Raw genomic sequence first — 56,140 nt, 5'->3', positions numbered from 1 at the left:
GCCGCACGCGCGACCTGCCCGGCCAGGAGCTGTTCCAGTACATCGACGACGACGGCAATCCGCACGCGATTGGTTCGGCCGATGTGAACGATTACCTGCAAGCCATCGCTGGCGAGGACTACACCGCCAAGGATTTCCGTACCTGGTCCGGCACCGTGCTGGCGGCGGTGGCGCTGCGCGAATACGAAAAGTTCGACTCGCAAGCGCAGGCAAAAAAGAACGTGGTGCGGGCCATCGAATCGGTCGCGAAAAAACTGGGCAATACTCCCACCGTGTGCCGCAAGTGCTATGTGCATCCCAACCTGATCGAATCCTACCTGGACGGCAGCATGCTGAAGGCGCTGCGCCACCGCGCCCGCGAACAGCTGCAACGGGACGTGCATGCGCTGCAGCCCGAGGAAGCGGCGGTGCTGGCGTTGTTGCAGCACCGCCTGCAAAACTCAGCGGCCGGCGGCGACCGGCGGTGAGGCCTCGGCGCGTAGAATAATCACGGCGGTGGCAATGTCCTCGTGGCGATTGCGCGCCGGCGAGTTGACCGTCATGTAGATTTTCACCGCCGCCAGCGTGGCGTGGTCGCCGAAAAACGCTCCCTCGGCGTCGTAGCGTTCCGGGAAGTTCTCCCTGTTCAGTGGGCACGACAACGATTCATTCTTCCCGCGGTTCGGCCGTTTCTCGCATTTGACGTAGCTGTCGCCGTTGACGGCGGCGGCGATCAGATGATCTGTGGCCTGGTCCAGCATCACCGGAAAACTGAAGCGACGCGCAACCCCGTCCACCTTCATCTCGAAACTGAGCACGCCCTTGTAGGCTGGCAGGTTGTCGAGTTTCAGCTTGGCGTCCGATATTTTACCGGGCGGGATAAAGCCGTCGCCGCCAAGGCCGCCGCGGAAGGTCGCGTCGGTGCCGTCGATCTGGCGGTACTCCATGCTGCGATGTATGAACAGCAGATTGTCGTAGGCCGATTGCGGAATCGGTTTGTTGGCCGCCATGGCCTGGGCTTGGGCCACGATCGCCAGCATGCGCGCCTGTCGCTCAGCCGGTCCCGGCATGGGTCCGCGGCTGGCTTCCACCGTCAGCCGTACCTTCGACTCCTGGCCGACAAACAAATGCATATTGTCGCGTCGGCCCCACCACAACTCGCCAACCGGGCCGCTGCTGCCGGACTGCTCCCATGCTGCGGGGTCGTAGGTATCTTTTGGCGTCGGATCTTCGCGGCCCAGGTCCGGATTGCGAAGGCCGGCCAGCTTGCCGTCCTTGCTGAACGCCGCCATTTTGTACGAGCCACCGTAGTTGATGGCGCCGACGCCGGCATTGGATGCGTATTGCGAACAGGCGTACTGGCTGGCGCCTGGGGGCAGCCACGGCTTGGCCGCCGACGGGCAGCGCTCCAGCGTTTCCGGGCCTGCTGCGGCGGGCAACGCCACCCACAGCGCGGCGAACAGCGGCAGCATCGAGTACATATTTTTCATGAGGCGTCAGTGTGAATTTAAAAAAATATTATATATACAATAATAATTTGATGCCGCACGGTGTGGGGGTTCGGAGTAAAATTTAGCTTCGTCAATGCCGCCAAGCCGCTCCATCATGCCTCAAGCACTGCCCTTCCAAATTCGAAAAGAATGCCCGCCCGGCGCCTGCGAGTGCGGGCGCGACGAGCTGCTGGAACAATGGGATGGTGCGCCCGACGCCACGGATATCCGCATCCTGCGCCTCACGCGTGAGCAGGAAAAGGCGCTGATTGAACGTATCGAGAACATCGCCAGCTTCGAGGAGCTGGGCCGCATCGAGCAGCGCATGCTGGAGCAGCTGGGCATCCGCCTGACCATCACGCCCAGCCTGAACGGCGTGCGCACCGTCATGGGCCTCCAGATACGCCTGGTGGAGCAGCCGGGCCTGTGCCGCAAGACGCGCGAGAACGTGCCGGCCGCCGTACGCCGCTGCTTCAACAAAAACCCCGATATCGTCTACGCGCTGCTGAATGCGCGCGACCTGCTGGGCGCCGAATAGCGCCCGCCATGCTTAGCCGGGATGCGCCAGCGCCGCGCCGGGCATGCTGCCGCCGGCCGAGCCGTCCGGGTAGATGTCGTGGAATTTGCTGTAGTCCAGTATCCGCACATTGCCATCCTGCTTGTCCGACATGATGTCGGCAAAGTGATGGTTGAAGAAGATGTGCTCCGCCGCGTAGGTCTGGCGCGCGTGGACGAAATCGTTGAGCGTGTCGTCGGTGCCGGAAACGGCCACCGACAGCGTAGCGCCCTCCTTCTGCAGGTCTTCCTGCGTCTTGCCCCAGAACGGACTGGATTCGTCGATCTTGTGCAGGATGGTCCATGTCAGTGCGAACACGCCCGAGTGCTCGCGCTCCAGCTGCAGATCGTAGAAGCGCGTGAAGATCTGCCCTTCCAGCGTCATCTCGCGGCGGATCAGCGTGGCGCGCACCGAGGCTTCCAGTATCAGGTTGCCGCGTTCGTTACCAGTCCTCAGCATCAGCGTCGGCACGCCGTTGAATGGCGTGATCACGGCGACGTCGGAGAACATGATGCGCGAGGTGGGACGCGAGAAGCGCGCGAACAGCAGCCCCGTCACCGTCGCCACCTCCACCATGCCGAGCAGGATCTCGGTCGAGGCGACCACGTGGCCGTAGGTCGAACCGGGATTCATGTAGCCATAGCCGACGGTGGCCAGCGTTTCGATCGAGAAGAAGAAGGTATCGAGAAAGGAGCCCGGCCGCGCATTGGAGACCGAGCCTGGCACCAGGAAGAACGCCAGCGCGAACCCCACGTTGGTGGCCATGTACAAGCCGCCGACCAGCAGGAAGAAGCGTGGCCAGCTCAGGGTCAGCATCCAGTGATAGATATCGCCCCAGTACCAACGCCCCAGGCCTACCCGCTTGATCTGCGACGTCCCCATCCGGAACACGCCGCGCTCATTGCCGACCCGCGGACGGATGACCTTTTGCGCAGGCTTGCGCACCGGACCTTCACTCATCGCCTGGCCGCCTCAATCGTCGTCGTTGGGATCGAGGTCGGGGAACATCACCTCGGTAAAGCCGAACCGGGAAAAGTCGGTGATGCGCATCGGGTACAACACGCCGAGCAGGTGGTCCACTTCATGCTGCACCACGCGCGCGTGGAAACCGTCGACATCGCGCAGGATGGGCTGCCGGAACTGGTCCACGCCCTCGTAGCGCAGGCTGGTGAAGCGCGGCACGCTGCCGCGCAGGCCAGGCACCGACAGGCAGCCTTCGAAGCCCTCTTCCATCTCGTCCGACAGCGGCGTGAGGACGGGATTGATCAATACCGTTTCCGGCACTTGCGGCGCATCGGGATAGCGCACATTCTGTTTGAAGCCGAAGATCACCAGTTGCAGGTTGACGCCGATCTGCGGCGCAGCCAGGCCCGCGCCGTTGGCGGCGTGCATGGTGTCGAACATGTCGGCGATCAGCTCGCGCATGGCCGGCGTGTCGAACTCGGTCACCGGTTCGGCCACGCGCAGCAGGCGTGGATCGCCCATCTTCAGGATTTCGCGCACCGTCATTTGCTGCCTCCATTGATTTCGCACTGCATATCGCGCAGGAACTGGCAGTACTCGGCGGCGGTTTCCGGATGCTTGAGGCCCATCGCCGTCATCGCCTTCAGGTAGCCCAGCTTGGAGCCGCAGTCGTAGCGCTGGCCGTCGTAGCGGTAGGCCAGCACGCGTTCATCCTTCATCAGCGCGGCGATGCCGTCGGTCAGCTGGATCTCGCCGCCGGTGCCGGTGCCGAGGTTTTCCAGGTACTGGAAGATCCGGCCCGACAGCACGTAACGGCCCACCACCGCCAGCGTGGACGGCGCCACGTCCGGCGACGGTTTCTCGACGATGCCGTGCACCAGTTCCAGCTTCGGCTGGTAGGCCGAGGCGCTGACGATGCCGTATTGGCGCGTGGCTTCGCGCGCCACTTCCTGCACCGCGAGGATGCTGCAGCGCTCATAGGCATGCAGCTCGGTCATCTGCGCCAGCACCGGCTTGATGCCGTCGGCGGTGTCCATGAAGTCGTCCGCCAGCAGCACGGCGAACGGTTCGTCGCCGATCACCGGACGGGCGCACAGCACCGCGTGGCCCAGGCCCAGTGGTTCGGACTGGCGGATGTAGATGCAGTTGACGTGCTTGGGAATGACGTTCTGCACCAGTTCCAGCAAGCCCTTCTTGTCGGCCGCTTCCAGTTCCGCTTCCAGTTCGTAGGCCTTGTCGAAATGGTCTTCGATGGCGCGCTTGTTACGGCCGGTGATGAACACCATTTCCGTGATGCCGGCGGCGACCGCCTCTTCCACGGCGTACTGGATCAGCGGCTTGTCGACGATGGGCAGCATTTCCTTCGGCTGCGCCTTGGTCGCGGGAAGGAAACGGCTGCCAAGGCCGGCCACCGGGAATACTGCTTTTCTGATTTTGGACATGATCTTTTATCTTGTTTTAGCTGGCTTCCAGCAGCGCCAGCAGGCCCGCCTCGTCCAGTATTGTCACTTCAAGTTCCTGGGCCTTGGCCAGCTTGCTGCCGGCGTCGGCCCCTGCTACCAGATAATGCGTCTTCTTCGACACCGAACCGGATACCTTGCCGCCCTGCGCTTCGATCATGGCGGCCGCCTGGTCGCGGCTCAGGTTGGGCAGCGTGCCCGTCAACACAAAGGTCTTGCCGGTCAGCGGGCCTTCGGCGGCCTGCTCCGGCAGTTGCGCCAGCAGGTCGTCGCGCAGTTGGTGCAATGCCAGCAGCTGCTCGCGATGCCCCGGCTCCGCCATCCACGCTTCCAGTGCTTCGGCCACGCCAGCCGGCAGGCCGAACACGGTGAACACCGGCAGGTGCGCCAGCACTTCCAGCGTCACCTCCTGTTCGACCAGTTGTTTGCTGCGCGGTTCCGTCAATTTGGGGATGCCCAGTGCGGCCATCAGCTTGACGGTGTCGAGTTTTTCGCGCAGCTTGGCGCTCGGCGGGTGCTCGCCGGTCGGCGCGACGCCGGCGGCCAGCAAGGCGTCGATGGCTTCCTGGTTCTTCGGCTCGGCGAAGAAGTCGGCGATCGAATCGGCGACGATGCCGCCGATATCGGGCAGCACGCGCAGCAGCGCGGCCGGCACACGGCGCACCAGGTCGAAACGGCCCAGCCATTCGGCCAGCGTCTTGGCGGTCGATTCGCCGACGTGGCGGATGCCGAGCGCGAACAGCATGCGCTCCAGCGGCGGGTTCTTGCTGGCGGCGATGGCCTCCAGCAGATTGTCCGCCCACTTGGTGGCGATCTTGCCCTGGGCGACAGTCTCCGGCGTCGTGCCTTCGCGTTCGTCGGCCAGGCGCTTCATTTCCAGCAGGTCTTCCAGCTTCAGCGCATACAGGTCGGCCACGCGCTGCACCTGGCCGTGTTCGACCAGGTTGTCGATGTAGCGGTCGCCCAGGCCTTCGATGTCCATCATGCGGCGGCCGGCGAAGTGGCGGATCGCCTCCTTGCGCTGGGCCGAGCAGAACAAACCGCCGGAGCAGCGGGCGATCGCCTCGCCTTCTTCACGCACCACGTGCGAACCGCAGACCGGGCAGGTCTTCGGCAGCACATAGGCTTCCGGTTCCGGCGACAGGCGGCGTTCCAGCACCACGGACAGCACTTCGGGGATGACGTCGCCGGCGCGGCGCACGATCACCGTGTCGCCGATGCGCACGTCCTTGCGCCGCACTTCATCTTCGTTGTGTAGCGTGGCGTTGGTGACGTTGACGCCGCCGACGAACACGGACGCCAGCCGCGCCACCGGCGTGATGGCGCCGGTGCGGCCGACCTGCACTTCAATCGCCAGCACGGTGGTCAGCGCTTCTTCAGCGGGGAACTTGTGCGCCAGCGCGAAACGCGGCGCGCGCGAGACGAAGCCCAGCGTGCGCTGGTCTTGCAGCAGGTTGGCTTTGTAGACCACGCCGTCGATTTCGTATGGCATCGTCGGACGTGCTTCGCCGATCTGTTTGTAGTAGGCCATCAGGCCGTCGTAGCCTCGCACCACGTCCGCCTCTTTCGCCACGGGCAGGCCCATGCTGCGATACCAGTCCAGCAACGCGGAATGCGACAGCGGCATCTCTGCGCCTTCCAGCGCGCCGACGCCGTAGGCGAAGAAGCTCAGTTTGCGCGATGCGGTGATGCGCGAATCGAGTTGGCGCAGGCTGCCCGCCGCAGCATTGCGCGGATTGACGAATTCCTTCAGGCCAGCTTCGCGCTGACGCGCATTCATCGCTTCGAAATCGCTCTTGAACATCAGTACTTCGCCGCGCACATCGAGGATGGCCGGCGGCGTCGGGGTGTTCAGGCGCAGCGGGATCGAGCGGATGGTGCGGATATTGGTGGTGACATCCTCGCCGGTGTAGCCGTCGCCGCGCGTGGCGGCTTGCACCAGCAGGCCGTCGACATAGCGCAGGTTGATGGCCAGGCCGTCGTATTTGACTTCGGCCGCGTATTCGACGGCGGCCGCCGCATCGAGGCCCTCACGCACCCGGCGGTCGAAGTTCTCGATATCCTCGTCGGTGAAGCCGTTATTCAGCGACAGCATCGGCACCGTATGGGTGACCTGGTCGAACTGCGGCAGCGGCGCCGCGCCCACGCGCTTGGTGGGCGAATCGGGCAGCGCGAATTGCGGATTTGCTTCTTCCAGCTTTTGCAGTTCGACGAACAGCTTGTCGTACTCCGCGTCCGGGATGGTGGGCGCGTCTTCCACGTGATAGGCGTGCAGGTGCTTGTTGAGCTCAGCGCTCAACGACTCGATACGCGCCTTGTAATCCACTTCGGTCATGCTACTTCCTAGCTAAACAAACGCAACGCGCGGGTGGAACCGGCCGGAATATCGGCGTCGTTCATCTCGGCGTAGAAATCCTGTACCTGGCCGGCGATCTCCGCCAGCGCGGCGTCCGACAGCGGCTGGTTGTAGTCGTCGACGATGGTCGCGTCCAGGCGGCCCACCAGCGATTTGGCGCAAGCCACCATCGCACCGAAGCCGTCGCGGGAAGGCGCCACGCATGGCACGTCCAGCAGCAATGTCAGGCGCGGCGTGGTTTCCTCGGCCAGCGTGACGTTGGTCGACAGCGAGAACAGATGGCCGCCCTCGCCGTCCGGCATCACGTAGCGGCCGTCGGGACGCACGTCGAAGCCCTGCTTTTCCAGTGCGCCCAGCAGCGTGGAGATGGCCCACGGCGCGCCGTTGGTTTGCAGGTTGACGCCCAGCTGCGCGTCGTGACCAGCGACGAAGCGGTGCAGATTGCGCGCTTCGGCCATCACTTCGATCATGTCCGGGATCTCCGGCTCGGCGCCGATTTCGTCGGCCATCGCGCGCAGGCGCGTGACCAGTTCCGAGTATTCCAGTTCGTTCAGCGCGGTGCTGCGGCTGGCCAGCTGCACGCCGCCTTGCAACTTGGTGTAGACGCCGCCGTGCACGATCGGCTCCCAATCGCCGCTGACGGCCAGGCCGATGTAGTGCACCGGCTTGTTGCCGACCATGCGCAGCGTTTGCAGCACCGGCAGCAGCTTGTCGCCGCGCGCCGCGCCTTCCAGCGCCAGCGGCAGCAGGCAATCGATCAGCGGATCGACCAGCGCGGTGGCCTGTTCGGCCGCCGGGGTCACGGCATTGACGCGCGGTGCGGCCGGCGGCGCCGTTGGATCGGTCTCGAATTCGGAGGCCACCGCGCCCAGCGCGGAAGCGGCAGCCGAGGCTTCGCCACCAGCCAGGCCGGGAGCGGCGCTGTCGAGCGAAAAGCTCGGCTCATGGCGCGCGGTGGACGATGGCGGAGCATCGCCGGTGCGCATCAGCACATCGTCATGATCGGTCGAGAAGGCGCGTTCGACACTCTTCTTGGCCTTGTATTCCTGGATTTTGTTGTACGTGAAAACGCCGGCGACGAATACGCCGGCGATTCCGATCAAACTCATTTGTAGGTCTGTCATGCTGCTTGTGCCTCGGAAGCGAAGTTTGCGGCGGATTCCATATCCACCGCCACGATGCGCGATACGCCCTGCTCTTGCATCGTCACACCGATCAGTTGATTGGCCATCTCCATCGCAATCTTGTTGTGCGAAATGAAGAGGAATTGGGTGTGGTCAGACATGCGTTTGACCATCCGGCAGAATCGTTCGGTATTGGCGTCGTCCAGCGGTGCATCGACCTCGTCGAGCAGGCAGAACGGCGCGGGGTTAAGTCGGAACATCGAGAACACCAGCGCCGTTGCGGTCAGCGCTTTTTCACCGCCGGACAACAGGTGGATGGTGGCGTTCTTTTTACCCGGCGGCTGGGCCATGACCTGCACGCCGGAGTCGAGGATTTCATCGCCGGTCATGATCAGCTTCGCCTGCCCGCCGCCGAACAGGATCGGGAACAGTTCGGAGAAGTGGCCGTTGACGCGGTCGAAGGTGTCTTGCAGCAGTTCGCGGGTCTCTTTGTCGATGCGCGCGATCGCGTCTTCCAGCGTGTTGATCGCCTCGTTCAAGTCGGCGTTCTGCGCGTCGAGGAAGTTCTTGCGTTCGGAGGCAGTCGCCAGCTCGTCCAGCGCCGCCAGGTTGACCGCGCCCAGCATCGAGATCGCATTGGTCAGGCGCGTCACTTCGCCTTGCAGGTACGAGGCCTTCATATCGGGATGCAGCTTCTCGGCCAGCGCCGCTTCGTCGGCCTGCACTTCGGCCAGCTGCGCGGCGAACTGCTCCTGGTTCAGGCGCGCGGCCTGTTCCTTCAGCTGCATTTCCATGATCCTGTCGCGCTGCGGCTGCAGGGCGCGTTCGGTCGACATGCGGCCTTCCTCGAACATGCGCAGCTGCTGCGTGATCTGGTCGAGTTCGTGGCGGGCGTCGGACAACGCTTTTTCCTGGCCGGTGCGGCGATCCAGCAGTTCCTGCAAGCCCTCGTTGGCCTGGCCGGATTCGAGGTTGGCCAGTTCGGCCTGACCCGCTTCCAGGCTTTGCGTGACCTGTGCCACCTGCGCGGTCGCGGTGGCGATCGAGCGGCGGAATTCTTCGATCTTGCTGCGCTGGGACTTCTCGGCGAACTGCGCTTCCTGCGCGGCGCGTTCCAGATCGCGCAAGGCTTCGCGGGCGTCGGACAGGCGCTGCTCTTTTTCGAGGAACAGGGTCTGGCCTTCCTCGTGGTCGCCCTGCAGGTTGCCGAGTTCCATATCGAGCTGCTCGAACTTTTCCTCGGACTCCATCTTGACCTGGGTTTGTTCCTCTTCCTGCGCGGCGATTTCGGCCAGGTCGGTTTCGATCTGGTTGCTGCGCTGGTTGAAGCGCGCCTCGATCTCCGACAGCTTGACCACGTCCAGCTGCAAGGTATGCACCGACTGCTGCAGGCTTTGCAGCTTGGCGCGGTATTCGGTCAGGCGGCGCGTCAGTTCGGAGACGGCGGCATCGGCGCGCACCGAACGGGCGCGCGCTTCGTCGGCCAGCATCTGCTGCGCGCGCAGCTGCTTGGTGATGTTGTCGATTTCCTGCTGGCGGCCCAGCATGCCGTCCTGCTCCGAGTCGGCGGCGTAGAAACGCACGCTGCCCTGCGTGACGGCGTGGCCCTGGCGCGTGACGAAGCAGGCGCCGGCCGGCAGCCTGGCGCGGTCGGCGAAGGCTTCGGCCGTGTCCTCGGCGATGTAGACGTTGTGCAGCCAGTCTTGCAGCAAACCGCGCAGGCCCGGATCGTTAAGCTTGAGCAGATTCAGGAACGGCTTCAGGCCCGCCACTTCCACCGGCGCCGGCGGCACCGCGTGCGACGGCGCGAACAGCGCCAGCTTGGCCGGCGGCGCATCGTTGAAGAAGGCCTTGGCCCATTCGATGTTCGACATCTGCAAGGCCGAGGTGCGCTCGCGCAGCACGGATTCCAGCGCGGTCTCCCAGCCGGATTCGATGTTCAGTTTTTGCCACAGGCGCGGCAGCGTATCCAGTTCATGCTTTTGCAGCCACGGCGTGACCTTGCCCTGCGTCTGCACGCGCTCCTGCAACTGGCGCAGCGCGTTCAGGCGCGCTTCCAGCTGGGCGTTGGCGGCGGTTTCGGTGTTGACCTGCTGCTGCGCGGCCTGGCGTTCCTCGTCCAGCTTGGGCTGCTGTTCCAGCGCTTCGTCCAGCAGGAAGCCCTGCTCTTCCAAGGCCTGCTGCTTTTCTTCCAGCTGCATGCGCAGGTTGTTCAGGTGCGCGCTGTCCGGCAGATTGAGACCGCTCTTTTCCTGTTGCAGGCGTTCGCGCCGCACGGCCAGGCCGTTGAGGATGTTGTTGGCGTTGCGCTGGTGCGCCGATTCCAGTTCCAGCTGCTGCTGCGCCTGCATGATGCGGGCGCGCGATTCGGTGCTCTTGGTCTGCGCCTCGCGCCATACCTGCTCCAGCATCGGCAGCGACTCGGCCTTTTGCTCCGCCATCATCTGCGACTGCTCGACCTTGGCCGACAGTTCTTCCAGCGTGAACTCGCCTTCCTCGATCTGGCCGCCGTATTCGGTGGCCTGGTGCTGCCACTGGTCGCGCTGCGCGGTCAGCGCGGCCAGCTGCGCCTGCAGGCGGCTGCGCGATTCGATGACGAACTTGATCTGCGCTTCCAGGCTGCCGATTTCGGCGTTGGTCTGGTACAGGCTGCCCTGCGCGGTGTGCAGGCGGTCGCCGGCGGCGAAGTGGCCCTGGCGCATTTGCTCCAGCGACAGCTCGACGTTGCGCAGCTTGGCGGTCTGTTCCTCCAGGTCGTTCTGCGCCTGCTCCATCTCGCGGAAGTATTTCTTCTGCTCGTTCTCGGCTTCGATCTTGCGCAGCAGCCACAGCAGCTTTTGCTTCTCTTCCTGGTCCGATTGCAGCTGGTGGAACTTGGTGGCGACGGCGGCCTGGCCTTCCAGCTTTTCCAGGTTGGAGTTCAGCTCGCGCAGGATGTCGTCCACCCGCAGCAGGTTCTCGCGGGTGTCGTGCAGGCGGTTTTCGGTTTCCCGGCGGCGTTCCTTGTACTTCGAGACGCCGGCCGCTTCTTCCAGGAACACGCGCAGCTCTTCCGGGCGCGATTCGATGATGCGGCTGATCATGCCCTGGCCGATGATGGCGTAGGCGCGCGGGCCGAGGCCGGTGCCGAGGAAGATGTCCTGGATGTCGCGCCGGCGCACCGGCTGGCCGTTGATGTAGTAGGTCGAGGTGCCGTCGCGCGTCAGCGTGCGCTTGACGGCGATCTCGGCGTACTGTCCCCACTGGCCGGAAGCCTTGCCGTCGTTGTTGTCGAACACCAGCTCGACCGAGGCGCGCCCGGCCGGCTTGCGGTGGGTCGAGCCGTTGAAAATGACGTCCTGCATGGACTCGCCGCGCAGCTCGGAAGCCTTGGACTCGCCCAGCACCCAGCGCACGGCGTCGATGATGTTCGACTTGCCGCAACCGTTGGGACCCACCACGCCAACCAACTGACCCGGCACCTGGAAATTGGTGGGATCGACGAAAGACTTAAATCCCGACAATTTGATGGAAGATAGACGCACGTTGTTATCTGGTGTGTGGGCTGGAAAAGTTCACAATAATACCATTTTGCGCATCAAATCTGGCCGAAAACGCGTCATGGGCGGGGCGTATGCCTATCGTAGCGGGAATTTGGGTTCACGCCAAATGGCGCGGGTGTAAGGCTTGTCGTGACCGGACAGCCACAGCGCGGCCTGGGTGATCCACATTTCGGCCGGCACCGGCTCCACGCGCGGCGCAATCAGCACCACGGGGATGCACAACACCACCAGCACCCGGCTCAGCGCCATATGGTGCTCGGTGCTGGCGTACCAGATGAACACCGCCGCCACGGCCAGGCCGAGCAGGCAACCGGTCACCGACTCGGACGCCGAATGGGCACGCACGTAGACCCGGGAAACGGCGATGAGCACGGCCAACAGCACGCCCAGCAACGTACCCAGCACGCGCCACGACGGCGGCGACGAACGGAAGATCAAGAAGAAAGCCACCGGGAACACGGCGGCGGCGCGCATCGCATGGCCGCTGAAGCCGGCGAACTCGACCGATTCCACCCCTATCCCCCAGCCGACGAAGGCCATCTTGGTGGCCACGACCAGCGCCATGCCGATGCCGAACAGCAGGCACCAGGCGGCAGTCAGGCGCCACGACTTGCCCGCCAGCAGCCAGACGGCAATCGCGATTCCTATCGGCCCGGTTACCGCCAGACTCCCCGTCACACTCAAACCGTGCCACCACATCATCATCTAAAAGCGCCCTGTCGTTGTTTTTGCACCGCGTCATTAAAACACACGCGGGGGCATTTTATCGAAAATTGCTGTGCAACAATAGACCTGGAGCAAAATCGGGTGGTGGCCGACGCGCTCCTGCGGGGCGTGGCATACTGTTGCCATGCTCACCATACTCGGCAAATCCTCCTCCATCAACGTCCGCAAGGTCTTGTGGACGTGCGCGGAAATCGGCCTCGATTACCGCCTGGAGGAATACGGCGGCGGCTTCCAGCCGACCAACACGCAGGACTTCCTGCGCATGAATCCGAACGGCATGGTGCCGGTCATCATCGACGACGGCCAGAGCCTGTGGGAATCGAACACCATCTGCCGCTACCTGGCCGGCAAACATGGCCGCAGCGATCTGCTGCCGGCAGAGCCGATGGTGCGCGCCCAGGTGGAAAAATGGATGGACTGGCAGGCCACCGAACTGAACAACGCCTGGCGTTATGCCTTCATGGCGATGATACGGCAGAGTCCCGCGCATGGCGACGCGGCGGCGCTGGTGGCCAGCGTGGCGGAATGGAACCGGCTGATGAGTTTGCTGGACGCGCACTTGGCGGCCGCCGGTCCGTTCGTCTGCGGCGAAGCGCTGACCTTGGCCGACATCGTCCTTGGGCTGTCGGCCAACCGCTGGCGCGCGATGCCGATGGCGCGGCCGGTGCTGGCGGCGGTCGATGCCTGGTTTGACCGCTTGAGCGAGCGCGACGGCTTCCGCACCCACGGCTGCAACGGCCTCCCCTGACACTTACTTCTGGAGTTTAGCAATGACTGTATCGACCTGGCTGTTGTTCTTATCGGTTTCCCTGGCGGCCGCGTTCAGCCCGGGACCTGGCGTGCTGATGGCGATTTCGACCGCGACCACGATGGGCGCGCGGCGCGCGCTCTACAGTTCCGCCGGCAATGCGCTGGGCGTGTTCATCGTGGCGACGACGGCGGTGGCTGGTTTGGGCTTGTTGCTGAAGACTTCGGCCTTGGCGTTTGGCGCGCTGAAAGTGGCCGGCGCGGCCTACCTGATTTACCTGGGCATCAAGGCCTGGCGCCACGCCAGCCTGGTCACTGAAACGGCGGAGACCGCCGTCACGGCGGTCGCAGCGCCGGACGCGGCCGAGGCCAGCCGGCTGAGCACCTTCCGCGCAGGCCTGCTGGTGGCGGTGAGCAATCCGAAGGCGATTCTGTTCTTCACCGCCGTGTTCCCGCAGTTCATGCCGCCTGATCATGTGGACCCGGTGCGCTTCCTGCTGCTGACGTCGACCTTCACCAGTTGCACCTTGTTGTCGCATTTCTTCTACGTGGCCTGCGCGTCGTGGCTGAAGCGCAGCGTCAAGCAGAGCATCGCCCGCACCCGCCTGGCCAAGCGCACCACCGGCGTAATCTTCGTCGGCATGGGCGGCGCCCTGCTGACGTTGACGAACTCGAAGTAAAGCGTCAGTAAAGGGCGGTACAATTCGTTCCATGAATGCCGCCCTCAAAACTTTGGTAGCCGAAGCACTTAAACTCGCCCCAAACGAACGCATGGAGTTTGTGCATCTGCTACTGGCTAGCCTGAACGAAGATGCCGAGCTCGACAAGGCCTGGACGATTGAGATCGAACGTCGGATCGCCGACATAGAGAGCGGCATCGAGCAAACCATTCCGATCGCCGAAGCTCTGGCTCAAGTCCGCAAAAACCTGAAATGAAACTAGTTGTCGTCCCGCCCGCTCTTGCGGAATTGCAGGGCGCAGCCGACCACTACGCATCGCAAGGCGGCCCCCAGTTGGGACGCGACTTCGTGGACGAATTCGAGCGAGTTGCGAATCTTCTCTTGCTTAATCCTCAGCTAGGCGCCCTGGCACGCGGCGCGCGGCGCTACTCGATGAGCAAGTTCCCTTACAGCGTCATTTACCAAATCGCAGTGGACGAGCTGCGTATCCTCGCCATTGCCCATCAGAGAAGGCGACCTGGCTACTGGCGCGGGCGGGGCAAGAGGATTTAACCGAACGCCGAGGCTGGCGGGTCGATGGAGGCGTCGTTGTCGGCGCTGCGGGCCAGTGCTTGCGACAGGGCGACGGCGACTACGCCTTCGCTGCGCACCACTTGCACGGTCTGTTCGAGGAAGCGCTTGGCCAGCTGTTCGCCGGACATCGAGAACGCTTCCTGCCGCGCCGCCGTCGAGAAGATGTATAGCGTGCGCAAAGGACTGATCCACGCCAGCTTGACCTTGCGGCTGCCGCCGCCCTCCTGCTCGAACTCCAGCCACATGCCGCGCGTCAGGCTGTCGACTTCGATGGCGGCGTCTTCCTCTTCCGGATCGGGTTGCTGCTGGGCGCGCGCTTCGGCTTCCGCCTTGGCGGCCGCGTCGGCTTTGGCTTGCAGTTCCAGGCGCCGTTCGGCCGCCTGCTGCGCCACCTGCATCGAAATTTCCAGCTGACGTTCCGCCGACATCTCCAGCGGCGCGCGCACGATGGAGGCGTGGCATTCAGCCAGCTCGGCAAAGAATTGCAGACGGTCGGCATCCTGCCACTTGATGATGTCCAGCCACTTGTTCAACGTGGTCAGCAGCACCGGCAGCTTGGCGATCAGCTGCTTGCGCTCATCGGCGTTGAGCTTGGGACGCACGCTCCAGATCAGGTCGTCCATGGTCTTGGTGGCGTTGTTGACGGCGCCCGGCTTGTCGTCCTCGATGCTGTAGGCGATGGTCAACACCGACACCCAGCGCTGTTCGAGGAAGGCTTCCACCACGGCGATCACTTCGCCGGTGCCAATGCGCAGCGCCACGGCGTTCTTGGCCAGCTTGGTCGACTCGGCCATCCGCTCCTGCTTCAGCGCGGCGGCGATGGGCTCGGCGATGGCGGTGGCGGCGGCGCGCTCTTCGGCCTGGATCGATGCTTCCAGCTCGTTGACCGCTTCGGTGAACACCGACAGTTCATGATCGTAATCGCGGCCGACGCGGTCCACGCTGCGTTGCATCGCCTGGAATAACGGATCTTCCGGTCCCTTGCGCTGCTCCCAGCCCATGCGCGACAGCAGGTCGATCAGGCGGCGCGCCGGATGGGCTTCCTGGAAGAAGAAATTCTTATCCACCAGCGCAGCCTTCAGCACCGGGATTTGCAGGAAGCGTATCAGGTCGCGGATTTCCTGCGAGATGTTCTGGTCGTGGAAAACGGTGTCGAAGATCGCCGACAGCAAGTCGATCGTGCTTTCGTCGGTGCGCGACAGGCTGCCCTGCGGCATGCTGGCTTTGATGTTCGGCAGGTAGAAGACGTTGCCGCCTGCCGTCGCCGGTGCGGCATCGACCGCAGCCTGGCCGGACGGGGCTGGTCCAGTGGCAAAACCAGCCACCGCGCCCAGCGTGCCGATGGATTCGTAAGGTACGGCTTTTTGCAGCTGCGCCAGATACGCCAGCAGCGGCTGCTTGGCGCCGATCTGCGACAGGCGCTGCGCGTCTTCGTTGCTCAGGGAGTCAGGCAGCAAGCCTTGCGCGGCGCCTTGCACCCAGACGCCGCCGGCGGGAGCGAATCCGCCCGCGGCAACGGCAGGCGCACCAGCCACGCCTGCGACAAAGCCGGGAGCCATCACCACGCCACCCTGAACGCCGTGCGCCACCGCCATGCCGCCATGGCCGCCGATCATCGCCGCACCCGGTCCAGCACCGCCAACGCCAGCAACACCGCCGGCAGCGCCTGCGGTTCCCGGCGCAACGGCGCCAGCGCCGCCCTGCGCTGCGGCATTCGGCACCCAGGCTGCGCCCGAGTTCAAGGCCGACATCGGCAGATCGGGAATACTCAGGTCGACGCCATGCATCAAGCCATCGGCGATATTGTCGACGATGGCGCCCGCCGCCGAACCCTCCACATCGCTGGAGGCAAAGAACTGCCGCAACTGCTGCGCCAATGCGGCCTGGTTGCCGCGCACGCGCGACGGCGCAGCAGCGGCCCTGGTTTTGTCCGCCTTGCGTCCTTTGTGGCCGTCCACCGAACCGGGCAGCACGCCCTTGCTCTGCAAGGCCAGGTTCAAGGCATCCAGCATCGGGCCCAGCTCGATGAACATGTCCGGCTTGATCAGCGGTTGCAACAGCGGCGCGGCCTCGGGCTCGGTGTCGAACTCGGTCCAGGCCTGCTGCAAGGCGACCAGGAACACATCGGGCCGGAACGGATTCTGGCTGACGCGCAAGATATCGCGATCCAGCAGGAAGGCCAGGCGCACATTCAGCGTTTGCAGCTGATCGGAATACCGGCTCTCGAACGGCTTGCTGACGCCGCTGAGCGCGACCTTGTTATCCATCTCTTCGAACGGCACCAGCGACAGCGGCTGTTCGGCCTCGCGCAGCTTGCCCTTGACCGTCGGCGACAGTTCGGCGATCTCGCGCCGCAGCGCCTTCTCCAGCGTGCTGGAAGCGAGGTGCAGGAAGGCGAAGTTGCGGTTGCGTAGCTGGTTGCCGGCGCGGATGCGCTGCTGCATGGTGCGCGGATCGCCGCCGGTGGCGTCGATCAACGCCCCTGCCAGGCGGTTGGCCAGGTCCAGGTACTGGTCGCTGGCATGCTTGGTGGCGATGCCGATCAACTCTTCCAACAAGGCATGCCGCGGCGAGACCGTCTTTTTCGGCAATGCGGGTGTTGTGGAAGTTGCAACCATGATGTGACCTGCTGTGATAGGGGAATCCGTTTACGCCATTCTTACACATTCTTTCCACAAGGCAATACCGGAAAGGAAAGACTGTGCAATATTTCGCGTATTTTTCTGTTTTTCCACAACTTTTATGGCATGAAACCCAGTGTTGACGGGGCGCAAAGGACAAGATTGAAGTTTCCCTAACATAACAATTTCCTTCCGTCGCCAGCGAGACCCCGCCATGAAATTCCTGCATAACCTGGAAATCTCCAGCAAGCTGCTGGCCGCCTTCGCCGTCCTGCTAGGCCTGACCACCCTGCTGGGCCTGAGCGCCCTGGCCCGCATGGGGCATATCGACGAAGCCTCCTCCGAATTGTCCGGCAAATGGCTGCCTCAGACTATAGCAGTACTGTCCCTGCGCAACGATTTGCAAGAGGTGCGCAAGCTGGAACACGTGGTGTTCGGCGACAAGACCAGCATCGCCGACGCCGACCGCAAGCTGGGCACGGCCCACGCTGCCCTGCGCGACCATGCCGGCCAGCTGGCGCGCCTGCTGGCGGAGACGCCGCAACAGCCGCTGGGCACGGAACTGCTGCGTCTTGTGGCCGATTACACCACCGAACACGAGCGCATGATCGGCCTCGCCGCCGAGGGCAAGAAAGACGAGGCAAGCGCCCTGCTCAGGGGCCGCTCGCAGCAAACGCTGGACGCGCTGAACGGCCAGCTCGACAAGCTACTGGCGGCGCAGATGGCGGGTAGCCAGCAGGCCGCGCGCGCGGCCGACGAACTGTACGACGGCGCCCGCTTGATCACGCTGAGCACGCTGGGCATGGCGGTCTTCGGCGGCGCCTTGCTGGCGCTGTGGCTGGCCCGTTCGATCTCGGCGCCGCTGCGGCGGGCGATGCAGGCGGCGCAGCGCATCGCCGGCGGCGACCTCGGCACCCGCATCGGCGACACCGCCAACAACGAGACCGGCAAGCTGCTGCAAGCGATGCAGCATATGAACGACAGCCTGCTGGGCATCATCGGCCAGGTGCAGCACGGCGCCCGCGCCATCGACGGCGCCGCGCGCGAGATCGCCGAGGGCAATCTGAACCTGTCCACCCGCACCGAGCAACAGGCCGCGTCGCTGGAGGAAACCGCGTCGTCGATGGAGCAGCTGACGGCCACCGTCAAGCAAAATGCCGAGCATGCGATGCAGGCCAACCAGCTGGCGCTGTCGGCGTCCGCGGTGGCGCTGCGCGGCGGCGCCGACGTCGAACAGGTGGTGGGCACGATGGCCTCCATCAACGACAGCTCGCGCAAGATCGCCGAGATTATCGGCGTGATCGACGGCATCGCTTTCCAGACCAATATCCTGGCGCTCAACGCGGCGGTGGAGGCGGCGCGCGCCGGCGAACAGGGACGCGGCTTCGCGGTGGTGGCGTCGGAGGTGCGCAACCTGGCGCAGCGCAGCGCGGCGGCCGCCAAGGAGATCAAGGAACTGATCGCCGATTCGGTCGACAAGGTGGCGCGCGGCACGCAATTGGCCGACCAGGCGCGCAACACGATGGACGAGGTGGTCGGCAGCGTCAAGCGCGTGACCGGACTGATCGGCGAAATCGCCGACGCCAGCGCCGAGCAGACCGCCGGGCTGGAGCAGGTCAACCAGGCGGTGGCGGATATGGACCAGGCCACCCAGCAGAACGCCGCCCTGGTCGAGCAGGCAGCCTCGGCAACGGCGGCGATGCAGGCCGAGACCGGCAAACTGAATGAGGCGATCGGCGTGTTTTCCGCCCAGGGCGAGGCAGCGCCGGCAACGCGCATGGCACAAGCGGACGCTGCCGGCGGACGGCGTCCACCGGCGCGCAGCGAAGCTAAAGCAGCCGCGCCCGCCCCTCGTCCGCCACACGGCGGCCATAGCAGCAAGGAAGTGGAATGGGAGGAATTTTAAGCGGCGGGCAAGGCGTACTCCTACACGCCACCAAGAGAAATTCCGATAGCGATCACCGGATCGAGCCCGCATCATTGCAATACCAAAAACGCACCGGAATGCAAGCGCCGGCGCGGTTCTGGCAAGCACGTTCTTTCACTTTCGTAAAGGAATCGACATGAGCACGAATCAAAAAGGTGGCAGTAGCAAGCAAGGCTCGGATCAGGGCAGCAGCAAGCAGTCTGGCGGCCAGGGTTCGTCCGGCGGCTCGCGCGGCAGCAGCGGCGGCACCCAGGGCGGCACCCATGAGCAGCACGTGGAAGCCGGCCGTCAAAGCCACAAAAACGACGCCAACAAGCAGTCAGGCAATAAAGACCGCTAAGTAAGCCAGCGCGGTCCTTGCGGCGCCGTCTCCGGGCGCCGCAACCTTGTCAAATATTCGTTACCCGCTGTCCGCGCGGCGGCACGAAATCCTTCACCGCATTGACCATCCCCACTTTCAAGCCTTCGGCCGCCGTCAGGTGCAGGTCCGAGTACTCATGGATGCGCCAGTGCTCGTCGCTGAACTGCACATGGTCGCGCAGGATCTGCTCGGTGCGGGCGTCGTCGGCCTGCAAGCCTTCGACGATGATGCGCAGCGCGTCCGGCCGGGCACCGTGCGGCGCGCTGGCGTGCGACTTGTGCACCATGAAGCGCGCCGTGTCGCTGGCGTAGCGCTCGGCGCCGGCCAGGAACAGGATCACCGCGATCGACGCCACCGCTCCGGCGTTGTAGGTGATGATCTTGATCGGCAGCTTGCTCAGGTAGTTGTACAGGCAAATGCCGTCGCTGACGTAGCCGCCGTTGGACTGGATCAGGATGTGGGCGGTGGTGATGCGGTCTTCCGTCATGTCGGCGACCGCGTCAAAGACGCGGCGGACCATGTCGCTGTTGACATCGCCGGACAGGGTGAACCACGCGTGGCCCTCGTAAGTGGTGGAATCTTGGCTCATGGCTGGGCTCTCGAATAAGTGTGATTTATTCTAGCAAATAGTTGTTTTTCGAGCCTTATTATTGCATTTCATTCGTGCGACCGTCGCGCCCGCCTGAAATGGGCTTCAGATTGACAACAAGGTACTTCTGACATATATTCCCGAGTCTTGATCGGGAGAGGGCAAACCAGCTTTGCCGCCGAAGGGGCACTACCCAAAAACTCTCAGGCAAAAGGACCGATCAAGGGACCAGCGCGGCCGTCGGATGGCAATATTCGACGGGATGCCAACTGGACCAACTCTGGAGAGCGGCCGCGGCGCAAGCTGGCGGCCCACCGAAGGGGCGCACGGGAACCAGGAGCCAGCCTCCTCCCGTAATCTCTCAGGTACCAAGGACAGAGGGGTCTGCGATCATTGTGGAATCAGCTTTTGTTGAGCGTTTCCTTGTATGTTCTGTTAACCCCTATTCGATTTGGACCGAGGAATTATGACGCTTAAAGCCACCCCACTCAATAATGCCCACCGCGCAGCCGGCGCCAAGATGGTCGATTTCGGCGGCTGGGACATGCCGGTCAACTACGGCTCCCAGATCGAAGAACACAACGCCGTGCGCACCGACGTCGGCATGTTCGACGTCGCCCATATGTGCGTGGTCGACATCAAGGGCGACAATGTGCGCGGTTTCCTGCGCGGCCTGCTGGCCAACAACGTCGACAAGCTGCAGGTATCGGGCAAGGCGCTGTACTCCTGCATGCTGAACCCACAGGGCTTCGTGATCGACGACCTGATCGTCTACTTCATCAACGAGAGCTGGTTCCGCCTGGTGGTCAACGCCGGCACCGCTGAAAAAGACGTGGCCTGGATGCAGCAGCACAACACCGCCACCAACGCCGGCCTGGCCATCACCCAGCGCCGCGACGGCGCCACCGCTGCTGGCTCCCCTATGGCGCTGATCGCCGTGCAGGGCCCGAACGCCCGCGCCAAGGTATGGCAAGTCATCCCGGAATCAAAAGAAGGCACGGCCGAGATGAAGCCGTTCAACGTCGCCTTCGCCCAAAGCCCAACCTTCGGCGAGGCGATGATCGCCCGCACCGGCTACACCGGCGAAGACGGCTTTGAAATCGGCGTCGCCGCCGAGCAGGCCGAGAACCTGTGGAACGCGCTGGTCGCCGCTGGCGTCAAGCCGGCCGGCCTGGGCGCGCGCGACACGCTGCGCCTGGAAGCCGGCATGAACCTGTACGGCCAGGACATGGACGAAACCGTCAACCCGCTGGACGCCGGCCTGGCCTGGACCATCGACCTGGTCGCCGAGCGCGACTTCATCGGCAAGGCGGCGCTGCAGGCGATGGGCCAGAACGCCCAGTTCGTCGGCCTGATCCTGCGCGAAAAAGGCGGCGTGCTGCGCGCCCACCAGAAGGTGGTCGTGGCCGGTACCGACGCCACCGGCGAGATCACCAGCGGCACCTTCAGCCCGTCGATGCAGCAGGCGATCGCGCTGGCGCGCGTGCCCAACGGCGTGGCCGTCGGCGACACCGTGCACGTCGAGATCCGCGACAAGAAACTGGCCGCGTCGGTGGTCAAGCTGCCGTTCGTGCGCAACGGTAAAATCCTGGCTGTTTAATCGCTGTTTATATTCATATCACCCTATCACCCTTCTGGAGCCTTACATGAACATTCCTGCCGACCTGAAGTACACCGAATCCCACGAATGGGTACGCGCTGAAGCTGACGGCACCGTCACCGTCGGCATCACCGAGTTCGCACAGGATGCGCTGGGCGATATCGTCTTCGTCGAACTGCCAAAAGTCGGCACGACCTACGGCGCCGGCGACGACGCAGCAGTGGTGGAATCGGTCAAAGCGGCCAGCGACATCTACGCGCCGATCGCCGGTGAAGTCGTTGCCGTCAACGACGACGTGGTCAACTCGCCTGAGTCGATCAACGCCGACGCCTACGCCAACTGGCTGTTCAAGATCAAGCCGGCCGACGCCGCCGCGATCAACGGCCTGCTGGACGCCGCCGCCTACGGCAAGACCACCGAAGCGTAATTCGCCCCGTCCTTCCCGCGCACGCGGGAATCCATGCTGAGCTGACTCCGGCCACTCGGCATGGGTCCCCGCTTTCGCGGGGACGACGTATCGCACCATTCCTCATACTGCCCTCGCCCATATCATGACCCGCTCCAGCCTGACCCAACTCGAAGCCCGCGACGCCTTCATCGCCCGCCACATCGGCCCTGACGCCGCAGAACAGGAAGCCATGCTGTCGGTACTCGGCTACGCCTCGCGCGCAGCCCTGATCGACGCACTGGTCCCATCCAACATCCGCAACAAAGGCGCACTGCCGCTGGGCGCGTACTCGCAGCCGATGCCGGAACAGGAAGCGCTGTCCAAGCTGAAAAAGATCGCATCGAAAAACAAGGTGCTCAAGTCGCTGATCGGCCAGGGCTACTACAACACCGTCACGCCTGGCGTGGTGCTGCGTAACATCTTCGAAAACCCGGCCTGGTACACCGCCTACACCCCGTACCAGCCGGAGATTTCGCAAGGCCGCCTGGAAGCGATCCTGAACTTCCAGCAAACCATCACCGACCTGACCGGCATGGGCATCGCCAACGCGTCGATGCTGGACGAAGGCACGGCCGCCGCCGAAGCGATGACGCTGATCCAGCGCGTCGGCAAATCGAAATCGATGGTGTTCTACGTGGCCGACGACGTGCTGCCGCAGACCCGCGAAGTGGTCGAGACCCGCGCCAAGCCGCTGGGCATCGAAGTGAAGACCTTCCACCCGGCCGAACTGTCCGCCGTGGGCGAGTGCTTCGGCGTGCTACTGCAATACCCGGGCGTGAACGGCGTGGTGCGCGACTACAAGGCCGGCGTTGAAGCCGTCAAGGCCAAGGGCGCGATGGTGGTGGTCGCCGCCGACCTGCTGGCGCTGACCATGCTGACGCCTCCGGGCGAATGGGGCGCGGACGTGGTGGTCGGTAACAGCCAGCGCTTCGGCGTACCGCTGGGCTTTGGCGGCCCGCACGCAGGCTACCTGTCGACCCGCGACGAATTCAAACGCAGCATGTCCGGCCGCCTGGTCGGCGTCACCATCGACGCCCAGGGCAACAAGGCTTACCGCCTGGCGCTGCAAACCCGCGAGCAGCACATCCGCCGCGAAAAAGCCACGTCCAACATCTGCACCGCGCAGGTGCTGCTGGCGGTGATGGCGTCGATGTACGCCGTCTACCACGGCCCGAAAGGCCTGCTGCAGATCGCCCAGCGCGTACACCGCTACACCGGCGTGCTGGCCGCCAACCTGAAGACCTTGGGCTACACCGTCACCAACGAGACCTTCTTCGACACCCTGACCGTGGCCGTCAAGAACGCCGAGCAGCTGCATGCATCGGCCCACTCGCACGGCGTCAACCTGCGCGTGATCGACGCCACCCACGTCGGCGTATCGCTGGACGAAACCACCAGCCGCGAAGACATCGCGCTGCTGTGGACCGTGTTCGCCCACCCTGTCGGCGGCCCGGCCCACGGCCCGGACTTCGATGGCGTGGAAGCGGCCGTGGCCGAGGCCTTCCCGGCAGCGCTGTCGCGCACCAGCGACTACCTGAGCCACCCGGTCTTCAACCGCTACCACTCCGAAACCGAAATGCTGCGCTACCTGCGCAGCCTGGCGGACAAGGACCTGGCGCTGGACCGCACCATGATCCCGCTGGGTTCGTGCACCATGAAGCTGAACGCGACGTCCGAGATGATCCCGGTCACCTGGCCGGAGTTCTCGAACATCCACCCGTTCGCGCCGGACGCGCAGACCGTCGGCTACCGCGAAATGATCTCGCAGCTGGAAGAGATGCTGTGCGCGTTGACCGGCTACGCCGCCGTCTCGCTGCAGCCTAACGCCGGCTCGCAGGGCGAGTACGCCGGTCTGCTGGTGATCCAGGCTTACCACCAGTCGCGCGGCGAAGGCCATCGCAACATCTGCCTGATCCCATCGTCGGCGCACGGCACCAACCCGGCATCGGCCAATATGGTCGGCATGCAGGTGGTGGTGACCGCCTGCGACGCCAGCGGCAACGTCGACCTGGCCGACCTGAAAGCCAAGGCCGAACAGCACTCGAAGAACCTGGCCTGCGTGATGGTGACCTACCCATCGACCCACGGCGTGTTCGAAGAAGGCATCCAGGAACTGTGCGAAATCGTCCACGGCCACGGCGGCCAGGTCTACATCGACGGCGCCAACATGAACGCGCTGGTCGGCGTGGCGGCTCCGGGCTCGTTCGGCGGCGACGTCTCGCACCTGAACCTGCACAAGACCTTCTGCATTCCTCACGGTGGTGGCGGTCCTGGCGTCGGTCCTATCGGCGTCGGCGCGCACCTGGCGAAGTTCCTGCCTAACCAGCGTTCGAACGGCTACATCCGCGACAACGCCGGCATCGGTTCGGTCAGCGCCGCGCCGTACGGTTCGGCCAGCATCCTGCCGATTTCGTGGATGTACATCGCGATGATGGGCGCGGAAGGCCTGACCGCCGCGACCGAGACCGCGATCCTGAACGCCAACTACATCGCGCGCCGCCTGTCGCCGCACTTCCCGGTGCTGTACTCGGGCCACGACGGCCTGGTGGCGCACGAGTGCATCATCGACCTGCGTCCGCTGCAGGATGCCACCGGCATCAGCAACGAAGACGTGGCCAAGCGCCTGATGGACTTCGGCTTCCACGCGCCGACCATGAGCTTCCCGGTACCGGGCACGCTGATGATCGAGCCGACCGAAAGCGAATCGAAGGTCGAAATGGACCGCTTCATCGATGCGATGATCGCCATCCGCAGCGAGATCGCCAAGGTTGAAAGCGGCGAGTTCGACAAGCTGGACAACCCGCTCAAGTTCGCGCCGCACACCGCCGAGGTGCTGACCGCCGACAAGTGGGAGCGCAAGTACAGCCGCGAAGTGGCGGCCTACCCTGTGCCGTCGCTGCGCAAGCAGAAGTACTGGCCGCCGGTCGGCCGCGCCGACAACGTCTACGGCGACCGCAACCTGTTCTGCGGCTGCGCGCCGATGAGCGACTACGAGTAAGCGTATAAGTAACTGAGGGACGCGCGGTTCGCCGCGCTATCCGGAGAACGCAGGCGAACCACCCGGTTCGGCCTGCGTTTTTTTATGCCGGATAAGTTTTTATTATATGTGGTTGACTTCATTTCACATGTCAGATATTCTTTACACATGAAATCGAAAACGCCAACTCCTAGCGGAGATCAATTGCTGAGCATGCTTGCGGCGCTGTCCAACCCGCACCGCCTGCGCATCATTGCGATGCTGAAGTCCGGCGGCCGCAATTATGTGAGCCAGCTGGCGCGCGAGCTGGGCATCAGCCGCCCCTTGCTGCACCTGCACTTGCAGAAGCTGGAGGATGCCGGACTGGTCGTCAGCCAGATGGAACTGTCGCAGGACGGCAAGGCGCTGAACTATTTTGACGTAAGCAATTTCGACTTTGAACTGACTCCGGCTGTGATCGCCGAAGCGGTCAAGTCGCTGTCCACCAACCCTGAACAATAGAGGCAATTATGGCTGAGCATGTATATCTTTTGACGATCTGCCTCCCCCTGCTGGCAATCGTGGTGATCGCGGCGATGCGGCACTTTTCGGCGATCCAGCAGGCCAAACTGCGGTTTGCTCACGAAGAGGCTTATCGCGTGATCGCCGAGAAAGCCGTGGCGGCGCACACCGAAGCTGCTGCCTCGCTGGCATCCATGGACGCCACCTTGTCGGAACTGAAATCGCGCGTCTCGGCGATTGAGAAGATATTGAAGGAAGTCGAGTAATCCCCTACCACCACCAGGAGCCACAAAATGAACGAAGTTTCATTAGTACGTCTGTATATGCTGCGAGCCGTGTATCTGATTATCGCTGTGGGACTTGGCCTGGTGATCTGGCCTGGCGTGCTTCACCATGACAAGCCGTGGAGCCTGATGGGTGGCGTGGTCAATTGCATGCTGGCGGCGTTTGGAGCACTGTGCGCGTTGGGCGTGCGCTATCCCTTGCAGATGCTGCCGGTGCTGCTGTGGGAACTGATGTGGAAAGTCATCTGGTCGCTGGTAGTCGTCCTGCCGGCGTGGCGTTCCGGTACGATGGACGCAGGCACCATGGAAATCTTCGTGCAATGCCTGGCGGTGATCATCATTCCGATCGCCATGCCTTGGGGCTACGTCTTCAAGAAATACCTGCGCCAATCCGGCGACCGCTGGTCCCGCGCCAATCCGGCCAGCGCACAGAAAGCCTAGTCAGCTCAATTGCGCACCGACGCCAGTCGCAGGCGCACGACGCGGGGCGAGCCGTCCGGGAGTTTGGGCGGCGGCTCCATGCCTTCATCCAGTTTGAACATCGCCACCGCCTCCGATAGATTGACCGCCTGCCGCTGCAAGCCCGATGCCGCGCTGGCGGCTTGTTCCACCAGCGCCAGCTTCTGCTGCGTCACCTGGTCCATCTCGACGATGGCCTGATGCATCCCCTGCAAGCCCTGCGCCTGCACCGCGCTGGCGGTGCTGACCTGGTCGATGATATCACCCACCTGCTGCACCGACGCCACGATCTCCGCCATGCTGCTGCCGGCCTCCTCCACCGAGCGGCTGCCGCCCTCGATCTCCGCCACCGACTCGGCGATCAAAGCCTTGATCTCCTGCGCCGCCGTGGCCGAACGCTGCGCCAGCGTGCGCACCTCGCCCGCCACCAGCGCGAAGCCCTCGCCGTGCTCGCCCGCGCGCGCCGCCTCCACCGCCGCGTTCAAGGCCAGCAGATTGGTCTGGAAGGCGATGCCGTCGATCACGCCGACGATCTCCACCACCTTGCGCGAGCTGCCGCGTATCGCCGCCATCGTCACCACCAGCCGCTGCACCACGCTGCCGCCGCGTACCGCGAAATTGGTGGCGCAGCGCGCCAGCTGATTGGCCAGCTGCGCGTTGTTGGCGGTCTGGGTGACGGTGGCGCTCAGCTCCTGCATCGAGCTGCTGGCCTCCTCCAGCGTGCTGGCCTGCGCCTCGGTGCGCTGGGTCAGGTCGACGTTGCCCTGCGCGATCTCGCGCGAGGCCGTGTCGATCGACTGCGCCGACGCCAGGATGGTCTTCAGCGTGGTGTTCAGGTTGCGGATGCTGGTGTCCAGCGCGCGCGACGTCTCGGCGATTTCGTCCTTGCCGTAGACCCGGTTCTTCACCGTCAGGTTGCCCTCGGCCAGATCGATGGCGGCCGCGCCGATCTCGCCGACCTCCTTCAGCAAGGCCCGTCGCACCGCCATCGTCACCAGCAGCGACAGCGTGATCGACAGCACCACCACCGCCGGCATCACGGTCGACAGCGTCCTGAACTCGGCCTCGGCGTCGTTGTAGGCGCGCGCGCTGAGCGCCTGCTCCAGCCGCGACAACTCCTCCAGCCGCCGCGCCACCACGTCGAACGCCCGCTCGGCCTTGGACATGGCGTTGGTCGCCATCGATTGGTCGGCCATGCTCAATTCGATGACGTCGCCGATCGCCTTTACGTACAGCGTATGCGCCGCCTGCGACTGGGCGACGAAGCGGCGCTCGGCCGGATCGCCCTGGGTCGCCATCTCCAACTGCGCGAACTGGCGGTCCAGCGTGGCGTGGCGGGCGTGGATGTCACGCACCAGCACATCGACGCGCGCCGACGAGAAGCTGGCGTTGATCCAGGTGAGCAGCTGGTAGATCTCGGTATGCGCGCGGTTGGCGCCCGCCACCAGGTCGGCCGCCGCCTTGAGCCTGACGGCGCGCTGCTGCACCATGTCGTCCAGCCGGTGGTTTTGCCGCACCAGGCCGACGAAGGCCCCGGCCGACAGCGCGATCAGCAGGATCAGCACCACCCCCGGCGCCAGCAGCAGCTTGGGCCCTATCCGCAGTTTGCTGAGCATGTCCACGGCTTAGGGCTTGTAGATGCCGGCTTCCAGCGCCACGTCACCGACCCGCAGCACATAGGTGCTCTTGGCCTCCACCTTGCCCGTTTGCGGATTGCGGAACTTGTAGTCGACCCAGCCGGAACCCTTGCCCTTGGCCAGCGCCAGCATCTCCTGCCGGAACGGCTTGCCGTCGGCGTCCGGCACCTCCAGCAGGTTCTTGCCGATCAGCGCCGTGGTCGGGTGGGCGATGGTGATGCCGTCCAGGTCGCGCATCGCCAGGTACAAGGCGCCCTGGTTGAATTCCGGATCCTTGCGGTTGATGCGGGCGATCATCTCGGCCTTGCCGTGCGCGCGCACGAACTGCGCGCCTTTCTCGGCCAGCGCGATCGCGTCCTTCTCATTGGGGGCGGCGTGCACGCACACAGAGCACAACAACAAGGCGATACCGAATAAAGCGCGCATGATTCACTCCGGCAGGTAAGATGTTGTAATCTACGCCGCATGCAACGGCGCAATCTTGCGCTTAGTCAAGGCCAACCACAGGACGTTCATGAAAGCATCGATCAAGGCCGCACTCATTTCGGCGCTGCTGTTTCCCGGACTGGGCCACCTGGTCCTGCGGCGCGGCGCGCGCGGCCTGCTGTTCATCGTGCCGACGCTGCTGGCGGCCGGCTACCTGCTGCGCGCCACGCTGGCGCTGGTCGATACGCTGATCACGGAACTCAATAACGGCAAGCTGCCGCTCGATCCCTTGCTGATCCTGGAACGCGTGCACAGCTCCGGCATCGACAACCCGGCCACCAACGGCGCGGCGCTGGTTTGCATCGTCTGCTGGATAGGCTCGGTGGCCGACGCGCTGTGGCTGGGACGCCACCGCTAGCGCCGCGCGTGGGCGTACAATCGGCTGGCGCCCTCCCGGCGCAGCCACTTACCTGAAAGGATGCGCCATGCCACCTGTCTCGTTCGCCCGCCACGCCCTGCCCGCCTTCGCCGCCCTGATTCTGACCGTCAGCGCCGGCGCGGCCCAAGCTCAAACTCAAGCCTCCGGCATCCACCGCACCGTGGTCAAGAAAGCCGACGTTTCGGTGCCGGGGCGCGAGGCGGTCGTCGCCAGGGTCGAACTGGACGCCGGCGCCACCGCCGGCCGCCACTCGCATCCCGGCGACGAGATCAGCTACGTGCTGGAAGGCGAAGGCGAATTGCGCATCGATGGCGAAGACCCGCGCCGCGTCAAGGTCGGCGAAGCCTTCGTGATCCCGGCCGGCACCGTCCATGACGCCCTCAACGTCGGCAACGGCCCGCTCAAGCTGGTCGGCGTGTACGTGGTCGAGAAAGGCAAGCCGCTGGCCACCCCGGCCAAATAGTGTCATCACGATTTCATTTGCGGGCGTTAGAGTGGCAAGCTACGCCCTCGTTGAAAACTGAGCACCGATGACCTTTGCGCTACTCCCGTCCCGCGCAGCCGCTTGCGTGCTGACTGGCCTGCTGGCCTGCCCCGCCACCCACGCCGGCCGTCCGATGACGGTCGATGACGCCGCCATCGCCGCACCCGGCCAGTGCCAGCTTGAAACCTACGCGCTGCGCGCCGACCAGTTGGCCGAATACTGGGTCACGCCGGCCTGCAACGTCGGCGGCGCTTGGGAACTGGCGATCGGCGGCGCCTGGGCCGACGACACTTCCGGCCCACGCAGCCAGACCACGCATCACTTCCGGGTGCAGGCCAAGACCGTGTTCAAACCGCTGGAGACCAACGGCTGGGGCCTGGGCCTGGTGCTGGCCGACCAGTTCCGCGCCGGACGCGGTGGCGACGGCGACCTGTCGTTCAACGTGCCGCTCAGCCTGTCGCTGCGCGACGACGCCGTGCTGCTGCATTTGAATGCCGGCGTGATGCATGCGGAATCCGGCCGCCGCCACCACGCCACCTGGGGCAGCGGCGCCCAATTCCGTCTGGACAAACGCCACACCTTGACGGCCGAAGTCTACGGCCGCCAGCACAGCGGCTCGCGCTACCAGTTCGGCATCGCCCGCGCGCTGATCCCGGACCACTTGCAGATCGACGCCACCTGGGGCCGGCGCCTGGCGCGGGGCGGCGGCGAGCCGGTGGTCACGCTGGGACTGGTGTTCCAGTCCAACTAGCGGCCGGCTTCAGGCCATTCAGCTTAGCAAGCGGCCGGCGGGCAGCACCGCCGGCAGCGACATCAGGCGTTGCCAACGCCAGCGCAGCGCCAGCAAGGTCACCAGCATGATGGCGCCGCCGATCCAGAACAAGGGCAGCTCCGGCAGCTTGTTCTCGACCGCCAGCGCAACCAGGTAGGCCACCATCGATACAAACGTCCAGGCCACCGTCGTCACCTGGCGGTGCGATGCCGGTATGACCGCGTAATCACGCAGCAGCGCGCAGGAAAACGGCAGCAGCAGCGCCGCCAGCAAAAAGGTGGAGCCGTAGATCCTCGGCGCGCCGATCAACAGCATGTCGACCACGAAGGCCACGGCGCAAGCCAGCAGCCACACGCGCAGGAACCGCGCCAGCAAAGCGGCACCCAGCATGCGGTTGACCTGCGCCGCAGCGGGCGCGCGCGGCGCCAGGAAAAACAGCGCCTGCTCCGCGCCATGCCGGCTTGCGCTCTTGAGCAGATCGGCCGCGTACAACACCACCGCCACCAGCAGGCAAATCTGCATGACCAGGGTGTGCATCATCTCCCGCACCGCCGGCATATCGGCGCCGGCGTACAGCACCACGCCTGCCGCCACCACCGTCACCAGCAGCAGATAGGCGAGATAGCCGCCCTCGTACGCGGTCGGGCCCAGGGTGTGCATCAGCATGCGCGCTTGCGTGGCGCCGCGCTGGCTGTCGCGACGCAGCGTGGCACGGTAACCGAGGCGCAGCAGCATGCTGAAGCGGTTGCGGGCGCCGGCATCCTCGGGCTTCAGCGGCCCGCCATATAACCGCCGAACCAGCGCCTCGTGGCGTGCATGCCAGGCCCAGTGACGGTCGCCGCCGCGTGGGAATACCAGCAGTATGCCGGCGGCGCCCAGTGCGGCCACGACGACCAGGCCCATGCCCGCCAGCGCGGGTTCGCCCATCCCGGCCAGGCTTTGCCACAGCGCGGCCAGCCAGTCCTTCAGCGACAGCGAGCCGAAAATGATCACCGTGGGCAGGAACGCCAGCAGCGTGTAGCGCTGCGCGTACAGCATGTAGCAGAAAAATGCCCCGGCGCCGACCAGCGCATAGCCGAAATGCCCGAACACCGCCGCCACCATCGCCGCCACCGCGAACCCGGCTGCCGCGAACAGCGCCACGGTCAGCACGATCAGGCGCCGCCGCAGCTGCGGCACCAGGCAGGCGTAGGCCGGGTGATTTTGCTGCACGGCGCTTTTCAGGTAGGCGCCGCACCACATCACGATCAGCATCGCCAGCATGCCGAGCGGCGCCTGCCACACCAGCTCCATGTGCACCTGCAGGCTGCTGACCACCAGCGCAACCACCAAAGCTCCCGCCAACAGCAATACGCTGATGCGCACCATCATGCGGGTGGCGCAGCGCTCGCGCACCACCTGCGACAGCAGTTGTGCATAGGCGCCGTTCATTTGGTCACCTCGACGAACAGGTCTTCCAGGCTCAGGGCTTCCACCCGCAGGTCCGGGCCGGCCCGCAAATCGGCGGCCTCCTGCCCGTTCAGGCGCGCCAGGATGCTGACGCCGCCGCTGCGGTCCTGCTGGCGGCGGATCTCGTCGCGGAAGTGCAGGCGCGCCAGCGCCGCCGCCGTGCCGGTGATGCGGTGCGCGCTTTCCAGCAGCTCGTCCAGCGGCGCTTGCAGCGTGATCTTGCCGCCCTGGAGGAAGGCCACGTCCAGCGCCACCCGCTCCAGGTCCGACAGGATGTGGGTCGAGAAGATCACCGTCGTATCGCGCTCGATCACGCCGTCCACCAGCTCGTGCAGGAAATCGCGGCGGCCGACCGGATCGAGGCTGGCCACCGGCTCGTCCAGCACCAACAGCTGAGGGTCGTGCGCCAGCGCGCGGATGATGGACAGGCGCTGCTTCTCGCCGCCGGACAAACGGCCGATCTGCTTGTGGCGCGCCTCGCCGGCGAAGCCCCAGCGCTCCAGCAGGCCGGCCACCTTGCCGGCGTTCCAGTGCGGGTACAGGGCCTTGAAGTAGTCCAGCATCTGCACCGGCGTCAGCCACTCGAACAGCTCCGACTTCTGCGGCACATAGCCGATCCAGGCGCGCGCCTCGTCGCCCAGCTGGGTGGCGGGCTGGCCGAACAGCGTGCTGGCGCCGGCCTCGGCTTCGCGCAGGCCCAGCAGGCATTCCAGCAGCGTCGATTTGCCGGCGCCGTTGCGGCCCAGCAGGCCGATCACCTTGCCGGGCGCGATGTCCCAGCTCACGCCCTGCAATACCTGCTGGCCACCGAAGGATTTATGCAGGTTGGCGACATTGACGATCGATGGTTTCATGGTTCTTCCTTGAGGATTTTATTGAACAGGGCAAGTACGGCGTCGGGATCGAGTTCCAGCTGGCGCGCCTCCTCGGCGGCCCGCTCCAGCGTGGGCCGCAGCAGGGCCTCGCGTTCACGGGCGCTGTGCGCCCTGCGCTCGGCCACCAGCATGCCGATGCCGCGGCTGCGCGACAGAAGGCCTTCGGTCTCCATCATGTTGTAGGCCTTGGACACGGTCATCGGATTGACGGCCAGCGCCAGCGCCACCTCGCGCACCGACGGCAGCACGTCGCCCGGCGCCAGCACGCGGGCGGCCAGCAGGCGGCGGGTCTGCTCGATCAGCTGGCGATAGATCGGTTCGGACGAACCGGTCGCGATCGAGTAGAGGGAGGCGGTGTGGGAGGTCATTTTTTGTATCAGTGTATTAGTTGACTAATACATTAGACCCAAAAACGCCCCGTGTCAAACAAAATCGGAGGAAAAAAACGCCGGCGCAGGACGCGCCGGCGGTGGACAGCGTGCTTACACCAGCTTGGCCGAGTGCTCGCGGGTGGCGTGGAACTGCAGCTTGGGCCAGCGTTCCTGCGTCAGGCGCAGGTTGACGCCGGAGGTGGCCAGGTAGGCCAGGTTGCCGGCGGCGTCGTAGGCGACGTTGTGGCCCAATGCGTCCTCGAAGTCCGACAGCGCCTTCTTGTCGTCGCTGGAAACCCAGCGCGCGCTGCTGATGCTGGTGCCTTCGAACACGGCGTCGACGCCGTATTCGTTCATCAAACGGCTGGCGACCACTTCGAACTGCAGCACGCCGACCGCGCCCAGTACCAGCTCGCCGCCCTGCACCGGCTTGAAGACCTGCACCGCGCCCTCTTCGCCCAGCTGCTGCAAGCCCTTGTGCAGCTGCTTGATCTTCAGCGGGTTACGGATGCGCACCGAGCGGAAGAAGTCCGGCGCGAAGTACGGGATGCCGGTGAAGGTCAGCAGCTCGCCTTCGGAGAACGAGTCGCCGATCTGCATATTGCCGTGGTTCGGCAGGCCGATGATGTCGCCGGCGTACGCCTCCTCCACCTGCTCGCGCGAGGAGGCCATGAACGTCACCACCGACGACACCTTGATCTCGCGACCCAGGCGCAAATGCTTGACCTTCATGCCGCGCTCGAAACGGCCGGAGCACACGCGCAGGAAGGCGATGCGGTCGCGGTGGGCCGGGTCCATATTGGCCTGGATCTTGAACACGAAACCGGTGAACGGCTCTTCCTTCGGATCGACCGAACGCACGGTGGCGTCGCGCTCGCGCGGGGCCGGGGCCCAGTCGACCAGCGCCGACAGGATCTCGCGCACGCCGAAGTTGTTGATCGCGGAGCCGAAGAACACCGGCGTCTGCACGCCGGCCAGGAACTGCTCCAGGTCGAACGGATGCGAGGCGCCGTGCACCAGCTCCACTTCCATCTTCAGCTGGTCCATCTCCAGCGGGAACATCTCCGTCAGGCGCGGATTGTCGATGCCCTTGATGATCTCGAAGGCGCCGTCGGCTTTTTCCTCGCCGGCCTTGAACAGCATGATGGTGTCGTTCAGCAGGTGGTACACGCCGCGGAAGTTCTTGCCCATGCCGATAGGCCAGGTCACCGGCGCGCACTGGATCTTCAGCACCGATTCCAGCTCGTCCAGCAGCTCCAGCGGATCGCGGGTCTCGCGGTCCATCTTGTTCATGAAGGTGACGATCGGCGTATTGCGCATGCGGCAGACGTCGAGCAGCTTGATGGTCTGCGCTTCCACGCCCTTGGCGGCGTCGATCACCATCAGCGCCGAGTCGACCGCCGTCAGCACGCGGTAGGTGTCTTCCGAGAAGTCCTGGTGGCCGGGGGTGTCGAGCAGGTTGACCACGTGGTCGCGGAACTCGAACTGCATCACCGACGAAGCGACGGAAATGCCGCGCTGCTTCTCGATTTCCATCCAGTCGGAGGTGGCGTGGCGGCCGCTCTTGCGCGCCTTGACCGTGCCGGCCATCTGGATCGCGCCCGAGAACAGCAGCAGTTTTTCCGTCAGCGTGGTCTTACCGGCATCCGGGTGGGAAATGATGCCGAAGGTGCGGCGGCGCTGGACTTCACGTGCGATCAGGGCCGGGGTCCTGGCGTTGGCCGTGGAGCCGGCGTCGTCGTTATTCTCGGGTGTTACGTTTTCGATATCGTTGACCATTTGTTCGCGATCTGAGGCGGGGCTGCAAAACCCTCGATTTTACCGATAGTTGGCCCCGCCGTGTGAACTGTTTGCCCCCGATTATTCCCCTTTCACCCGGCGCCAGCCCGTGCGGTGGGCGTCGGCCGAGATCTGCTCGGACAGCGGCGAGGTCTTGTTGGTGCCGTCGGCCAGGGTGGTGATCATCTTCAGCTGGCCGTTCGGCAGGCGGATGATGATGAAACCGACCGCCGCCGAGGTGTTCGACAGGGTCGCCCCGACCGGGTGGTTGCCGATCGCCTGGCCGTTGCAGACGTTGACTTGGTACAGGTTGCTGGAGCCGCCCACCGAGCAGGCCGACGACGAGGACGGCATATTGGTCACCACATTGGCCACGCCGCTGACGATCTGCGGATCCAGGTTCATGCGCTCGCCGGCGTTGACCGACCAGTCGAAGTACCAGCCGTCCCTGCTGGTCAGGTCGACCGGGTTGTTGGTGATCTGGTAGCTGTTGATGTTGCTGCTGGAGCCGAGCAGGCTCAGGGTCTGCTTCACCATGGTCGAGCCGCGGATGTCGGTGATCGGGCTGGCGCTGTCCTTCAGCAGGTACAGGCTCTGCACCGAGGTGTCGGAGGTGTCGGGCACGTCCAGCAGGCGGCCGGTGCCGAACAGCACCACCCGCTTGCCGGTGGTGGTGGTGGTGGTCACGCCGGCGGTGGTGGTGGTCACCTGCACCGCGCACATGGTCACGTCCGGACGGGTGGTGATCGGCTTGTTGACGCCGGCGTTGCCCAGCAGGCTGACGTTGATCGCGCCCGAGGCCGCGGTCAGGTCGAAGCGCCACATCTGGCCCTGGTTGTCGCCGCCGTAGACGTACTGGACGCGCGGATCGGCGCCCGGATCGTCGCTGATGGCGGAAATCTTGGCCAGGCCGGACGGCGTGGTGGTGTCGCCCGAGCCGTTGCCGTTCTTGCTGATCAGCTCGCCGGTGTAGGCGTCCAGCACGTACAGGAAGCCCTTGCCGGTGCCGGTGCCGACGCCGTCGGTGCCGGGCACGTTGTTGTAGCCGGAGGTCAGGAACACCACCCAGCGGCCGTTGGCCAAGGTGCCGAACTGCGGGTTGCCGAAGGTCAGGCCGAGGTCGCCGTCACTGAGCGGGCAGACGGTGGAGTCGGCGCAGAATTCCCACAGCTGCTTGGGATGGCTGGTGTCGGTGATGTCCAGCGCGTAGTAGCCGCGGCCGCCACCGTTCAGGCCGGCCACCAGCACGGTGCGCCAGCCCACCGCGGCCTTGACGTCGGCCACCTCCGGCGAGCCGTCGGTGGTGAACTGGTGGTTGGTGCCGTAGGTGGTGCTGGCCAGCGCGTACAGCTTCTTCATCGTGATGCGCGGCACGTAGGCCCACAGCTCGTTGCCGGTGGCGGAGTCGAAGGCGTGCAGCATGCCGTCGTTGGCGGCGGTGAACACGACGCCGCTGCGGTAGTCGGGACTGGTCGGGTTGCCGTACTTGTCCTTGAAGGTGACGTAGTCCGGGTCCGGGTAATCGTTGCGCGGGTCGCGCACGAAGGCCGGCTTGGACGAGGCGATGTCGCCCAGCACGATCGGGATCGGCCCGGCGGCGCCGGCCGGGGTGTTGAGGGTCAGCGTGTAGGCGCGGAACAGGCTGTCGTCGGCATACTGCTGCTGGCCGCGCAGGTAGTTGACCATGCTGGCGCCGTCGTTGACGATGACCTTGTCCGAGGCCGACAGCAGCACGCATTGCGACAGCGAGGTGCACTTGTTGGAGAACCAGCTGCCGGCCGCCCCCTTCATATTGCCAAACAGGAAGGGATCCGGCGTGCTGGCGACGGCGCCGCCGATGTTGTACATGTAGATGGTGCGGGAGTCGCTGCTGTTGCCGACCTTTTTGCCCAGCGTGTCGCTGGTGGTCCAGGTGGCGGTGTTGCCGACGCTACCGTCGGTACTGTCGATCTTCTTGTCCGACAGTTCGCCGTACCACTTCACGGTGGTGAAGGTGTCGGAGAAGATATCGTTGTCGGTCAGCGTGATGTTCGGCGTCGACGTGGCGGCCGCGGCGGCCGCGCCCACGTGCACCTGCATATTCGACAGCGCTTCGCTCAGGCCGCCCACCACGTCTTTCGGATCCTGGGCGCTGAAGTATTTGCCGTGGCCGTTGATGGCGGCGTGCCACAGGTCGTCGACCCGCTCCTGCACGGTGCTGGCGGCGTTGGTGACGTCCGGATCGGGCCAGACATAGGCGCCGCCGCCGTTCCACGGACAGCCGCTGGTGGCCGCCGTGATCAGGTTGTAGAAGTCGCCGCTGGTCTTGGGCGCGGTGTCGTAGTTGGCCTCATAGGTCATCACGCCGTCCACGCCCAGGCCCAGCGTGTAGGTGTTCATGTGCAGGTGGGTGTTCTCGCCGCCGGCCGCCGGCACCGAGCCGGGCTTGCTCATGTCCGGCTCCAGCGCCGGCCGCAGCGACACCGTGCCGGTGCTGGAGCCGCCGTTGTACCAGTGCAGCGCCACGTCGGCGATCGACGGCTGCGACTGCGCCCGCGCGTCGAGGCAGCCGCGCGCCTGGGTGCAGAAGCGCGCTGCGCTCTCGACGTTGTCGTTGTTGACCACGTTGGCGGTGGAACTGCCGTTCCAGTAGCCGTCGGTGGTCAGTATCATGAAGTTCTGCTGGCACGGGTACTGCACCACTTCCTGCCCGGCCGCGTAGTTGTAGGGCAGGAGGTTGCCGAACATGCGGCCGACGTTGTCCATCGCGGTGCGGATCGGCGTCGAGCCCGAGGTGGTGGTGTTGTACAGCGTGGTGTACCAGCTGGCGCGGGCGCTGCCGGTGAAGTCGGCCGGCTTCAGGTCGATGGCGGCGCCGGCGCCGGCGTTCGACAGCTTGACGTAGCCGACCTTGTAGTTGGCGGTGATCGCCGAGAAGGCGATGCCGACCGAGGTCTTCATCATTTGCAGGCGGCTCTTGTAGTACACATACCAGTTGGCGAAGTTGTTCATCTCTTCGGCGTAGGTGCAGGTGGAACCGGCGCAGTCGGTGCGGTCGATGCCTTTCGGGTAGGTCTGGCCGCTGACGATGTTGACCCGCACGAAGGGATTCGGCGCGCCGGAACCGGCCGTCAGCGCCGTGGTGGTGGTCGGGATGGCGTCGTTGACGGCGGCCACGTAGCCGCTGGAGCCGGTGGTGCTCCAGGAGATCGAACCCTGGTTGTCCATGCTGAAGGCCGGGATGGTGCCGGTGTTGTCGGTCGAGGCCCAGTTCTGCAGGCAGACGCTGGTGACGGTATAGCCGGTCGGGCAATTGCTGCTGTTGCCCAGGTAGGCCTTGATGTTGCCAGTGGTGCCGATCTTGCTCACCAGCGCAGACGCGATCTGGGTCGGCGTCCAGCCCTTGCCCAGGCTCAGGTAGCTCGGCGTGCCGCCGGAGGTGCTGCCGACCAGCGCGGTGCCCGCATAGCTGAGGTTTTTCAGGATGGCGGTCTGCGACCCCGAGGTGCCCGAGCCGGTGAAGCTGATCACCGCCCGGGCCGGCGCATAGGCCGTCACCGCAACGGTCGGCGCGGTCACCGCGATGCCCCAGCCGGCGCGCGAATTGTCCGCGAAGGTGACGCAGGTGGCGACGCTGATGCTGCCGGAGCAGCTGACCGGCAGCACCGCCACCAGGTTGTCGGCGCTGAGCGTGATGCCGAACACGCTGCAGGCCGACACGGTGGGCTGGCCGGTCGGGGTCTTGACGCAGGCGAAGTACAGGCTGGTGGAACTGGCGGCCTTGGCGTTCGTGGTGGCCATGATATTGGCGGCCAGGGCGCTGGCCAGCGTCTGCTGCTTGATCAGGCTGTTGGTGCCGGTGGCGGCGGTGACGGTGGCGTTGGTGACGGTGGTGCTGCCGTTGACCACCACGCTGGTGATGCCCAGCGAGCTGGCCGTGGCCGAGGCGCCGATGGCGATGGTGCCGTAGGATGCGGTGGCGCCGGCCGGCTTGGAATAGCCGGGGTAGATGAAGCTGCCCACGCGCTTGCCCTGGCACTGGGTCAGCAGCTTGTCGCTGCACCAGCGCACCTTGGCCGCCACCGGATAGCCGGACGGCGCGGTGGCGCCGACCGCGGTCGAGACGCAGGTCTTCATGCTCTCGTCGGTGCAGAACTGGCCGACGCCGATGGTGTAGTAGTACGGGCCGGTGGTGATCGCGGTGGCGGTCTGGTAGGTGGCGTCCGGGTAGGTGTAGCTGGCGGTGTTGAACTGGCAGCTGCTGCCCGAACACCACTTCAGGTCCGGGAAGCCGGTCACCAGGTTGATGTTGGCGGTCACCGTGTTGCCGGCCATGTCAGCCTTGTGGGCGCCGAAGCCGTCGCCGCTGACCGAGGTCCAGTTGCTGGTGTTGGCGGCGTTCTGCTCCGGATAGTAGCTGCCGTCGGACTTGATCGGCACCAGGTAGCGGATGGTCGGATTGTAGTACTGCTTGTTGAAATCCGGACTCATGAACGGCGGATGGCCGACCGCGCAGGCGGTGATGCCGGCCTGCAGCGTGGCGGCGCTGCGGCACAGGTTGTCGTTGACGTAGTCCGGCGTGTAGGTCTGGTCCATCGAGCCGGAGTTATCGAACAGCAGCATCAGATTGGGCTTGACGGTGCCGGTGCCGGTGATGTTGAGCAGCGGCACCTGGGCGATCTGGGTCGTCCCGGCCAGCGCCGGCTGCGACGCGCACAGCGCCGAAGCGAGGGCCAGGCCGGCCAGCGTGGAAATGAGCTTGTTCATGATGGTTCCCATTCAAAAAGACGACGGCCTCACGGCCCTTTCATGACGACCGCTTGCGTGACCACATTGCCGCCACGGGCGCCGACGATGCGCGCCGTCACCACGTAGTGCAGTTGCGGCTGGTCCAGGTAGTTCGGGCTGTCGGCGCGGCCGCTCTTGCCGTAGGGGACCTTGGACTTGGAATTCGGCCGCGCCGAGGTCAGCAGGCAGCGGTTGCCGGGCGCGTTGAAGGCGCCGGCGAAGTCGCACAGCCGGTGGATCACATACTCGACCCGGTTGCCGGAGGGGTCGGCCGCCAACAGGACCGAGCCGTTCCAGAAGGCCGGGGTACTGGCGGTCCAGGTCGGCGTCAGGGTGGCGACGTAGCCGTTGGCCGGCTGGTTCACTTCCAGCAGCGAGGCGTTGGTCATCGAGCGCAGGTAGGCGAACGCGGTGTGGACGCCGAGATCGGCCGCCTTGCTGAGCGACGCATCGTAGGCCAGGTTGGAGGTGGTCAGCGTGGTCGAGGTGCTGGACTTGAGCAGGTAGATGCTGCTGACCAGCATCACCGTCAGCATGATCAGCATGATGGGCAGCGCGATGCCGCGTTGTCGGGTGGGCAGGCGCATCATGGCCTCCATTGGGCGTTACGAATCGGCACGATGGTCTCGAACACGCGGTAGCGATAGCACTGCCACGACACGCTGTCGCCGGTCACCGCCACGTTGACCTGCACCGGCGCCGCCGCCACGCCGGCCGGGGCGGTGCCGGCAAACACGGTGGGCCGCACGGTGGTGGCGCTGCACTGCCCGGCCGAGTTCGGTTTCTCGGTGTTCTTGCTGCGCGCCACCACGGCGATCCGCACCGCGGCCACCCGCTGGAAATCGCCGGGGCTGCCGACGATGCCGTCGCTGTCGGCGTCGATCATGGCGCCGCTCCATTTGGTGATCTGCATGCCGTCGGCGCCGGGATTGGGGTCGTAGGGATTGGGGCCGGGCAGGCGCGCGTCAAAGCCGTACTGGGCTTTGATGCTGACCACGTTGTCGGTCACCGAGATGCCGGCCAGTTCGGCGCCGGCCAGTTCGGTGGCGCGCAACAGCAGCACGCCGTTGGCCACGCTCCAGGTGTGGAAGTGCAGCAGCGTGGGCGAGCCGAGGTTGTAGATGTAGGCCAGGTTCTGCTTGTAGGGCGTGGCCAGGCCGGCCAGCGGATTGAAGCGGTAGGGGCCGCCGGTGGCGACCAGGATGGTGCTGTTGGGCGCGGCGCCAAAGCCGGACAGCTGGAACAAGGTGCACTTGCCGCTGCCTGGGGTCAGCGGCGCCACCACCAGCACGTCGCCGTTGGTGAAGGCGTAGGGGTTTTTGCTGTCGACCGTGATGGTGTTGCCGACCGTGTAGTCGGCGAACAGCTTGACCGAACCGGCGCCCGCCTGCGAGGTGCCGCTGTTGAAGGAGATCAGGTCCGGGTCGGGGCCGTTGGACTGGATCACCACCGCCGCCAGCGGCGTGAAGTTGGCGCCGCCGCGCTGCGCGGTCGGCAGCACGTAGCCGTTGGCGTCGGCGAACACGGTGTCGCAGCCGGCCACCATCGGATCGTTCAGGCCCCAGCCCGCCTCGGTGGCGTCGCTGCTGAGCGAGAACAGCGCCAGCATGCCGTTCTGCATGCTGTCGGAACCGCCGACGGCGGCGTCCTTGGTCTTTTCGCCGCCGACGATCAGGCGGGTGGCGAACAGCAGCGCCAGCAGGCCGATCACCACGCTGACCATCAGTTCCACCAGCGAAAAACCCGGTGAAGCACCGCCACGGCGGCGCAAGAGAGAGGTGTTCATATCAGAGCGCAATGTAGGAAGTGACCAGATGCTGGTTGAGGGCGTCGCTGGACTTGCGCTTCCAGCGGATCGAAATATCCACCTGGACCCGCAGCTGCTGCGGCACCACCACCACGCCGACGATGGCGCCGGGGATCGCCGCCTTGGTCTCGTCCACCCAGGGCTGGGTGGCGGCGGTGGCAGCCCCGCCCTCGGTGGCGCCGTAGTTCAGCAGGTTGTTGCTGTCGGCGTTCATCGTGCCCAGCAGTTTTTCCCCGGCCAAGGTGGCCTCGGCCCGCAGGCTGGCGTCCGACAGCGCCGAATACGCGCGCGCCTGCAAGCCGAGGGTGCCGATCAGGCCGATGCCGAGGATGACGATGGCCAGCATCGCCTCCAGCAGCGCGATGCCGCCCTGGCGGCGCGCGGGCCGGCGGTGGGTGGTGGTATGGATGGCGGTTTTCATGGAGGACAAGCCCTGGTGTCGGTGACGGGAAGGCGCGGATCGCACTTGCTGGCCATGCCGGCCAGCGTGATCACCAGCGCCACGACCGGCACCTCGCCGGCGTACTTGACGGCCGGGTCGAGGCGCAAGCTGTTCAGGCGCTGGGCGAAGCGGGTGTCGACCCAGCCGATCGGCGTGTAATAGACCTGCGAACTGCCTTCCGGCAAAGTGGTCGGCAGCAGCACTTCGGAGTTGGGCAGCGCATCGGCCGCGCGGTACACCGAGCGGTAGCCGGCCGCGCCCTCGGGATCGTTGGCGGCCGGCGCGTTGACCGTCGACCAGCCGGCTTCGGCCGCGCCGCACTGGGTGGCCGGCGAGACGAAGCAGATGTCGACCTGCCAGTCCATCTGCCCGCTGTTGACGTTGGGCGTCAGCGAAATCCGGCTGAAGCTGTTATGCATCACGGCCTGGCGGCGCGCCAGGCTGAAGCCGTCGGCATAGAATTCGCTCGCGCCGCGCGCCCGGTTGCTGAGCAACCAGTTGCTGGCGTTCGGAATGCCTATCCCCAGCAGGTAGGAGAAGATGGCCAGCGTCAGCAGCAGCTCCAGCAGCGTCAGGCCACGCTGGCGGCGCCGGGCCGGCGGCGTTAGTTGGAACATGCGCCACCTTTATGGTCCACCCAGCACGAAGCGCTGACGCCCCAGCCGGCTGGCGTGCCGGCGGTGGCGTGGGTGCCGTTCTGGTCGATGGTGTAGATGAAGCCGTTCATCTTGCCGATGCCGGTCGCCGTCACCGTGTAGCTGGAGGCGCTGGCCGCGCCCAGCGCGTAGGTGAAGTAGGCGGTGTTGCCCGGAAAGGTGCTGGCGCCGTTGAAGCCGACATAGGTGCGGTTGTTGGACCAGAACTGCTCGGCCGCCGGCTGGGCGCCGCCCAGCGCGGTGAACGCTTCGCTGAGGCGGCCGCGCAGCACATAATCGCTGTAGGCCGGGATCGCCACCGCCATCAAGATGCCGACGATGGCCACGGCGATCATGATCTCGATCAAGGTAAAGCCTTTTTGGATACGCTTCATGGCCCACTCCCGCTTGGTTTTCTAATGACTGGAGTGTAGCGGGCCAAGCTTGCATTTCCCTGAGGAAATGCTGACAAATTCCTGACAGCAGAAAAAAGGCGGAAAAAACTAGCGGAAGTGCACGGAAAACAGCGCGCCCCGGCCGCCGGCGGCCTCGGCGACGGTGAGCGTGGCGCCGTGGACGGTGGCGATGTCGCGCACGATCGCCAGGCCCAGGCCGCTGCCGGTGGTCTGGTCGTCCAGCCGCACGTAACGGCTGAACACCTGCTCGCGCTTGTGTGGCGGGATGCCGGGGCCGTTGTCCTCCACCGTCAGCCAGCCGCCCTCGCCATCCGGCCGGCAAGCCACCGTCACCGTGCCGTGGGGCGGCGTGTAGCGGATGGCGTTGTCGATCAGGTTGTCGATCAGGTCGCGCAGCAGGAAACGGTCGCCGACGATGGTGACCGGCTGCAGATCGAAGCCGAGGTCGATCGTCTTCAGCGTGGCCTGGTCGACGAAGGACTGGATCGCGACCTCCACCAGTGCGTCCAGCGCCACCGGTTCCAGCCGGGTTTTTTCAAAATGGCCAGGCTCGGCGCGGGCCAGCGCCAGCAGCTGGTTGGTCTTGCGTATCATGCGCTCGGTGGCCGACAGCATCAGCTTGAGCGAGTGCGCGGTTTCCGGTTCGGCATGGCGCGCGCCCAGCCATTCGAGCTGGGTCTTCAAGCCGGCCAGCGGCGTGCGCAACTGGTGCGCGACATTGGCCAGGAACTCCTGGCGCGCGCGGGCGCCCTGGCTGACCTTGTCCAGCAGGCCGTTGAAGGCGGACACCACCGGCTCCAGTTCGTAGGGCACCTGCGCCGCCGCGATCGGTTCGAGGTCGTCGCCGTCGCGCGCGTTCAGGCCGGCGCGCAGGCGGTTCAGCGGCAGCAGGCCGTTGCTGACCGAGAACCAGATCAGGCCGACGCAGGTCAGCGCGAACAGCGATTCCAGCAGCACCAGCGCGCGCACCACGGCCTGGCGGATCTGGCTGCGCTTGCGCAGCGTCTTGGCGACGCCGATGGTGGCCGGCACTGGCGCGCCCGAGGCGGCCGGCAAGGCCAGGCGCAGCACCACGCCGCGCACGGCTTCGTCGCGCAGCGCGCTGTCGAAGGCCACGGCGGGCTTGTTTGCGGACGTTGCGCCATCCGCCGCCGCGCGCGGCAGCGGCGGGAAATCGGCGTCGCCGGCGATGGTGTGGCCGGCCTGGTCGCGCACCACGAAATAGACGGCGTCGGTGTCGTCGCTGCGCAGCACTTGCTCGGCCTGGCGCGGCAGGTCGATGCGCAGCTGGCCGCCGTCCGCGCTCAGGCGCGCGCCCAGCGCGGCGGCGGCGCCGGACAGGCCCTGGTCGAACGCCAGCTGGGCCGGCAGCCAGGCCAGCATATAGGTCAGCGCGCCGCCGGCCAGGTTGATCAGCAGGATCGGGCCGATCAGCCACTTCAGCAGGCGCAGCCGGATGCTATTCATGCGCGGCCGGCGTCTGCTCCAGCATGTAGCCGAAGCCGCGGATGGTGCGGATCGAGACGCCGGCGTCGGCGATCTTCAGCCGCAGGCGCGAGATGTAGACTTCCACCGCGTTCAGGGTCAGGTCGTCGCCCCACGGCAGGATGGCGTCGATGATCTGCTGCTTGGACACCACGCGCGCGCCGTGCTGCAACAGGTATTCCAGCACCGCCCATTCGCGCACCGACAGCTCGATGGTCTTGTCGCGCACGCGGGCGCGCTTGGCCGACATGTCCAGCGCCAGGTCGCCCAGCGCCAGCACGGTCGGCTTGGGCGTGTTGCGGCGCGCCAGCGCGCGCAGCCGCGCCACCAGCTCGGCGGTGGCGAAGGGCTTGACCAGGTAATCGTCGGCGCCCAGCTCCAGGCCGCGCACCCGGTCCTCGATGGCGTCGCGCGCCGTCAGCAGCAGCACCGGCACCTGGCTGCCGCGCGCGCGCAGCCGCCGCACCACCTCGAAACCGTCGATGCCGGGCAGGCCGATATCGAGCACCACCACCTCGGTGTGCTCGGCGCGCTGCAGCAGCGCGTCGGCCTGGGTGCCGTTGCCGACCACCTCGACCGCCATGCCGTGGCCGCTCAATACCCGGCTCAGGCCGTCGGCCAGGACGGCGTCATCTTCCACCACAAGTACATGCATGTTCTGTGCGCCGTTCGAATTCAATTTGTGCATTATGCACGCGCCCTCTGGAGAAAAATAGAGCTCGTGTAGGACCAGACCTACAAAGTGCCATGTTGCAAGCCTACATTTGTGCGTCCCCTCCTCTTATGTTCGCAATCTAACAAAGCCCCTAAAGTTATGGCAACACTGAAGCAAGCCTTCGGTGCTCTTGTATAGCCAGATTGTGAGGAACAAAATGAACAACACCCAACTTAACGCAACCGACAAAACCACAGCGCCACGCATGGCGGTGAAGTCGAAAGAATTCAAGGTTGCGTCACGGCCTGTTGTCAGCTACAGCGGCACCCTGCAGAACGAATTGCTGGCCGCACTCCCACGCGAGGTGCTGGAATCGCTGTTTGAACACCTGGAACTGGTGACCCTGCCCTTCGGCAAAGAATTGTTTGAATTCGGCGGCGCGATGGACTACGTGCACTTCCCGACCACCGCCATCGTCTCGCTGCTGTATGTGATGGAAGACGGCGCCACCACCGAGATCGCCGTGGTGGGTCACGAAGGCGTGGTCGGCGTGTCGCTGTTCGAAGGCGAGCGCGCCATGTGCAGCGCCGTGGTGCAGGCGGCCGGCTACGGCTACCGCATGAAAGCCCAGCATCTGCGCGACGCCTTCAACCAGGGCGGCGCCCTGCCCGCGCTGCTGATGCGCTACAACACCGCGCTGTTCGCGCAGATGGCGCAGAACGCCGTCGGCGGCCGCCACAGCTCGATCGAACAAAAGCTGTGCCGCTGGCTGCTGGACCGCCTGGACCGCTCGCCATCGAACGAATTGAAGGTCACGCAGGAAATGATTTCCATCATGCTGGGCGTGCGCCGCGAAAGCATCACCGCCGCCGCCGGCAAATTGCAGGACGACGGCCTGATCACCTACCGCCGCGGCAACATCACTGTGCTTGATCGCTCAGGCTTGGAGGCGTATGCGGGTGAGTGCTATAAGGTGGCGAAGACGGAATACGACCGTCTGCTGGTGGATGTAGCACGGAACTAAGCACTTCGCTGATGGCCGGCGGCAGCGCCGCCATCGCCATCGCCGGGCCATCTTCGGCGCGGCGTTCTTCGTTAGGCGCGCGATTGCGCAACGGAATGGCAACCTCGATGCAGGTACCCGCATCATTACGGCCGCGACGTATCGTCAGTGTGCCGCCCAACAGCAAGGCGCGCTCGCGCATCCCCAGCAAACCATGCGACATCGGCTTGACGATGGTGTTGGACGCAATGCCGATGCCGTCGTCGATGATGCGCAGCGTCAGGCCGCCCGGAGTCAGGCTCATGGTGACGGTGACGCGGCTGGCTTTGGCGTACTTGCGGATATTGGTCAGCGACTCCTGCACGATGCGGAACAAGGCGATCGACAGGTCGCCCGACTGGCGGGCCGCGCCTTCGATATCGGCGTCGACGTCGCAGTCGCAGCGCACCTTGGCCAGGCGGCTGAATTCGTTGCAATAGCTTTCGATGGCGGCGCACAGGCCCAGGTTGTCGAGCAGGCTGGGGCGCAGGTTCTCGACGATGCGGCGCTTCATTTCCACCGTTTCCACCAAGGTGGCGCGGGCGCGCTTGAGCTGCGCCGCCAGTTCCGGATCGGTCTTCTGCAATTGCTGGGTGACGGCGGCGATGTCCATGCTGATCGAGGTCAGGTTGGCGCCCAGCTCGTCGTGCAGCTCGCGCGACAGCCTGACCTTCTCTTCCTCGCTGATGCTGATCAGGTGGCGCGACAGCACCGACAACTGTTCGGTACGCTGCTCGACCTGCGACTCCAGGTTTTCATTGGCGCTTTGCAGCGCGTGCTCGACCTGGGCGCGGTTGGCGAAACTGCGCCGCACCAACTGGTAGAACATGACCAGCACCATGATGGCCAGCGCGTTGATGCCCATGCCCAGCAGCACCGCCTTCTGGTATTCCTGGTAGAACATGGCGCTGCGCGAGACCAGGGTTTCGTTCTGCTCCTGCTCCATGATCACCACCTGCAGGCGGATCTCGTCCATGCTGGCGCGACCATCGCTGAGCTTGGCGATCTTGACGATCTCCTCCAGCCCGCCCTCGCGGTAGACGTCGATGGCCTGGCTCATGATGGAGAGGCGGCGGCGCACCAGCGTGTGCAGTTGCGCCAGGTTCTTCAGCTGCGACGGGCTATCGGCCAGCAGCTTGTCCAGCTCCTTGAATTCGATCTCGGTTTCGGCCAGCGCGGTCTTGGTGGGGCCAAGGTAGGCGTCGCGGCCGGACAGGAAATAGCCGCGCATGCTGCTTTCAGCATCGAGCACCAGCACGTTCAGGTATTGCAGGCGGTCCGCCACGCGCGCGGTCTGGCCCAACTGCACCTGGGCGCCGCGCAAGGCTTGCAAATTGTGGAACAGGCTGAATCCGTTGACGATCAGCAGCAGCGCACAGGTCACGCACAAGACGGTCTTGTACAGCGGCAGGCGGTGATGCGGCGCTGTTTCGACAGTGAAATACATCCTGATGAGTTTCCTTCACAAGGTTTGATCCGGGGCGGACATACGCCACACTAGCCGAATTATAGACCGATGAGGAAAGCGATGCTTTTGGAGCACGCAATGGTGCGCGCCCGGCAAGCTAGTCGAGCAGGTTATTCTTCATGGCATAGTAGGTCAGGTCGGAATTCGACTGCATGCCCATTTTTTCCATGATGCGGGTGCGGTAGGTGCTGACGGTCTTGATGCTCAGCGACAGCGCCACGCCGATGTCCGACACGGTGGCGCCGCGCGCCAGGCGCAGGAACACCTGGAACTCGCGGTCCGACAGCTCGGTATGCAGCGCCGTGTTCGGATCGCGGTCGAAGCTTTGCGCCAGCAGTTCGCCGACGGTCGAGCTGACATAGCGCCGGCCCTGGAACACGGTACGCACCGCGGTGATCAGCTCGTCCGCCTCGCACTCCTTGTTCAGGTAGCCGTTGGCGCCCATTTTGAACAGGTTCAGCGCGTACTGCTGCGCCGGATAGCCGGACAGGATCAGCACCGGCAAATCCGGCTGGCCCTGGCGGATGGTGCGCAAGGTGTCGATGCCGCTCTGGTCGGGCATGGCGATGTCCAGCAACAGCACATCGCAAATCTCGCGCCGGGCGATTTCCAACGCTTCGCGCCCGGTACCCGCTTCGGCCACCACGTCGAAATCGTCCGACGACGAAAAAATCTGTTTGAAACCTGCTCTGACTATCTGATGGTCGTCACAAATGGCAACGCGTATCATTGTTTCCCCTCGTATTGTCCGGCTGTTGCGCCATAGGCCCCACCGGACTTCACGCCACCGTCTATCAGCGTAGCTGATGTGAATAATGTTGAAATTATAGCAGCAATCATACCGCTAGCCGCACTACGCGGCAGCAGTACCAGCTATGATTGCTTGAGCAATGTCAATATTGCCAGCAATTCGCCGCGTATCATTTCCCGGTCCAGCGGAGCAGGAACGTCCGCCGCCGGCGCGCCGTTGACAGCCAAGCCGCCATCATACTCCGCCGCAGCGGCATCATACGCACGACTGTCGAGCTTATTGCGGGCGCCGCTGATGGTGAAGCCCTGTTCGTACAGCAGCTCCCGGATGCGGCGTATCAACAGCACTTCGTGGTGCTGGTAGTAGCGGCGGTTGCCGCGCCGTTTGACCGGCTTGAGCTGCGTGAATTCCTGCTCCCAGTAGCGCAGCACGTGCGGCTTGACGCCGCACAGCTCGCTCACTTCACCGATCGTGAAATAGCGCTTGGCCGGGATCGGCGGCAGCACAACCAGTTCGGATTTGGCGAGGCGGTCATTCATCACGGCTCAGTCCCACTCAGGCGGCGCGCGCCATCGGATTAGTCTCTTCGACCATGCCCTTGAGTTTTTGGCTGGCATGGAAAGTCACCACGCGGCGCGCCGTGATCGGGATTTCTTCGCCGGTCTTCGGGTTGCGGCCCGGACGCTGCGGCTTGTCGCGCAGCTGGAAATTGCCGAAACCGGACAGCTTGACGGCCTCGCCGCGCTCGAGCGCGTTGCGGATCTCGTCAAAGAAGGTTTCCACCATATCCTTGGCCTCGCGCTTGTTCAGGCCGACCTGTTCGAACAACAGCTCGGCCAGCTCCGCCTTGGTCAGCGTAGGCAAATCTTTTTCTGCATCCTGGCGTACCTTGGCCACCTGCATGGCCCGATGCAAATCGGCAGCCAATGCGGATTGGAGTACGGCGGAATCTACGTCGTTATTATTAATTTTCCTGCCCTGCCTTATCTAAGAACGAATGAGTCCGGCAAAGGCCGGACTCCCAAATGGTCGACAAATAATGATTTTACAACAATCTTGGCTGCCAGCTCAGGTGCGCAGGCGGGCGCCGTGTTTTTGCCTGGCGGCGTCGCCGACGGCGGCCATCACAGCCTCCACCACATCGTCTTGCAGCGTATTTTGAGTATCTTGCAAGCTAAAGCGGAAAGCAAGCGATTTTTCGTCCGCCTCCAGTCCTTTGCCACGATATTCATCAAACAAAACAATGGCTTGCACGATCTTGCCCTGCGGACTCATTTGCACAGCAGCATTAAATGCGTCCAGCAAATCCTGCGCCGGAACGTCTTGCTTGACGACCACCGCCAGATCGCGCGTGGCGCCTGGGAACTTGGAGATTTCCGCGTATTCTGGCACAGATCGTTGCTGCAAAGCAACTGCATCCACCTCGAACACCACCGGCGCGTGCGGCAGCTCGTACTTTTGCAGCCAGCGCGGGTGCAGCTCGCCGATGAAGCCGATGACCTTGCCATCCAGCAGCACGTGCGCCGAGCGGCCCGGGTGCAGCGCCGGATGTTCGGCCTTGACGAAGCGCAGCGACAGCGGCGCGAACAGGTGCTCCAGGTCGGCCTTCAGGTCGAAGAAATCGATCTGGCGGTTGTCCTGGCCCCACTGCTCGTCGGCCACGCCACCGTAGGCCATGGCGGCCACGCGTTTAGGCTGGTGATAGCCGGCCACGGTCAGCGGACCATCTGGAATGCTGTCGTCGCGCAGGTAGATGGCGCCGATCTCGAACAGGCGCACGCGGCTGGTCTTGCGGTTCAGGTTGTAGCGCACGTTGGCCACCAGGCTACCGATCAGCGTCGAGCGCATCACGTTCATCTGGCTGGCGATCGGGTTTTGCAGCTTGATCGGGTTGGCGTTGCCGCCGAAGTCCTGCTCCCAGGCCGCGTCCACAAAGCTCATGTTGACCACTTCCTGGAAGCCCAGGTCGGCCAGCTGGTGGCGCACCGCGAACAGCGAGCGGGTGTTTTCCGGCGCGATGATCATGGTGTTGGCGGCCACCGGCGCCACGGTCGGAATGTTTTCGAAACCGTAGACGCGCGCGACTTCCTCGATCAGGTCTTCCTCGATCTCGATGTCGAAGCGGTACGACGGCGACGTCACCGAAAACACGCCGTCGGCCAGCGTGAACGGCAGCGCCAGGCGGGTGAAGATGTCGGCGATGGTTTTATCGTCCAGCGCCACGCCGATCACTTTCTGCGCGCGGGCGGTGCGCATCTGCACCGGCGCGCGCTTCGGCAGGTTGACGATCTGGTCGTCGACCGGGCCGATTTGCGTGGTCGGCGTGCCGCAGATTTCGATCAGCAGCGAGGTGATGCGTTCGATGTGCTCGACCGTGGTCGCGTAGTCGACGCCGCGCTCGAAGCGGTGCGCCGCGTCGGTCGAGAAGTTGTACTTGCGGGCGCGGCCCTGGATGGCGCTCGGCCACCAGAATGCGGCTTCCAGGTAGATCGATTCGGTCTCCAGCGAGACGGCGGTGGCGTCGCCGCCCATGATGCCGGCCAGCGATTCGATTTCCTTGTCGTCCGAGATCACGCCGACCCATTCGTCGACGCTGACGGTGTTGCCGTTCAGGAGCTTGAGCGTTTCGCCGGCTTTACCCCAGCGCACGTTCAGGCCGCCGTGGATCTTGGCCAGGTCGAACACGTGCGATGGACGGCCCAGCTCCAGCATCACGTAGTTGGAGATGTCCACCAGCGCCGACACCGAGCGCTGGCCGCTGCGCTCGAGGCGCTGCTTCATCCAGTCCGGGGTGGCGGCCTTGGCGTTCAGGTTGCGGATCACGCGGCCGGAGAAACGGCCGCACAGGTCCGGCGCCGAGATCTTCACCGGCAGCACTTCGGCGCTGTTGACGGTGGCGGGACGGAACGAAGGCACGTGCAGCGCGACGCCGGTCAGCGCCGACACTTCGCGCGCCACGCCCAGCACCGACAGGCAGTCCGCCTTGTTCGGGGTCAGCTTGATGGTGAACTTGAGGTCGTTCAGTGCGTAGTAGTCGCGGAAGTTCTGGCCGACCGGCGCGTCGTCCGGCAGCTCCATCAGGCCACTGCCCTCTTCCGACAATTTCAGTTCCTTGGCCGAGCACAGCATGCCTTGCGACTCGACGCCGCGCAGCTGGCCAACCTTGATTTCAAACGGCTTGCCGTCGGCGCCTGGCGGCAAGATCGCGCCGGCCATCGCGCACACGACCTTCAGGCCCGGGCGCACGTTGGGCGCGCCGCAGACGATGTTGAGCAAGGTGCCGGTGCCGACATCGACCTGGCAGACGTTCAGGCGGTCCGCGTTCGGATGCTTGGCCATGTCGCGCACGTGGCCGACGACCACGTTGGAGAACGGCGGCGCCACGGCTTCGACTTCTTCCACTTCCAGGCCGGACATCGTCAGCAGATGGGCCAGTTCGTCCGAAGTCATCTTCGGATCGACCATGGTACGGAGCCAGTTTTCGGAGAATTGCATAATCAAGCCTTTTAGTTATCGTTACCCCGTCGTTCCCGCGAAAGCGGGAATCCATAGTACGCGGGCGTAGTCGCCTCAGCATGGATTCCCGCCTGCGCGGGAATGACGGCGCTTAAGTCTCGTATCAGTTGAACTGCTTCAGGAAGCGCAGGTCGCCTTCGTAGAACAGGCGCAGGTCGCTGACGCCGTAGCGCAGCATCGTCAGGCGTTCCAGGCCGGAGCCGAACGCGAAGCCGATGTACTTTTCCGGATCCAGGCCGAAGTTGCGCACCACCGACGGATGCACCTGGCCCGAGCCGGAAATCTCCAGCCAGCGGCCCTTCAGCGGACCGGAACCGAAGGCGATATCGATCTCGGCCGACGGCTCGGTGAACGGGAAGTACGACGGACGGAAGCGCACTTGCAGATCGTCGGTCTCGAAGAAGGCCTTGACGAAGTTCAGGTACACGCCCTTGAGGTCGGCGAAGCTGATGTTCTCGGCGATCCACAGGCCTTCGACCTGGTGGAACATCGGCGAGTGGGTGGCGTCGCTGTCGACGCGGTAGGTGCGGCCCGGCGCGATCACCTTGATCGGCGGCGTGTGGCTGCGGGCGTAGCGCACCTGCATCGGGCTGGTGTGCGTGCGCAGCAGCAGCGGCTTGCCTTCGCTGTCGTTGCCTTCGATGTAGAAGGTGTCCTGCATCGAACGGGCGGGATGGTTTTCCGGGCTGTTGAGCGCCGTGAAGTTGGTCCAGTCATTTTCGATCTCGGGGCCGTCGGCCACGTCGAAACCGATCGAGCGGAAGATCTCTTCCACCCGCTCCCAGGTCCGCATCACCGGGTGGATGCCGCCGCCGGCGCGACCGCGGCCAGGCAGCGAGACATCGATGGCCTCGGCGTTCAAACGGGTTTGCATCTGGGCGTCGGCCAGCGCATCGCGCCGGGCCGTCAGCGCCGCTTCAATCTGCCCTTTGGCAGCATTGATCAGGGCGCCTTGCGCCTTGCGTGCTTCAGGGTCGAGCTTGCCCAGACCCTTCATCAATTCGGTGATCTGGCCGGTCTTGCCCAGATATTTGGCTTTGGCATTTTCCAGTGCGGCGGCGTCATCTTGCGCGGCCATGAAATCCTGCACTGCTGAGGCGACGAGTTGTTCCAGGGAGTCCATGCGTTTTTCTTATCCTCAATCAAAAACGGGGCACAGGTTTCAACCTTTGCCCCGTTCTCAGTCGCGGACCCGTTGCCGGGATCGCGCGTCCAAATCAATGCGTATTAAGCAGCGATTTTTGCTTTCACAGCGTTGACAATCGCAGCGAACGCTGGCTTGTCCATCACGGCCATATCGGCCAGGACTTTACGGTCCAGTTCGATCGAAGCTTTCTTCAGACCATTCATGAAGACGCTGTACGTCACGCCATGCTCACGGGAAGCGGCGTTGATACGAGCGATCCACAGGCGGCGGAAGACGCGCTTCTTGTTACGACGGTCGCGGTAAGCGTATTGGCCAGCGCGCATAACTGCTTGCTTGGCAACACGGTATACCTTGCTGCGACGACCGCGGTAACCCTTGGCCATGTTTAATACTTTTTTATGACGGGCACGAGCTGTAACCCCACGTTTTACTCTAGGCATAGTAACTCCTTAGTTGTGAGATTAAGCGGTTGGCATCATGCGCATGACGGATTTCACGTCAGCCGCATCAACGTTCGTGATACCGCGCAATTGGCGCTTCGATTTGGTGGTCTTCTTGGTCAGAATGTGGCGCTTGAAAGCGTGACCACTCTTAACAGTACCACCTGGACGCACGCGAAAACGTTTCTTCGCGGAGCTTTTGGTTTTCATTTTTGGCATAGCAATCTACCCTCGGGTAGCTCCATATCAAACAGGATTGCAGGTGGCGACACTACGTCACACTTAGATGCCTGCTTTCACTTGTTTTTGCAGCAGATGCGAGTCCACTACATTACAACAGCCGGCAATTATAGACCAGTTGCTGCAATTCTGCACTACAAATTAAAACGGACGCCCGCAGGCGCCCGTTAGCCGTCTCTCCCGCGAAAGCGGGAGTCCATACTGAGCTCGCTCCGCATGGATTCCCGCCTGCGCGGGAATGACGAATTATTACTTTTTCTTCTTCGGAGAAAGGACCATGATCATCTGGCGGCCTTCCATCTTCGGGAACTGCTCGACCTGGCCGTACGGCTCCAGATCGGCCTTCAGGCGTTCCAGCATACGGAAGCCAATATCCTGGTGCGCCATTTCACGACCGCGGAAACGCAGCGTGATCTTGGTTTTGTCGCCTTCATCGAGGAACTTGATGAGGTTACGCAGCTTGATATTGTAGTCGCCGTCATCAGTACCGGGACGGAATTTGACTTCCTTCACGGCGATGATTTTCTGCTTCAATTTCGCTTCGTGAGCCTTCTTCTGCTCCGAATACTTGAATTTGCCGTAGTCCATCAAACGGCACACTGGTGGAACCGCGGTAGGCGCGATCTCGACCAGGTCGACGTTTGCCTCTTCCGCCAGGCGGAAGGCTTCGGCCAAAGTCACGATACCGAGAGCCTCGTTATCGACCCCACTTAAACGCATTTCAGGGGCAGTGATTTCGCCATTGATGCGATGCGACTTGTCAGTAGCTATGGTGATTCCTTTTAAAATCTAATGAAGAACTGTGCGATCAGGCTTTGTTGGCGACGTCTTGCTGAAGTCGCTCGATCAGGGCATCGATGGACATGACGCCCAAATCGACATTGCCCCGTGCCCGCACAGCCACGGTATTGGCATCCCGCTCTTTATCGCCAACTACAAGGATGTAGGGCAGTTTTTGGACGGAATGTTCGCGTATTTTATAGGTTATTTTCTCGTTGCGCAAATCGGTCTGCACGCGGAACCCGCTCCGGCGCAGCTTTTCAGCCACTTGCGCCACATATTCGGCCTGCGCATCGGAGATGTTCAACACCGATACCTGGACCGGCGCCAACCATGCCGGCAAGGCGCCCGCGTAGTTCTCGATCAGGATGCCGATGAAGCGCTCCATCGAGCCGACGATCGCACGGTGCAGCATGACCGGTACCTGGCGGCTATTGTCGGCCGCCACGTATTCGGCGCCCAGGCGCTCCGGCATGAAGAAGTCGACCTGCATCGTGCCGACCTGCCATGGGCGGCCCAGCGAATCCTTCAGGTGGTACTCGATCTTGGGACCGTAGAACGCGCCCTCGCCCGGCAATTCGGTCCAGCTCACGCCGCAGGCGCGCAGGCCCGAACGCAGCGCGTCCTCGGCCTCGTCCCACACTTCATCGGTGCCGATGCGGTTGTCCGGACGCAGCGCCAGCTTGACTTCGATATTGTTGAAGTCGAAGTCCTTGTAGACCTCCATCGCTTGCGTGTGGAAAGCCACCACTTCCGGCTCGATCTGCTCTTCGGTGCAGAAGATGTGGCCGTCATCCTGGGTGAAGCCGCGCACGCGCATGATGCCGTGCAGCGCGCCCGAAGGCTCGTTGCGGTGGCACTGGCCGAACTCGCCGTAGCGCAGCGGCAGGTCGCGGTACGAACGCATATTGCTGTTGAAGATCTGCACGTGGCCCGGGCAGTTCATCGGCTTCAGCGCGTAGGAGCGGTTTTCCGACTCCGTCACGAACATGTTTTCGCGGTAGTTGTCCCAGTGGCCGGTCTTGCCCCACAGGCTGGAGTCCAGGATCTGCGGCGCCTTGACTTCCTGGTAGCCGTTGACCTGGTACTTGTTGCGCATGTATTGCTCAACCTGCTGCCAGATGGTCCAGCCCTTCGGATGCCAGAACACCAGGCCCGGCGCCTCGTCCTGGAAGTGGAAGAAGTCCAGCTGCTTGCCCAGCTTGCGGTGGTCGCGCTTTTCCGCCTCTTCCAGCTGGAACAGGTATTGTTCTTGATCTTCCTTCTTGACCCAGGCGGTGCCATAGACACGCTGCAGCATTTCGTTCTTGCTGTCGCCGCGCCAGTAGGCGCCGGCCAGCTTCATCAGCTTGAACACCTTCAGCTTGCCGGTCGACGGCACGTGCGGGCCGCGGCACAGGTCGGTGAAGCTGCCTTCGGTGTACAGCGACACATCCTGGTCGGCGGGAATCGACGAGATGATCTCGGCCTTGTAGGCTTCGCCGATGGACTTGAAGTAGGCAACGGCTTCGTCCCGCGGCAGCACCTTGCGGGTGACCGGCTCGTCCTTCTTGGCCAGCTCGGCCATTTTCTTTTCGATGGCGACCAGGTCGTCAGGCGTGAACGGACGCTTGTACGAGAAGTCGTAGTAGAAACCGTTTTCGATGACCGGGCCGATGGTCACTTGCGCATCAGGGAACAGCTCCTTGACGGCGTAGGCCAGCAAGTGGGCGGTCGAGTGGCGGATCACGTCCAGACCTTCAGGGTCTTTGTCGGTGATGATGGCCAGATCGGAATCTTTCTCGATCAGGAAAGAGGTATCCACCACTTTGCCATCAACCTTGCCGGCCAGCGCGGCCTTGCCCAGGCTGGTTGCGATGCTGGACGCCACTTGTGCAACGGTGACTGGGCCGTCGAATTCACGGGCAGAACCATCAGGAAGGCGAACTGAAAGCATAACGATCTCCATTTCGGCGCAGGCGCCAGGTAGTGGTACAAAAAGAATGATAATAAAAACGCGGACGAAAAAAAACGCGGGCTAGCCGCGTTTTCTCTTTTTTTGAGCAAAAGAAACCCGATCGACTAGCGTCACTCCCAAAGCTTGGTAGTAGTTCGCGGTGTCATAACCGGATTGCCTTTCTCGCTCTTACATGTTCTGGTGGGCGGTGCAGAATTCGAATCTGCGACCCCTTGGATGTCGACCAAGTATTCTAACCAGCTGAACTAACCGCCCGGGGGTACTGCTCTGTACTACTCGATACTGCTATTTTACTGCGCTTTTACTACTGTGCTACGTAATCTGGTGGGCGGTGCAGAATTCGAATCTGCGACCCCTTGGATGTCGACCAAGTATTCTAACCAGCTGAACTAACCGC

General features: G+C 64.2%; 52 protein-coding genes, 1 tRNA gene and 2 riboswitches (1 of these 55 cut by a window edge). Of the genes, 18 read left to right on the top strand and 35 right to left on the bottom strand.

The annotated features are described in order from the left end of the window. Positions 1-467, top strand: the 3' end of a protein-coding gene (locus V6M89_RS02135; RefSeq protein ID WP_332851608.1) for a DNA topoisomerase IB. It extends 646 nt beyond the left edge of the window; 467 of the gene's 1,113 nt are visible here — the last part of the coding sequence; the start codon falls outside the window, past its left edge; its stop codon occupies positions 465-467. Here V6M89_RS02135 and V6M89_RS02130 read toward each other — a convergent pair. Continuing rightward, entirely contained in the window at positions 441-1,469 is a 1,029-nt protein-coding gene (locus V6M89_RS02130) for a hypothetical protein (RefSeq protein WP_332851607.1), read from the bottom strand. The genes V6M89_RS02135 and V6M89_RS02130 overlap by 27 nt on opposite strands. Positions 1,470-1,584: 115 nt before the next feature. Between V6M89_RS02130 and V6M89_RS02125 the strand changes: the two genes are divergently transcribed. Continuing rightward, on the top strand, positions 1,585-2,007 hold the full coding sequence (locus V6M89_RS02125) for a hypothetical protein (protein WP_332851606.1): 423 nt from the start codon (positions 1,585-1,587) through the stop codon (positions 2,005-2,007). A 12-nt stretch (positions 2,008-2,019) separates the two neighbouring features. Here V6M89_RS02125 and V6M89_RS02120 read toward each other — a convergent pair whose 3' ends face one another. The 7 genes from V6M89_RS02120 to V6M89_RS02090 form a co-directional block, all read right to left on the bottom strand. Further along, a complete protein-coding gene (locus V6M89_RS02120) occupies positions 2,020-2,985 on the bottom strand; it encodes an ion channel (protein WP_332851605.1) in 966 nt (321 codons plus the stop codon). Positions 2,986-2,997: 12 nt separating this feature from the next. After that, positions 2,998-3,534, bottom strand: coding sequence for a peptide deformylase (gene def / locus V6M89_RS02115; protein ID WP_332851604.1), 537 nt, complete (start codon positions 3,532-3,534; stop codon positions 2,998-3,000). Beyond that, positions 3,531-4,430, bottom strand: a complete 900-nt coding sequence (gene galU, locus V6M89_RS02110) for a UTP--glucose-1-phosphate uridylyltransferase GalU (protein ID WP_332851603.1) — start codon at positions 4,428-4,430, stop codon at positions 3,531-3,533. Before galU ends, def begins: the two co-directional genes overlap by 4 nt. Positions 4,431-4,446: 16 nt before the next feature. Beyond that, positions 4,447-6,783 (bottom strand): NAD-dependent DNA ligase LigA, encoded by a 2,337-nt coding sequence (ligA, locus tag V6M89_RS02105; protein WP_332851602.1) that lies wholly within the window; start codon positions 6,781-6,783, stop codon positions 4,447-4,449. A gap of 8 nt (positions 6,784-6,791) precedes the next feature. Then, complete coding sequence (locus V6M89_RS02100; protein WP_332851601.1) at positions 6,792-7,928, bottom strand: cell division protein ZipA C-terminal FtsZ-binding domain-containing protein; 1,137 nt, start codon at positions 7,926-7,928, stop codon at positions 6,792-6,794. Next, positions 7,925-11,452, bottom strand: coding sequence for a chromosome segregation protein SMC (gene smc, locus V6M89_RS02095; RefSeq protein ID WP_332851600.1), 3,528 nt, complete (start codon positions 11,450-11,452; stop codon positions 7,925-7,927). Before smc ends, V6M89_RS02100 begins: the two co-directional genes overlap by 4 nt. A gap of 93 nt (positions 11,453-11,545) precedes the next feature. After that, positions 11,546-12,175, bottom strand: a complete 630-nt coding sequence (locus V6M89_RS02090) for a phosphatase PAP2 family protein (protein ID WP_332851599.1) — start codon at positions 12,173-12,175, stop codon at positions 11,546-11,548. 145 nt (positions 12,176-12,320) lie between these two features. On the opposite strand from V6M89_RS02090, the gene V6M89_RS02085 reads away from it, so the two are divergent. From V6M89_RS02085 to V6M89_RS02070, 4 genes are read left to right on the top strand one after another with little or no spacing between them, the layout of a single operon-like run. Continuing rightward, on the top strand, positions 12,321-12,944 hold the full coding sequence (locus tag V6M89_RS02085) for a glutathione S-transferase family protein (RefSeq protein WP_332851598.1): 624 nt from the start codon (positions 12,321-12,323) through the stop codon (positions 12,942-12,944). Between the two features lie 22 nt (positions 12,945-12,966). Then, on the top strand, positions 12,967-13,623 hold the full coding sequence (locus V6M89_RS02080; protein WP_332851597.1) for a LysE family translocator: 657 nt from the start codon (positions 12,967-12,969) through the stop codon (positions 13,621-13,623). 31 nt (positions 13,624-13,654) lie between these two features. Then, positions 13,655-13,879, top strand: a complete 225-nt coding sequence (locus tag V6M89_RS02075; RefSeq protein WP_332851596.1) for an addiction module protein — start codon at positions 13,655-13,657, stop codon at positions 13,877-13,879. Next, complete coding sequence (locus V6M89_RS02070) at positions 13,876-14,175, top strand: type II toxin-antitoxin system RelE/ParE family toxin (protein WP_332851595.1); 300 nt, start codon at positions 13,876-13,878, stop codon at positions 14,173-14,175. Before V6M89_RS02075 ends, V6M89_RS02070 begins: the two co-directional genes overlap by 4 nt. On the opposite strand, the gene V6M89_RS02065 is transcribed toward V6M89_RS02070, so the two are convergent. Continuing rightward, positions 14,172-16,814: a DUF1631 family protein gene (locus tag V6M89_RS02065; RefSeq protein ID WP_332851594.1), complete on the bottom strand. Its 2,643-nt coding sequence runs from the start codon at positions 16,812-16,814 to the stop codon at positions 14,172-14,174. The two genes, V6M89_RS02070 and V6M89_RS02065, sit on opposite strands and share 4 nt — an antisense overlap. A gap of 217 nt (positions 16,815-17,031) precedes the next feature. Here V6M89_RS02065 and V6M89_RS02060 point away from each other — a divergent pair, with 217 nt between their 5' ends. Next, positions 17,032-18,723, top strand: a complete 1,692-nt coding sequence (locus tag V6M89_RS02060) for a methyl-accepting chemotaxis protein (protein ID WP_332851593.1) — start codon at positions 17,032-17,034, stop codon at positions 18,721-18,723. Between the two features lie 157 nt (positions 18,724-18,880). After that, a complete protein-coding gene (locus tag V6M89_RS02055) occupies positions 18,881-19,084 on the top strand; it encodes a hypothetical protein (RefSeq protein ID WP_332851592.1) in 204 nt (67 codons plus the stop codon). A 49-nt stretch (positions 19,085-19,133) separates the two neighbouring features. Here V6M89_RS02055 and V6M89_RS02050 read toward each other — a convergent pair whose 3' ends face one another. Beyond that, complete coding sequence (locus tag V6M89_RS02050) at positions 19,134-19,694, bottom strand: ATP-dependent Clp protease proteolytic subunit (protein ID WP_332851591.1); 561 nt, start codon at positions 19,692-19,694, stop codon at positions 19,134-19,136. 142 nt (positions 19,695-19,836) lie between these two features. Then, positions 19,837-19,923, top strand: a riboswitch (glycine riboswitch). 41 nt (positions 19,924-19,964) lie between these two features. Next, positions 19,965-20,082: riboswitch (glycine riboswitch) on the top strand. Between the two features lie 78 nt (positions 20,083-20,160). Here V6M89_RS02050 and gcvT point away from each other — a divergent pair. The 6 genes from gcvT to V6M89_RS02020 all read left to right on the top strand — a co-directional run bounded on the left by gcvT (position 20,161) and on the right by V6M89_RS02020 (position 25,945). Beyond that, the gene (gcvT, locus tag V6M89_RS02045; RefSeq protein ID WP_332851590.1) at positions 20,161-21,294 is read left to right on the top strand and encodes a glycine cleavage system aminomethyltransferase GcvT; all 1,134 of its coding nucleotides are present in this window, start codon (positions 20,161-20,163) and stop codon (positions 21,292-21,294) included. Positions 21,295-21,340: 46 nt separating this feature from the next. Then, positions 21,341-21,721, top strand: coding sequence for a glycine cleavage system protein GcvH (gene gcvH, locus V6M89_RS02040; RefSeq protein ID WP_332851589.1), 381 nt, complete (start codon positions 21,341-21,343; stop codon positions 21,719-21,721). A gap of 124 nt (positions 21,722-21,845) precedes the next feature. Then, on the top strand, positions 21,846-24,740 hold the full coding sequence (gcvP, locus tag V6M89_RS02035) for an aminomethyl-transferring glycine dehydrogenase (protein WP_332851588.1): 2,895 nt from the start codon (positions 21,846-21,848) through the stop codon (positions 24,738-24,740). 192 nt (positions 24,741-24,932) lie between these two features. Beyond that, on the top strand, positions 24,933-25,220 hold the full coding sequence (locus V6M89_RS02030) for an ArsR/SmtB family transcription factor (RefSeq protein ID WP_332851890.1): 288 nt from the start codon (positions 24,933-24,935) through the stop codon (positions 25,218-25,220). Positions 25,221-25,228: 8 nt separating this feature from the next. Then, a complete protein-coding gene (locus V6M89_RS02025) occupies positions 25,229-25,486 on the top strand; it encodes a hypothetical protein (RefSeq protein ID WP_332851587.1) in 258 nt (85 codons plus the stop codon). 27 nt (positions 25,487-25,513) lie between these two features. Next, positions 25,514-25,945 carry a hypothetical protein gene (locus V6M89_RS02020; protein ID WP_332851586.1) on the top strand — a complete coding sequence of 144 codons (432 nt, stop codon included), beginning with the start codon at positions 25,514-25,516 and terminating at the stop codon, positions 25,943-25,945. Positions 25,946-25,950: 5 nt separating this feature from the next. On the opposite strand, the gene V6M89_RS02015 is transcribed toward V6M89_RS02020, so the two are convergent. Further along, entirely contained in the window at positions 25,951-27,579 is a 1,629-nt protein-coding gene (locus V6M89_RS02015; protein WP_332851585.1) for a methyl-accepting chemotaxis protein, read from the bottom strand. A 9-nt stretch (positions 27,580-27,588) separates the two neighbouring features. Continuing rightward, complete coding sequence (locus V6M89_RS02010) at positions 27,589-28,026, bottom strand: cache domain-containing protein (protein WP_332851584.1); 438 nt, start codon at positions 28,024-28,026, stop codon at positions 27,589-27,591. Between the two features lie 88 nt (positions 28,027-28,114). Between V6M89_RS02010 and V6M89_RS02005 the strand changes: the two genes are divergently transcribed. From V6M89_RS02005 to V6M89_RS01995, 3 genes are all read left to right on the top strand, one after another. Beyond that, the gene (locus V6M89_RS02005) at positions 28,115-28,444 is read left to right on the top strand and encodes a DUF6677 family protein (protein ID WP_332851583.1); all 330 of its coding nucleotides are present in this window, start codon (positions 28,115-28,117) and stop codon (positions 28,442-28,444) included. A gap of 67 nt (positions 28,445-28,511) precedes the next feature. After that, the gene (locus tag V6M89_RS02000; RefSeq protein WP_332851582.1) at positions 28,512-28,928 is read left to right on the top strand and encodes a cupin domain-containing protein; all 417 of its coding nucleotides are present in this window, start codon (positions 28,512-28,514) and stop codon (positions 28,926-28,928) included. A gap of 106 nt (positions 28,929-29,034) precedes the next feature. After that, on the top strand, positions 29,035-29,700 hold the full coding sequence (locus V6M89_RS01995) for a hypothetical protein (RefSeq protein WP_332851581.1): 666 nt from the start codon (positions 29,035-29,037) through the stop codon (positions 29,698-29,700). 18 nt (positions 29,701-29,718) lie between these two features. Here V6M89_RS01995 and V6M89_RS01990 read toward each other — a convergent pair whose 3' ends face one another. From V6M89_RS01990 to V6M89_RS01935, 12 genes are all read right to left on the bottom strand, one after another. After that, the gene (locus tag V6M89_RS01990) at positions 29,719-31,152 is read right to left on the bottom strand and encodes a hypothetical protein (protein ID WP_332851580.1); all 1,434 of its coding nucleotides are present in this window, start codon (positions 31,150-31,152) and stop codon (positions 29,719-29,721) included. Continuing rightward, entirely contained in the window at positions 31,149-32,024 is an 876-nt protein-coding gene (locus V6M89_RS01985) for an ABC transporter ATP-binding protein (RefSeq protein WP_332851579.1), read from the bottom strand. Before V6M89_RS01985 ends, V6M89_RS01990 begins: the two co-directional genes overlap by 4 nt. Then, positions 32,021-32,413 (bottom strand): GntR family transcriptional regulator, encoded by a 393-nt coding sequence (locus V6M89_RS01980; protein ID WP_332851578.1) that lies wholly within the window; start codon positions 32,411-32,413, stop codon positions 32,021-32,023. Before V6M89_RS01980 ends, V6M89_RS01985 begins: the two co-directional genes overlap by 4 nt. Before the next feature lie 114 nt (positions 32,414-32,527). After that, a complete protein-coding gene (locus V6M89_RS01975; protein ID WP_332851577.1) occupies positions 32,528-34,195 on the bottom strand; it encodes a peptide chain release factor 3 in 1,668 nt (555 codons plus the stop codon). An 81-nt stretch (positions 34,196-34,276) separates the two neighbouring features. Further along, complete coding sequence (locus tag V6M89_RS01970) at positions 34,277-38,941, bottom strand: PilC/PilY family type IV pilus protein (protein ID WP_332851576.1); 4,665 nt, start codon at positions 38,939-38,941, stop codon at positions 34,277-34,279. Between the two features lie 29 nt (positions 38,942-38,970). Continuing rightward, the gene (locus V6M89_RS01965) at positions 38,971-39,552 is read right to left on the bottom strand and encodes a pilus assembly PilX family protein (protein WP_332851575.1); all 582 of its coding nucleotides are present in this window, start codon (positions 39,550-39,552) and stop codon (positions 38,971-38,973) included. Next, positions 39,549-40,748: a PilW family protein gene (locus tag V6M89_RS01960; RefSeq protein ID WP_332851574.1), complete on the bottom strand. Its 1,200-nt coding sequence runs from the start codon at positions 40,746-40,748 to the stop codon at positions 39,549-39,551. The genes V6M89_RS01965 and V6M89_RS01960 overlap by 4 nt, the downstream gene beginning before the upstream one ends. Position 40,749: 1 nt before the next feature. Then, entirely contained in the window at positions 40,750-41,190 is a 441-nt protein-coding gene (locus tag V6M89_RS01955) for a type IV pilus modification PilV family protein (RefSeq protein WP_332851573.1), read from the bottom strand. Beyond that, the gene (locus V6M89_RS01950; protein WP_332851572.1) at positions 41,187-41,828 is read right to left on the bottom strand and encodes a prepilin-type N-terminal cleavage/methylation domain-containing protein; all 642 of its coding nucleotides are present in this window, start codon (positions 41,826-41,828) and stop codon (positions 41,187-41,189) included. Before V6M89_RS01950 ends, V6M89_RS01955 begins: the two co-directional genes overlap by 4 nt. After that, positions 41,816-42,241, bottom strand: coding sequence for a type IV pilin protein (locus tag V6M89_RS01945; protein WP_332851571.1), 426 nt, complete (start codon positions 42,239-42,241; stop codon positions 41,816-41,818). The genes V6M89_RS01950 and V6M89_RS01945 overlap by 13 nt, the downstream gene beginning before the upstream one ends. A gap of 108 nt (positions 42,242-42,349) precedes the next feature. After that, positions 42,350-43,729 (bottom strand): sensor histidine kinase, encoded by a 1,380-nt coding sequence (locus V6M89_RS01940; protein ID WP_332851570.1) that lies wholly within the window; start codon positions 43,727-43,729, stop codon positions 42,350-42,352. Then, positions 43,722-44,402, bottom strand: coding sequence for a response regulator transcription factor (locus V6M89_RS01935; protein WP_332851889.1), 681 nt, complete (start codon positions 44,400-44,402; stop codon positions 43,722-43,724). The genes V6M89_RS01940 and V6M89_RS01935 overlap by 8 nt, the downstream gene beginning before the upstream one ends. A 217-nt stretch (positions 44,403-44,619) precedes the next feature. Here V6M89_RS01935 and V6M89_RS01930 point away from each other — a divergent pair, with 217 nt between their 5' ends. Next, entirely contained in the window at positions 44,620-45,426 is an 807-nt protein-coding gene (locus V6M89_RS01930; protein ID WP_332851569.1) for a Crp/Fnr family transcriptional regulator, read from the top strand. On the opposite strand, the gene V6M89_RS01925 is transcribed toward V6M89_RS01930, so the two are convergent. The 11 genes from V6M89_RS01925 to V6M89_RS01875 all read right to left on the bottom strand — a co-directional run bounded on the left by V6M89_RS01925 (position 45,323) and on the right by V6M89_RS01875 (position 55,998). Beyond that, complete coding sequence (locus tag V6M89_RS01925) at positions 45,323-46,891, bottom strand: CHASE3 domain-containing protein (protein WP_332851568.1); 1,569 nt, start codon at positions 46,889-46,891, stop codon at positions 45,323-45,325. The genes V6M89_RS01930 and V6M89_RS01925 overlap by 104 nt on opposite strands. Before the next feature lie 118 nt (positions 46,892-47,009). Beyond that, the gene (locus V6M89_RS01920) at positions 47,010-47,642 is read right to left on the bottom strand and encodes a response regulator transcription factor (RefSeq protein WP_332851567.1); all 633 of its coding nucleotides are present in this window, start codon (positions 47,640-47,642) and stop codon (positions 47,010-47,012) included. 143 nt (positions 47,643-47,785) lie between these two features. Next, positions 47,786-48,202, bottom strand: a complete 417-nt coding sequence (locus tag V6M89_RS01915; RefSeq protein ID WP_332851566.1) for a MerR family transcriptional regulator — start codon at positions 48,200-48,202, stop codon at positions 47,786-47,788. 16 nt (positions 48,203-48,218) lie between these two features. Further along, a complete protein-coding gene (locus tag V6M89_RS01910; protein ID WP_008449399.1) occupies positions 48,219-48,566 on the bottom strand; it encodes an integration host factor subunit alpha in 348 nt (115 codons plus the stop codon). Between the two features lie 165 nt (positions 48,567-48,731). Next, on the bottom strand, positions 48,732-51,158 hold the full coding sequence (gene pheT, locus V6M89_RS01905) for a phenylalanine--tRNA ligase subunit beta (protein ID WP_332851565.1): 2,427 nt from the start codon (positions 51,156-51,158) through the stop codon (positions 48,732-48,734). Between the two features lie 124 nt (positions 51,159-51,282). Then, positions 51,283-52,302, bottom strand: a complete 1,020-nt coding sequence (gene pheS, locus V6M89_RS01900; RefSeq protein WP_116988588.1) for a phenylalanine--tRNA ligase subunit alpha — start codon at positions 52,300-52,302, stop codon at positions 51,283-51,285. A gap of 104 nt (positions 52,303-52,406) precedes the next feature. Beyond that, positions 52,407-52,766, bottom strand: coding sequence for a 50S ribosomal protein L20 (gene rplT, locus V6M89_RS01895; RefSeq protein WP_026334467.1), 360 nt, complete (start codon positions 52,764-52,766; stop codon positions 52,407-52,409). Positions 52,767-52,787: 21 nt separating this feature from the next. Further along, entirely contained in the window at positions 52,788-52,985 is a 198-nt protein-coding gene (gene rpmI, locus V6M89_RS01890; RefSeq protein ID WP_099416965.1) for a 50S ribosomal protein L35, read from the bottom strand. 270 nt (positions 52,986-53,255) lie between these two features. After that, the gene (infC, locus tag V6M89_RS01885; RefSeq protein ID WP_081632419.1) at positions 53,256-53,795 is read right to left on the bottom strand and encodes a translation initiation factor IF-3; all 540 of its coding nucleotides are present in this window, start codon (positions 53,793-53,795) and stop codon (positions 53,256-53,258) included. Positions 53,796-53,814: 19 nt separating this feature from the next. Continuing rightward, positions 53,815-55,722: a threonine--tRNA ligase gene (thrS, locus tag V6M89_RS01880; protein ID WP_332851564.1), complete on the bottom strand. Its 1,908-nt coding sequence runs from the start codon at positions 55,720-55,722 to the stop codon at positions 53,815-53,817. A gap of 199 nt (positions 55,723-55,921) precedes the next feature. Then, positions 55,922-55,998, bottom strand: a tRNA-Val gene (locus V6M89_RS01875). Between the last annotated feature and the right edge of the window lie 142 nt (positions 55,999-56,140).

The organism is Duganella sp. S19_KUP01_CR8 (assembly GCF_036688705.1).
In the GTDB taxonomy this organism is placed as follows: domain Bacteria; phylum Pseudomonadota; class Gammaproteobacteria; order Burkholderiales; family Burkholderiaceae_D; genus Rugamonas.
The sequence above is the reverse complement of the archived record's forward strand: the minus strand, read 5'-3'. Positions and strand labels throughout refer to the sequence as shown.

What these genes read in the sequence shown, in the direction of transcription:
- gcvT (WP_332851590.1), top strand. Translation starts at nt 20,161, where the DNA reads ATGACGCTTAAAGCCACCCCACTCAATAATGCCCACCGCGCAGCCGGC.
- V6M89_RS01950 (WP_332851572.1), bottom strand. Translation starts at nt 41,828, where the DNA reads ATGTTCCAACTAACGCCGCCGGCCCGGCGCCGCCAGCGTGGCCTGACG.
- V6M89_RS02125 (WP_332851606.1), top strand. Translation starts at nt 1,585, where the DNA reads ATGCCTCAAGCACTGCCCTTCCAAATTCGAAAAGAATGCCCGCCCGGC.
- V6M89_RS01945 (WP_332851571.1), bottom strand. Translation starts at nt 42,241, where the DNA reads ATGAAGCGTATCCAAAAAGGCTTTACCTTGATCGAGATCATGATCGCC.
- V6M89_RS01975 (WP_332851577.1), bottom strand. Translation starts at nt 34,195, where the DNA reads ATGGTCAACGATATCGAAAACGTAACACCCGAGAATAACGACGACGCC.
- V6M89_RS02085 (WP_332851598.1), top strand. Translation starts at nt 12,321, where the DNA reads ATGCTCACCATACTCGGCAAATCCTCCTCCATCAACGTCCGCAAGGTC.
- V6M89_RS02130 (WP_332851607.1), bottom strand. Translation starts at nt 1,469, where the DNA reads ATGAAAAATATGTACTCGATGCTGCCGCTGTTCGCCGCGCTGTGGGTG.
- V6M89_RS02090 (WP_332851599.1), bottom strand. Translation starts at nt 12,175, where the DNA reads ATGATGATGTGGTGGCACGGTTTGAGTGTGACGGGGAGTCTGGCGGTA.
- V6M89_RS01980 (WP_332851578.1), bottom strand. Translation starts at nt 32,413, where the DNA reads ATGACCTCCCACACCGCCTCCCTCTACTCGATCGCGACCGGTTCGTCC.
- V6M89_RS02120 (WP_332851605.1), bottom strand. Translation starts at nt 2,985, where the DNA reads ATGAGTGAAGGTCCGGTGCGCAAGCCTGCGCAAAAGGTCATCCGTCCG.
- gcvH (WP_332851589.1), top strand. Translation starts at nt 21,341, where the DNA reads ATGAACATTCCTGCCGACCTGAAGTACACCGAATCCCACGAATGGGTA.
- V6M89_RS02030 (WP_332851890.1), top strand. Translation starts at nt 24,933, where the DNA reads ATGCTTGCGGCGCTGTCCAACCCGCACCGCCTGCGCATCATTGCGATG.
- V6M89_RS02000 (WP_332851582.1), top strand. Translation starts at nt 28,512, where the DNA reads ATGCCACCTGTCTCGTTCGCCCGCCACGCCCTGCCCGCCTTCGCCGCC.
- V6M89_RS02050 (WP_332851591.1), bottom strand. Translation starts at nt 19,694, where the DNA reads ATGAGCCAAGATTCCACCACTTACGAGGGCCACGCGTGGTTCACCCTG.
- V6M89_RS01955 (WP_332851573.1), bottom strand. Translation starts at nt 41,190, where the DNA reads ATGAAAACCGCCATCCATACCACCACCCACCGCCGGCCCGCGCGCCGC.
- V6M89_RS02005 (WP_332851583.1), top strand. Translation starts at nt 28,115, where the DNA reads ATGAAAGCATCGATCAAGGCCGCACTCATTTCGGCGCTGCTGTTTCCC.
- V6M89_RS01965 (WP_332851575.1), bottom strand. Translation starts at nt 39,552, where the DNA reads ATGATGCGCCTGCCCACCCGACAACGCGGCATCGCGCTGCCCATCATG.
- V6M89_RS02055 (WP_332851592.1), top strand. Translation starts at nt 18,881, where the DNA reads ATGAGCACGAATCAAAAAGGTGGCAGTAGCAAGCAAGGCTCGGATCAG.
- V6M89_RS01940 (WP_332851570.1), bottom strand. Translation starts at nt 43,729, where the DNA reads ATGAATAGCATCCGGCTGCGCCTGCTGAAGTGGCTGATCGGCCCGATC.
- V6M89_RS01970 (WP_332851576.1), bottom strand. Translation starts at nt 38,941, where the DNA reads ATGAACAAGCTCATTTCCACGCTGGCCGGCCTGGCCCTCGCTTCGGCG.
- V6M89_RS01990 (WP_332851580.1), bottom strand. Translation starts at nt 31,152, where the DNA reads ATGAACGGCGCCTATGCACAACTGCTGTCGCAGGTGGTGCGCGAGCGC.
- rpmI (WP_099416965.1), bottom strand. Translation starts at nt 52,985, where the DNA reads ATGCCAAAAATGAAAACCAAAAGCTCCGCGAAGAAACGTTTTCGCGTG.
- ligA (WP_332851602.1), bottom strand. Translation starts at nt 6,783, where the DNA reads ATGACCGAAGTGGATTACAAGGCGCGTATCGAGTCGTTGAGCGCTGAG.
- V6M89_RS01930 (WP_332851569.1), top strand. Translation starts at nt 44,620, where the DNA reads ATGAACAACACCCAACTTAACGCAACCGACAAAACCACAGCGCCACGC.
- V6M89_RS02070 (WP_332851595.1), top strand. Translation starts at nt 13,876, where the DNA reads ATGAAACTAGTTGTCGTCCCGCCCGCTCTTGCGGAATTGCAGGGCGCA.
- V6M89_RS02100 (WP_332851601.1), bottom strand. Translation starts at nt 7,928, where the DNA reads ATGACAGACCTACAAATGAGTTTGATCGGAATCGCCGGCGTATTCGTC.
- galU (WP_332851603.1), bottom strand. Translation starts at nt 4,430, where the DNA reads ATGTCCAAAATCAGAAAAGCAGTATTCCCGGTGGCCGGCCTTGGCAGC.
- V6M89_RS01985 (WP_332851579.1), bottom strand. Translation starts at nt 32,024, where the DNA reads ATGAAACCATCGATCGTCAATGTCGCCAACCTGCATAAATCCTTCGGT.
- gcvP (WP_332851588.1), top strand. Translation starts at nt 21,846, where the DNA reads ATGACCCGCTCCAGCCTGACCCAACTCGAAGCCCGCGACGCCTTCATC.
- thrS (WP_332851564.1), bottom strand. Translation starts at nt 55,722, where the DNA reads ATGCTTTCAGTTCGCCTTCCTGATGGTTCTGCCCGTGAATTCGACGGC.
- V6M89_RS02010 (WP_332851584.1), bottom strand. Translation starts at nt 28,026, where the DNA reads ATGCGCGCTTTATTCGGTATCGCCTTGTTGTTGTGCTCTGTGTGCGTG.
- V6M89_RS02015 (WP_332851585.1), bottom strand. Translation starts at nt 27,579, where the DNA reads ATGCTCAGCAAACTGCGGATAGGGCCCAAGCTGCTGCTGGCGCCGGGG.
- V6M89_RS02080 (WP_332851597.1), top strand. Translation starts at nt 12,967, where the DNA reads ATGACTGTATCGACCTGGCTGTTGTTCTTATCGGTTTCCCTGGCGGCC.
- V6M89_RS02025 (WP_332851587.1), top strand. Translation starts at nt 25,229, where the DNA reads ATGGCTGAGCATGTATATCTTTTGACGATCTGCCTCCCCCTGCTGGCA.
- def (WP_332851604.1), bottom strand. Translation starts at nt 3,534, where the DNA reads ATGACGGTGCGCGAAATCCTGAAGATGGGCGATCCACGCCTGCTGCGC.
- V6M89_RS01915 (WP_332851566.1), bottom strand. Translation starts at nt 48,202, where the DNA reads ATGAATGACCGCCTCGCCAAATCCGAACTGGTTGTGCTGCCGCCGATC.
- V6M89_RS02075 (WP_332851596.1), top strand. Translation starts at nt 13,655, where the DNA reads ATGAATGCCGCCCTCAAAACTTTGGTAGCCGAAGCACTTAAACTCGCC.
- V6M89_RS01935 (WP_332851889.1), bottom strand. Translation starts at nt 44,402, where the DNA reads ATGCATGTACTTGTGGTGGAAGATGACGCCGTCCTGGCCGACGGCCTG.
- V6M89_RS01925 (WP_332851568.1), bottom strand. Translation starts at nt 46,891, where the DNA reads ATGTATTTCACTGTCGAAACAGCGCCGCATCACCGCCTGCCGCTGTAC.
- rplT (WP_026334467.1), bottom strand. Translation starts at nt 52,766, where the DNA reads ATGCCTAGAGTAAAACGTGGGGTTACAGCTCGTGCCCGTCATAAAAAA.
- pheS (WP_116988588.1), bottom strand. Translation starts at nt 52,302, where the DNA reads ATGGACTCCCTGGAACAACTCGTCGCCTCAGCAGTGCAGGATTTCATG.
- V6M89_RS01920 (WP_332851567.1), bottom strand. Translation starts at nt 47,642, where the DNA reads ATGATACGCGTTGCCATTTGTGACGACCATCAGATAGTCAGAGCAGGT.
- V6M89_RS01960 (WP_332851574.1), bottom strand. Translation starts at nt 40,748, where the DNA reads ATGAACACCTCTCTCTTGCGCCGCCGTGGCGGTGCTTCACCGGGTTTT.
- V6M89_RS02065 (WP_332851594.1), bottom strand. Translation starts at nt 16,814, where the DNA reads ATGGTTGCAACTTCCACAACACCCGCATTGCCGAAAAAGACGGTCTCG.
- V6M89_RS02060 (WP_332851593.1), top strand. Translation starts at nt 17,032, where the DNA reads ATGAAATTCCTGCATAACCTGGAAATCTCCAGCAAGCTGCTGGCCGCC.
- V6M89_RS01910 (WP_008449399.1), bottom strand. Translation starts at nt 48,566, where the DNA reads ATGCAGGTGGCCAAGGTACGCCAGGATGCAGAAAAAGATTTGCCTACG.
- pheT (WP_332851565.1), bottom strand. Translation starts at nt 51,158, where the DNA reads ATGCAATTCTCCGAAAACTGGCTCCGTACCATGGTCGATCCGAAGATG.
- V6M89_RS02020 (WP_332851586.1), top strand. Translation starts at nt 25,514, where the DNA reads ATGAACGAAGTTTCATTAGTACGTCTGTATATGCTGCGAGCCGTGTAT.